General features: G+C 58.2%; 40 protein-coding genes. 16 read left to right on the forward strand and 24 right to left on the reverse strand.

Annotation, left to right across the window (positions count from 1 at the left end):
• Window positions 1-120 precede the first annotated feature (120 nt).
• The 5 genes from ABIZ35_RS08870 to ABIZ35_RS08890 form a co-directional block, all read right to left on the reverse strand.
• A complete protein-coding gene (locus ABIZ35_RS08870; protein WP_348219530.1) occupies window positions 121-2,004 on the reverse strand; it encodes a hypothetical protein in 1,884 nt (627 codons plus the stop codon).
• Window positions 2,001-2,741: a hypothetical protein gene (locus ABIZ35_RS08875; protein ID WP_348219531.1), complete on the reverse strand. Its 741-nt coding sequence runs from the start codon at window positions 2,739-2,741 to the stop codon at window positions 2,001-2,003. Before ABIZ35_RS08875 ends, ABIZ35_RS08870 begins: the two co-directional genes overlap by 4 nt.
• The gene (locus ABIZ35_RS08880) at window positions 2,741-4,285 is read right to left on the reverse strand and encodes an NERD domain-containing protein (protein ID WP_348219532.1); all 1,545 of its coding nucleotides are present in this window, start codon (window positions 4,283-4,285) and stop codon (window positions 2,741-2,743) included. Before ABIZ35_RS08880 ends, ABIZ35_RS08875 begins: the two co-directional genes overlap by 1 nt.
• A gap of 190 nt (window positions 4,286-4,475) precedes the next feature.
• Window positions 4,476-5,627, reverse strand: a complete 1,152-nt coding sequence (locus tag ABIZ35_RS08885) for a TIGR03118 family protein (RefSeq protein WP_348219533.1) — start codon at window positions 5,625-5,627, stop codon at window positions 4,476-4,478.
• Window positions 5,628-5,642: 15 nt separating this feature from the next.
• Entirely contained in the window at window positions 5,643-6,470 is an 828-nt protein-coding gene (locus ABIZ35_RS08890) for a hypothetical protein (RefSeq protein ID WP_348219534.1), read from the reverse strand.
• Window positions 6,471-6,672: 202 nt separating this feature from the next.
• On the opposite strand from ABIZ35_RS08890, the gene ABIZ35_RS08895 reads away from it, so the two are divergent.
• The 5 genes from ABIZ35_RS08895 (at window position 6,673) to ABIZ35_RS08915 (ending at window position 14,637) form a co-directional block, all read left to right on the forward strand.
• The gene (locus tag ABIZ35_RS08895; protein WP_348219535.1) at window positions 6,673-7,644 is read left to right on the forward strand and encodes an AraC family transcriptional regulator; all 972 of its coding nucleotides are present in this window, start codon (window positions 6,673-6,675) and stop codon (window positions 7,642-7,644) included.
• 85 nt (window positions 7,645-7,729) lie between these two features.
• Entirely contained in the window at window positions 7,730-11,182 is a 3,453-nt protein-coding gene (locus tag ABIZ35_RS08900) for a glycosyl hydrolase (protein ID WP_348219536.1), read from the forward strand.
• Window positions 11,183-11,249: 67 nt separating this feature from the next.
• Entirely contained in the window at window positions 11,250-12,164 is a 915-nt protein-coding gene (locus ABIZ35_RS08905; protein WP_348219537.1) for an AraC family transcriptional regulator, read from the forward strand.
• A 79-nt stretch (window positions 12,165-12,243) separates the two neighbouring features.
• A complete protein-coding gene (locus ABIZ35_RS08910; RefSeq protein WP_348219538.1) occupies window positions 12,244-13,032 on the forward strand; it encodes a phytanoyl-CoA dioxygenase family protein in 789 nt (262 codons plus the stop codon).
• 24 nt (window positions 13,033-13,056) lie between these two features.
• The gene (locus tag ABIZ35_RS08915; RefSeq protein ID WP_348219539.1) at window positions 13,057-14,637 is read left to right on the forward strand and encodes a family 43 glycosylhydrolase; all 1,581 of its coding nucleotides are present in this window, start codon (window positions 13,057-13,059) and stop codon (window positions 14,635-14,637) included.
• A 27-nt stretch (window positions 14,638-14,664) separates the two neighbouring features.
• Here the strand turns inward: ABIZ35_RS08915 and ABIZ35_RS08920 are convergent, their stop codons facing one another.
• Both ABIZ35_RS08920 and ABIZ35_RS08925 read right to left on the reverse strand, forming a co-directional pair.
• A complete protein-coding gene (locus ABIZ35_RS08920; RefSeq protein ID WP_348219540.1) occupies window positions 14,665-15,057 on the reverse strand; it encodes a hypothetical protein in 393 nt (130 codons plus the stop codon).
• 123 nt (window positions 15,058-15,180) lie between these two features.
• Window positions 15,181-15,537: a hypothetical protein gene (locus ABIZ35_RS08925; RefSeq protein WP_348219541.1), complete on the reverse strand. Its 357-nt coding sequence runs from the start codon at window positions 15,535-15,537 to the stop codon at window positions 15,181-15,183.
• A gap of 295 nt (window positions 15,538-15,832) precedes the next feature.
• Here ABIZ35_RS08925 and ABIZ35_RS08930 point away from each other — a divergent pair, with 295 nt between their 5' ends.
• Together ABIZ35_RS08930 and ABIZ35_RS08935 are read left to right on the forward strand one after the other, a co-directional pair.
• Window positions 15,833-16,096 carry a hypothetical protein gene (locus ABIZ35_RS08930; protein ID WP_348219542.1) on the forward strand — a complete coding sequence of 88 codons (264 nt, stop codon included), beginning with the start codon at window positions 15,833-15,835 and terminating at the stop codon, window positions 16,094-16,096.
• Window positions 16,093-16,497: a type II toxin-antitoxin system VapC family toxin gene (locus ABIZ35_RS08935; protein ID WP_348219543.1), complete on the forward strand. Its 405-nt coding sequence runs from the start codon at window positions 16,093-16,095 to the stop codon at window positions 16,495-16,497. Before ABIZ35_RS08930 ends, ABIZ35_RS08935 begins: the two co-directional genes overlap by 4 nt.
• A 59-nt stretch (window positions 16,498-16,556) precedes the next feature.
• Here ABIZ35_RS08935 and ABIZ35_RS08940 read toward each other — a convergent pair whose 3' ends face one another.
• From ABIZ35_RS08940 to ABIZ35_RS08970, 7 genes are all read right to left on the reverse strand, one after another.
• Window positions 16,557-18,425 carry an ABC transporter ATP-binding protein gene (locus ABIZ35_RS08940; RefSeq protein WP_348219544.1) on the reverse strand — a complete coding sequence of 623 codons (1,869 nt, stop codon included), beginning with the start codon at window positions 18,423-18,425 and terminating at the stop codon, window positions 16,557-16,559.
• Complete coding sequence (locus ABIZ35_RS08945) at window positions 18,412-20,163, reverse strand: ABC transporter ATP-binding protein (protein WP_348219545.1); 1,752 nt, start codon at window positions 20,161-20,163, stop codon at window positions 18,412-18,414. Before ABIZ35_RS08945 ends, ABIZ35_RS08940 begins: the two co-directional genes overlap by 14 nt.
• A 2-nt stretch (window positions 20,164-20,165) precedes the next feature.
• The gene (locus ABIZ35_RS08950; protein ID WP_348219546.1) at window positions 20,166-20,804 is read right to left on the reverse strand and encodes a PadR family transcriptional regulator; all 639 of its coding nucleotides are present in this window, start codon (window positions 20,802-20,804) and stop codon (window positions 20,166-20,168) included.
• A gap of 97 nt (window positions 20,805-20,901) precedes the next feature.
• On the reverse strand, window positions 20,902-22,203 hold the full coding sequence (locus tag ABIZ35_RS08955) for a GAF domain-containing SpoIIE family protein phosphatase (protein ID WP_348219547.1): 1,302 nt from the start codon (window positions 22,201-22,203) through the stop codon (window positions 20,902-20,904).
• 96 nt (window positions 22,204-22,299) lie between these two features.
• Window positions 22,300-22,842, reverse strand: a complete 543-nt coding sequence (locus ABIZ35_RS08960) for a GNAT family N-acetyltransferase (protein WP_348219548.1) — start codon at window positions 22,840-22,842, stop codon at window positions 22,300-22,302.
• Window positions 22,843-22,866: 24 nt separating this feature from the next.
• On the reverse strand, window positions 22,867-23,193 hold the full coding sequence (locus ABIZ35_RS08965; RefSeq protein WP_348219549.1) for a hypothetical protein: 327 nt from the start codon (window positions 23,191-23,193) through the stop codon (window positions 22,867-22,869).
• A gap of 110 nt (window positions 23,194-23,303) precedes the next feature.
• Window positions 23,304-23,702 (reverse strand): SLOG family protein, encoded by a 399-nt coding sequence (locus tag ABIZ35_RS08970; RefSeq protein ID WP_348219550.1) that lies wholly within the window; start codon window positions 23,700-23,702, stop codon window positions 23,304-23,306.
• Between the two features lie 219 nt (window positions 23,703-23,921).
• Here ABIZ35_RS08970 and ABIZ35_RS08975 point away from each other — a divergent pair, with 219 nt between their 5' ends.
• Complete coding sequence (locus ABIZ35_RS08975; protein ID WP_348219551.1) at window positions 23,922-24,146, forward strand: helix-turn-helix transcriptional regulator; 225 nt, start codon at window positions 23,922-23,924, stop codon at window positions 24,144-24,146.
• Window positions 24,147-24,170: 24 nt separating this feature from the next.
• Here the strand turns inward: ABIZ35_RS08975 and ABIZ35_RS08980 are convergent, their stop codons facing one another.
• Genes ABIZ35_RS08980 through ABIZ35_RS09000 form a run of 5 tightly spaced genes read right to left on the reverse strand, consistent with a single transcriptional unit; the run spans window position 24,171 to window position 28,854 of the window.
• Window positions 24,171-25,040: a metallophosphoesterase gene (locus tag ABIZ35_RS08980; RefSeq protein ID WP_348219552.1), complete on the reverse strand. Its 870-nt coding sequence runs from the start codon at window positions 25,038-25,040 to the stop codon at window positions 24,171-24,173.
• A 12-nt stretch (window positions 25,041-25,052) separates the two neighbouring features.
• A complete protein-coding gene (locus ABIZ35_RS08985; RefSeq protein ID WP_348219553.1) occupies window positions 25,053-25,808 on the reverse strand; it encodes a DUF1559 domain-containing protein in 756 nt (251 codons plus the stop codon).
• Window positions 25,809-25,819: 11 nt separating this feature from the next.
• Window positions 25,820-26,950: a metallophosphoesterase gene (locus ABIZ35_RS08990; RefSeq protein ID WP_348219554.1), complete on the reverse strand. Its 1,131-nt coding sequence runs from the start codon at window positions 26,948-26,950 to the stop codon at window positions 25,820-25,822.
• A 9-nt stretch (window positions 26,951-26,959) separates the two neighbouring features.
• Window positions 26,960-27,715 carry a DUF1559 domain-containing protein gene (locus tag ABIZ35_RS08995; RefSeq protein WP_348219555.1) on the reverse strand — a complete coding sequence of 252 codons (756 nt, stop codon included), beginning with the start codon at window positions 27,713-27,715 and terminating at the stop codon, window positions 26,960-26,962.
• 14 nt (window positions 27,716-27,729) lie between these two features.
• The gene (locus ABIZ35_RS09000; protein WP_348219556.1) at window positions 27,730-28,854 is read right to left on the reverse strand and encodes a GntR family transcriptional regulator; all 1,125 of its coding nucleotides are present in this window, start codon (window positions 28,852-28,854) and stop codon (window positions 27,730-27,732) included.
• A 231-nt stretch (window positions 28,855-29,085) separates the two neighbouring features.
• Here ABIZ35_RS09000 and ABIZ35_RS09005 point away from each other — a divergent pair, with 231 nt between their 5' ends.
• The 3 genes from ABIZ35_RS09005 to ABIZ35_RS09015 all read left to right on the forward strand — a co-directional run bounded on the left by ABIZ35_RS09005 (window position 29,086) and on the right by ABIZ35_RS09015 (window position 33,782).
• Window positions 29,086-29,439 carry a hypothetical protein gene (locus tag ABIZ35_RS09005; protein WP_348219557.1) on the forward strand — a complete coding sequence of 118 codons (354 nt, stop codon included), beginning with the start codon at window positions 29,086-29,088 and terminating at the stop codon, window positions 29,437-29,439.
• Between the two features lie 180 nt (window positions 29,440-29,619).
• Window positions 29,620-31,758, forward strand: coding sequence for a glycosyl hydrolase (locus ABIZ35_RS09010; protein WP_348219558.1), 2,139 nt, complete (start codon window positions 29,620-29,622; stop codon window positions 31,756-31,758).
• A gap of 257 nt (window positions 31,759-32,015) precedes the next feature.
• Window positions 32,016-33,782 carry a phosphatidylinositol-specific phospholipase C domain-containing protein gene (locus ABIZ35_RS09015; protein WP_348219559.1) on the forward strand — a complete coding sequence of 589 codons (1,767 nt, stop codon included), beginning with the start codon at window positions 32,016-32,018 and terminating at the stop codon, window positions 33,780-33,782.
• A gap of 89 nt (window positions 33,783-33,871) precedes the next feature.
• On the opposite strand, the gene ABIZ35_RS09020 is transcribed toward ABIZ35_RS09015, so the two are convergent.
• The 3 genes from ABIZ35_RS09020 to ABIZ35_RS09030 all read right to left on the reverse strand — a co-directional run bounded on the left by ABIZ35_RS09020 (window position 33,872) and on the right by ABIZ35_RS09030 (window position 36,803).
• Complete coding sequence (locus tag ABIZ35_RS09020; RefSeq protein ID WP_348219560.1) at window positions 33,872-34,117, reverse strand: hypothetical protein; 246 nt, start codon at window positions 34,115-34,117, stop codon at window positions 33,872-33,874.
• Between the two features lie 46 nt (window positions 34,118-34,163).
• Window positions 34,164-34,586, reverse strand: a complete 423-nt coding sequence (locus tag ABIZ35_RS09025; RefSeq protein ID WP_348219561.1) for a hypothetical protein — start codon at window positions 34,584-34,586, stop codon at window positions 34,164-34,166.
• 504 nt (window positions 34,587-35,090) lie between these two features.
• Window positions 35,091-36,803: a family 16 glycosylhydrolase gene (locus ABIZ35_RS09030; protein WP_348219562.1), complete on the reverse strand. Its 1,713-nt coding sequence runs from the start codon at window positions 36,801-36,803 to the stop codon at window positions 35,091-35,093.
• Window positions 36,804-36,900: 97 nt separating this feature from the next.
• Between ABIZ35_RS09030 and ABIZ35_RS09035 the strand changes: the two genes are divergently transcribed.
• Window positions 36,901-37,929 carry a low specificity L-threonine aldolase gene (locus ABIZ35_RS09035; RefSeq protein WP_348219563.1) on the forward strand — a complete coding sequence of 343 codons (1,029 nt, stop codon included), beginning with the start codon at window positions 36,901-36,903 and terminating at the stop codon, window positions 37,927-37,929.
• Between the two features lie 12 nt (window positions 37,930-37,941).
• On the opposite strand, the gene ABIZ35_RS09040 is transcribed toward ABIZ35_RS09035, so the two are convergent.
• Window positions 37,942-38,742, reverse strand: a complete 801-nt coding sequence (locus tag ABIZ35_RS09040) for a hypothetical protein (protein WP_348219564.1) — start codon at window positions 38,740-38,742, stop codon at window positions 37,942-37,944.
• Window positions 38,743-39,108: 366 nt separating this feature from the next.
• Between ABIZ35_RS09040 and ABIZ35_RS09045 the strand changes: the two genes are divergently transcribed.
• Genes ABIZ35_RS09045 through ABIZ35_RS09055 form a run of 3 tightly spaced genes read left to right on the forward strand, consistent with a single transcriptional unit; the run spans window position 39,109 to window position 42,135 of the window.
• Window positions 39,109-39,972, forward strand: coding sequence for a prepilin-type N-terminal cleavage/methylation domain-containing protein (locus ABIZ35_RS09045; RefSeq protein ID WP_348219565.1), 864 nt, complete (start codon window positions 39,109-39,111; stop codon window positions 39,970-39,972).
• Between the two features lie 33 nt (window positions 39,973-40,005).
• Window positions 40,006-40,878 (forward strand): sugar phosphate isomerase/epimerase family protein, encoded by an 873-nt coding sequence (locus ABIZ35_RS09050; RefSeq protein WP_348219566.1) that lies wholly within the window; start codon window positions 40,006-40,008, stop codon window positions 40,876-40,878.
• A gap of 30 nt (window positions 40,879-40,908) precedes the next feature.
• The gene (locus ABIZ35_RS09055; RefSeq protein WP_348219567.1) at window positions 40,909-42,135 is read left to right on the forward strand and encodes a Gfo/Idh/MocA family oxidoreductase; all 1,227 of its coding nucleotides are present in this window, start codon (window positions 40,909-40,911) and stop codon (window positions 42,133-42,135) included.
• Window positions 42,136-42,308: 173 nt separating this feature from the next.
• Here the strand turns inward: ABIZ35_RS09055 and ABIZ35_RS09060 are convergent, their stop codons facing one another.
• On the reverse strand, window positions 42,309-43,301 hold the full coding sequence (locus tag ABIZ35_RS09060) for a LacI family DNA-binding transcriptional regulator (RefSeq protein ID WP_348219568.1): 993 nt from the start codon (window positions 43,299-43,301) through the stop codon (window positions 42,309-42,311).
• A 98-nt stretch (window positions 43,302-43,399) separates the two neighbouring features.
• On the opposite strand from ABIZ35_RS09060, the gene ABIZ35_RS09065 reads away from it, so the two are divergent.
• A partial coding sequence (locus ABIZ35_RS09065) for a hypothetical protein (protein WP_348219569.1) occupies window positions 43,400-44,103 on the forward strand: 704 nt, incomplete at its 3' end.

Here is a 44,103-nt window from a genome sequence, read left to right on the forward strand (position 1 = left end):
GGAACTGGGGGCCTTGCTCAAGAAGGCCGATGACAGACTGAGCAACGAGCCGCAAATCTTGAAAGGCTGTATGTCAGAGTTAATGTCTCAGTGAAAGCACGTTATCGGATCGAGAGAAAGTCAATAACTGGGGTTATGGTCAAATTTGTTTATGCGCTCGGCAAGAGCCATATGTTTTGGATTATCATTCCTTAGCCGTTTCGACAGCTTGAAAGCAAGCTCGGAGCTTTCTTTCAATTCTCGATGTTTTTCTTCCCTATGTTTCGAAATTTCTTGCTGAATTTCAGTAATTCGTTCATGAACATTCGATTTAATAAGAGCTTTAGCTTCTTGCTCAAAAACGCTAAATTGCTCTTCAGACAGTAGCAAAGAACGATTAATTAATTGTTCGAGCTTCTTGCACTCTACTTCCGCCTCAGTTAGGCTGTTCCTGTCATAAAGGAATGTAGGCGAATTAGCGAGAGAAGTTATAAACTCACGTCGTAGTGTCAGTTGCTTTTTTAATTTGTTATTCAAATACCTCTTACGGGACTCGAAAACTCTTGTTTTTTGGATTTCCTGTTCTCGATGTTTCAGAATCTCTTGATTAGTCGTGTCAATCCACGCATTTATGCTTGAGGAAAGAAGAATTTTAGCTTCTTGTTCGAAAGCAGGGAATTGCTCCTCGGATAACGAAACTGTACGGGTCACTAATAGTTCAAGCTGTTTATGTTCTATCTCTAAATCGGCAGCCTTGTTCTTATCGTAAGTAAATCTAGGCGAATTGGCAAGAGCCGTTATAAGTTCGGTATGTAGCGCCAACTGCTTTTCTAATTTACTATTCAAATATCTCTTACGGGATTCAAAGACTCTTGTTTTTTGGCGTTTTCGTTCCGCCATTTCTTGTGTTCGTTGCTCAGCAGTCGGAGAGGGTTTCGGGGGGAACTTGGGAAGATGCGCTTCAATAGTCTCCACCGGACCCTTCATTGACAATTTGCCTCGTCGCAGTTCCTCGATCAATTTCTGGTTCTGTATCGCTCTATCGTCCTGCGAGATGACGGACGAAGACACACGTTTGGATGGCGCAGGACGTAGTTTCCAGAATTCCTCCAATGTTGCGGGCGTATCTGCCATGGTTTCCAGCCGTGTGAGGAATTCAGAAAATGAAGGAAGTTCATCTACGCGCATCTCACAGCACGTCATCCATTCAGCGGTCATCCTACGCAACGCTGGAACGCCATACATCGCTCGGAATACTTCGGACTGCCTCGGCGAACAATAATCAGATTTGTTCGCGATAAGATAGTCGCAATCTTTATGAAATTCCCATAATTCCGGAGCCTCAGCGAGAGCGCTGAGTGAAGTATAAATAACAATTGCCGAAAATCGATCCATTGTCTTGTCGAACAACTGCTCGCTTCGCTGCGGGTGCTGGTAGTCGGGAAGACCAAGCTCGTCAGCTTCTCCCTGAGCCATTCCAGGTACATACAGGCTATCATAATCCACCAGCATCATCCGTTCCGGCGCGACGATGATATTGCCATGCTGTAAATCTCCGTGAGCGCAGTCACATGACTCAAGTGTCAGGATGCAGTCATTGAACCAATCTGCGGCGTGTTGGATCTTTTTCGGGTTTGCGATGTTACGCTCAACGAAGACATCAAGGGTTTCGCCCTGCACCCATGGCATTTTGACTACAGGGAAAACACCCTTATCCGTGCGAATTCCTTCCGCGAAATATTCCACGGGAACGAGACAATCCACAGCGAGTTCTCTTCGAAAATTAGCAATCTTGCGGTAATGATCGGAGCGACGCGCAACATCGCTAATGAAGAACTTCACCGCCCAATATTCGTCCGCCTCCGGCGAGCACATCTGGTAAACAGCGCCAAAGCGGCCACAGATCGGTTTAGGCCCGTTAATGCCTTTCCGGGAAACAATCATCCGCTTCATGCCCCCATCCAGCAGGCAATCCGCCGGATGGTTCATCGCAAATGTATATTCATTAATTGCGGGAAAGTTCATGTCTCTTTCTCAACGGATACTCGCAGGGAAATCAGGGTAGTATCGTCATTCTTCAAAATATTCTCACGCCGAAGATGCACGATGAAATCCACAAAATCATCTTGGCTGGTGATTTCGCAGAGAGCTTGCCAGGGCTCACGCCCACGCTCACATTCCGACACATACCAGTGACAAAGTGCGTCGGTCATCAGATAGAACGATGTGTCGCCGCTAGGAAGTTTGATACTTTTACGTCGTCTAACACGTCGAAAGAGACCGATATTACGTTCTGGAAGATGGCAAATGAGATGGGGGAAACGCTCGAAATCCTGAGAGCGCATACTGGGCAACATCCCCGCGCGTCCGGACTGTAAATGCCTCCAAACGATGACGCTATCGCCTATCGAAACGGTGGAAAACCGTTGGCTTTGACAGTCGAAGAACAATCCCGACAGTGTGGCGAACACGCCGCGTGTGAACTTGGCCACGCCATGCCAAGGCAGACTTTCGAAATCGACATGGCTGTAAAGCGCGGCGGTTGCAGGACGCAACCACGAGGCATTGATAGATGTTGTTGGCGATGCAATGAATTGATCGACAAGCGACTGCGCCCACTCCCCGGCAAATATAGAGTTGCTTGCGCCATCCGAAATCGCGAAGGTGCTCCCAGCGCCGCATATGGCATATCGATCCTCGCATTCTGAGGCGGCGCAGTCCACTTTAGGCGTCTGATAGGAGCCAAGAAAATGGACTTGCATTAACGCACCCTTCTGGCCGCCTCGGTGCCGATACTGAGAAAGTGAACCAGCGATGTGAAATCAGCATTGTACATGTAGCCGCGCGAGCCAGCGCCTGCGCGATACCCTAAATCTGCGGCTCGTGATAAAAAGGTAGAAGGAAGCATACTCGACATCCGGAACAGGCGACGCCCAAGATCCGTCGCTGGCGCCTGAGCCTCGCTTACGGGTAATTCGACTTTCCCTTCCGCATTCGAAGCTAGGTGAATGTTGAAGAGTAAGCATTCACCATCCGCAGTTGAGATGCGGCGGATCACATTCGCGATTTGCTCTGGGTCTCCGTCAGAGGCGGCTCCGTCCGTAATGTGAATAATCGACGGAGGGAAGCACTGAGAATGGAGGCCGGCCCACGCCGCAGCCTCGGCGGCGATGTATTCGAGTGCAGCACACATCGGCGTTTTCCCACTCGCTCGTGCATCGATCCACACTGGAAACGGTACTGTGCGCTCGATGATGCCACCCACACCATTGGGGATCTTCATCTGCCGCTCTTCGATTTTAATGAACTCATCTTCAAAATCAGAGATGGGTTTCAATAGCGAAGAACGTGATGACATGTAGCTGAGCAAATCCGAGCATGTTGTTCCACCATAGCCAACCACGCCAACATCAAAGTAATGCCGAACTCCGTCCGCTTTGGAGCACTTCTGCACAAGCTCTGAAATAGTTCGGTTGACTGCATCGGCGACGGCTTCGGCCTTCGTCATCTGCTGCTGCCACGTATTACCCATAGATTTGGACTGATCAATGAGAAACAGCAGGGCGGTGGGAGAACTGCGTGTGATTGTCGCCTGATATTTCGGCGTTTCTGGCTGGGGCGCCGGTTTGGGAGCAGCCCGACTGCGTGCTTTGTTCAGCTTCGCTGAAGCCGTCGGCTTTTCGGGTGTCTCCTCAAACTCCATTTTCGGAGCAATCCGATGCTCTAATTCCGCAATGAGCGAAGTCATGCGACGATCCGGCGGATGGTTGCCGATCCAATATTTCATCAGGCGCCGAATGCGATCCTCCAGATGCTCAAGGTCTGTCCGGTCAACAATAATTTCGCGAGGAGCATCTGGAGGAAGTAAGGAGTGCTCATCAATAACAATGTCGGGAAAGCAGACAGCGTGACCAATATCAATCCATTGATTACCGACACGGTCCGACGACTTGAGCATGCCGAGCAACGCATATTTCGCGCTCCGTAACTGACCGAATGGGTCAATATCATGCACATTACCTTGCCGATCAGTAGAAGTCCACTGCCCGGCGGAGCCGTCAAATCCGATACTGCCACCTTTGACTTCCACGACAAGAATTCCGAATTTGTGGTGCGCGATAATGAAATCGCACTCTCCATCATGGGGGATTGAGTTCTGGCTGTTGTCGATCCACGGAACACTGTAGAATACTGCCCAGTTGTCGTCAAGCTGAGTGATTAATGCGTCGTAAAGCTTAATCTCTGCGGCGCGTTCTCGCGCCTGTCGCACTCGATCAGGGAGTCGATTGGGATATGCTCTTGCCATACCATATATTATACAGCAAACAAACATAAACAAACGATTGAAGTCAGTCGGAGTAAGTTATTTGCACCTTACAGCGTCACTCAAATTGGCTCCCGCATCAATCGATGCGAGAGCCAATTTTGTGCTCCGTCAAATAATTATCGATCCTAAGACCAACTGTTCCAGAGACAGTCGTTTCGCCAACTGAACTCTACTCCGCCTTGATCTTCCCAAACATCCCGTCGGCTTCGCCGTTGGGGCCGGCGGCGAAGTAGAGTGAGGTGGATTCGCCCTGGGCAACGCCGTTGCCGAACTTGAGGTCCCAGATGCCGTCGACGACGAGGGGGTTCTTGTCGTCGCCGCGCAGGTAGTCGATGGCTTTGCGGCTTGCGGGGTCGAAGACGGTCACGACGCCGTTGCCGAAGTTGGAAACGAGCAGTTTGCCGCTGTAAAGGCCGAACCCGGAGTCGGGCGCCTTGACGATACCCCAGGGGGCGTTCAGCAGGTTCTGGTCGTCCCAAGTCGCGATCAGCGCGCCGTCGAGGGTGAACTCGGCCAGCTTGCCCTTGCCAATTCCGTGCAGTTCAACGGCGGGTTCGGACTGCTGAGCGTAGGCGACGAAGATGGAATCGCCGACCGCCTGAACGTTGAACGGCGCGTAGCCGGGGAACGGGTTCGGGAACTTACCGGCGGAAATATCCTGGAACTGGTCGTTCAGGACCGTGACCTGTGGATGCTCGCCGAAGTCCGCGAGGTAAAGGCGGTCGAAGTGAGGCGAGATCGCCATACCGAAGTATCCCGAGCCTTGCGCCGACTTGTCCCAAACGATGACTGAACTGGTCGGGCGGTCGATGCCGCTGTTGGCGGTGTGGGCGCGCTCCGTCCAGGCGGTCACGACGCCGGAGTCCGTCGCAAAGAAGAACTTCGCCGGGCCGTGCAGCGCCGCGCCGCCGGGGAATGGCTGGTCGATCACGAATCCTGTCCCGGAGACGTTGAAGACGGTTCCGGTGGGTGTGCCCATCTCGCCGCCGGGGCCGGGGATCGTCACTTCCTTGAGCGAGTCTTGGTGCAGTGGGTTGCCGGGGGTGTCGCCGATATACTCCAGCGACTTGCCGGTCTTGTTCGCCGTGATCCACCAGTGGCCGCCCGCGCCGGCGGGACGAAGGGAGATCCCCCAGCCGTCCTGAAGATCGGGGTTGACGATCTGCGGTTTGTACTCCGCCTTGTTCGCGATTAGGATCGTTTTGGCGTAGTGGTTCGAGCCGTTCACATGGTCGAGTGCGCTTCCGCCGCCCCCGCAGCCGGCGAGCAGCGCGGCCAGCGGCGTGGCGACAAGAGCGATTTTCTTCAGTTGCTTGTTCATGGGTATTCGTCTCTCTTAATTCAGTTCCTGGCTTACCATCACGCGGAACTGGTCGCCGCCGACGCCCTGTGTCTGGAAGCCGTATGTTCCGACCAAACGTGTGCTTTTCCCAATGTAGCCGCCGACCGAAGGGCCGATAAAGTGCTGCTTCTCCGACCAATTGCCCCAGGCTTCGCCGCCAACCCAGTAGCGATTGCTCTTCTTGTCGGCCAGATATGTCGCTCCGAAGGAGTAGCCCCACTCTGCCGGAGCGCCTTTACGCAGCGGCTGCTCGGTGATCAAATTGAAGACCAGATCAGAGGACTCGTTGGGATCGTACTGGAAAATCAGCTTGCCTTCCACTTCATTGCCTTCGCGCCGCAGCTGCTCGTATTCGAGATAGGCCGAGGTCTGGAGCTTTTTATAGCCATAATCGCCAAAACGATAACGTGTTTCCACTTGAAAGCCACCGTAGCGATAGCCGGAGCCGATACGGATCGGGTCGAAGATCGCGGCGCCGTCGCCGCCACCCGTACCGCCATCATCGGCGTCCACGCTGCCGGTGCTGTCCGGGACGTCCTTGAAGCCGCCGGAGTGGTTGTAGACGATATAGGGCTCAATCATCCAGCGGTCGGTGATCCCGTACTCCACGGACGCCGAATCCTGTAAAAAGTGGCCGCTCTTCGGCTGCGTGTGCTTGATCTCCAGCTCGGCTTCGCCCTTGGTGGGCGTCTGCCAGCCGTAGGTGTAGGCGAAGCGCTCGACATCCGCGTGCGCGGGCGCCGCCGCGCCCAGGGCTGCGGCAGCGAGCAGGGCGCAGGCCCACTGTGACGGCGTTCGCTGACGCCGATTTTCGATTTGCATGTCCTGGTGATCCTTCTTGAACTGCCTGCGTAGGAATTCGATTGACGAATCTTCAGTCTCCGACTAATTCAGTCTCCGACTAATTGTGTCGCCGTTTATTATCCGAAGTTTTTGCCCGCTTGTCAAGCACCTACAACATATTCTCCATATCGGATTTGGAAGCCATGAAGGGAATCGAACACATCGCGCGGAATCAGCGGGAATGACCGCTGCACGCACTTCTGATTACTCCCTCATTCAGCGCGCTTCTCCGTTTGGCCCCACGGAGCCGAAGCAAAAGATACTCCTGCGCTTCGAGCAGATCCATCCGATCGTCCGCATCGCTCATCTCCACGATACGACGCTGACAATCCCGGAGCGAATTATTTACGATCATGAGCTTGTGCTCGTGGCGCGCGGCGCCATGTCGCTCACGATGAATGGGCAGGCGCGTCTCGCCGAGCCGGGAACGCTGCTGCTCATCCCTCCCTTTACGCCGCATTCGTTCCACACGCCAACCGGAATAACAAACGCACACTTCGCCGTTCATTTCGATTTCAGCCCAGACGCACGTCCGTCCGTCGATCGGCCGGATGGACGCGAGCCGTATGAGATCGTCTGGCCGGGCGGCGCCCAGCCGCCCACATTCACGGCGCTGGCGCCGGGGCATTGGGTCGAGCAGACATTACGGGAGATTGTGGACAGACACGCCGATGAGGACGATCCCCTCAGCGCCATTGAAACGAGCTGCCGCCTGGCGCGGGTACTGACCCAATTGCTGCGCTGGGGAGCGAGGGCGGAAGCGGGAGACGCCCTGGGCGTCGCGGGGCGTGTCAACCACGAGCGAGTGGCGCGGGTGCTCGCGCATATCGCCGCGAACCTTGGGGATCCGCTCACACTGGAGGAGCTGGCGCGGGTCGCCGATGTCAGCCGCAGCCGGCTCGTGACCCTGTTCCGGGAGGCGACCGGCGAATCGCCGCAGCAATACATCCAGGGGAAGCGCATCGCCGAGGCGCGTCGGCTGCTGGCCGATCCCAGTTTGCAGATCAAGCAGATCGCAGCGATGACGGGGTTCGAAGACCGGTTCTACTTCAGCAAAGTCTTTCGGCGCGTCGACGGGCTGACTCCTACCCAGTTTCGCGCCGCCGTCTTATTTGGCCGGTCTCACTCCCCCGAAGACGAATTTTCGTCATAACAACAAATTGGACTTTTTTCCATTGAAGCTCCCAGCCCCATAAGGTTAGAATAAACGCATCCTCTCAAGGAGCAGGAGAGTTGAAATGCAAAACAAACCCCACCATCTTCGGATCAATTCTACGCCGGTCTATTTTCGCGCGATAAAACTGCTCACTCTGGCCGCCCTTTTCCAGTCTCTTTTTGCTCCCACTCTTGTGTTGGCGGCGGAGAAGACTCACGCCAAGGCGGCTTCAGAAAACCTGAATACGGGATTCGCCGCGCCGCCCGATAGCGCCAAGCCGCGTGTGTATTGGTGGTGGCTTTTCAACCGCGTGGACAAGGCGGGCATCACCCGTGACCTCGAACAGTTCAAAGCCAAAGGGATCAGCGGCGTCAACATGATCTGCACCGGCGGGTATGCCGGCGCCGCGCCTCTGCCCGGCGTGAAGTATCAGAGCCCCGAGTGGTGGGATCTCTTCCGTTACGCGGTCAAAGAGGCCAAGCGACTCAATATTGAGTTCGGCTTCAACCTCTCCGCCGGCGGCTGGACGATGGAGGCGCCCTGGGTCACCCCCGACAACGCCATGAAAAAAGTCGTGCAGGCAAGCCTGAACATTGAAGGCCCGGAAAAGTTCTCGGATAAACTCCCGCAACCCGAAATCGTGGACGGTTATTATCACGACTACTGCGTGCAGGCGATCCCGCGCAAAAGCGGCCCGATCAACCCTGGAGATATCATCGACCTGACCGGAAAATTTCAGCCGGACGGCCGGCTGGACTGGGACGCGCCCGCAGGACAGTGGACGATTCTCAGAACCGGCTACACGCTGACCGGCGGCGGGGAGTGGCATGCCTATCCCGGCGGCGACACATTCGATGGCGGCGGGGGCTATCAGATCGACTACCTCAACCCCGCCGCGTTCGACAGCCATTTCGAACACCTTGGCGATCCGATCCTCAAAGCAGTTCACCAGGCCGGCGGCCGGCTTGACTATTTCTGGTCCGATAGCTGGGAATGCGGCAAGCTGACCTGGACCCAGGATTTCCCAAACCAATTCCGTAAGTATCGCGGCTACGATCTCAAGCCCTACTTAGCGGCGCTGCCAGGCGCGATCAGTTACTATGACTACACGGCCACGTTCACCGCGACGGCCTCAACGCAAGCCCTGTCCTTCGCGGGGACTAATCTGCCCGGCGGCGATAATACCGTCTTCATTGATAATGTGCAAATCCAATCGAACGGTACGCCGATGGTTGGATCGGATTTTGGCTTTGAGACACCCAGCATCGGCTCCGGCAATTATCAATATGCTCCCACCGGGGGGGCGTGGACCTTTGGCGGCTCGTCTGGAAACGGCTCGGGCATCGTCGCTAACGGCAGCGGTTTTGGCAATCCCAGTGCGCCACAGGGCGGTCAGGCGGCGTTTGTCCAGGGTCTTGGAAAGATGTCTCAGTCCATCTCAGGGTTAACGCCAGGGAAGACATACACCATCACGTTCTCTGCGGGGCAGCGGCCTGGGAACGCGCAGACGTGGGACGTCGCGATCGACGGCGCCGTGATTGCGAACTGCAAGCCAATGACGGGCATGACCATCGTCAGCGACGATGTGACCAGCCGCTTCCGCGCCGACTTCGACCGGACCATTCAAGACTGCATTGCGGATAACTGCTATGGCCATTTCGCCGATGTCTGCCATCAGAACGGCCTGACGATGGGCAGTGAAGCGGGGGGGCCTAATAACATTCCGCCTCAGGACGCGCTGAAGAACCTGGGACGCTGCGACTTCCCCGCCGGCGAGTTCTGGGTGAACGGTCACTACAATGCCCCCAATGGTTACAACTGGGATCGATGGCTGCGGCTCAATCTCAAACAAACCGCCTCGGCCGCGCACGTGTATGGCCGGCGTCAAGCCGAAGCCGAATCGTTCACGCAGCAGGAGCCCGACCGCACCCACTGGTCGCTCGGCCCGGCCGAACTGAAGCCCTACGCCAACGACGCGTTCTGCGAGGGTATCAATCGCATCATGCTGCATCAGGCGACATGCCAGCCGCCGTCGGACGGCAAACCTGGCTATGAATTCTGCGCCGGCCAGCATTGGAATCCCAACAGCACGTGGTGGGAGCAATCACCGGCCTTCTTCAATTACCTGTCGCGCTGCTCCTATATGCTCCAGCGGGGGAACTTCGTGGGCGACGTTTGCTTCTACCTGGGCGAAGAGCCGCCGAGCCTGGCGCCCCCCAAATATGTCGTTCCCGACCTTGGCTCCGGCTACGATTGCGATTATAGCAACGCGGAAGTGCTGCTTAAGAGGATGTCAGTCAAGAATGGCCGGATCGTGCTGCCGGACGGCATGAGTTATCGACTTTTGGTTCTGCAAAACTGCATTTCACCCTTGCCGGATATCGCCAGACAAGTGGGCGCATACCAGAGCCTGGCGGTTCCTACGACGCCGTCCAAGGCGATGTCCGTCGAAGTCATCCAAAAACTGCGGCAGCTGGTTCTGGGCGGAGCAACCATCGTCGGCGCGCCTCCCGAAAAAGCCGCCGGCCTTAAGAACTACCCCAACTGCGATGAAGAAGTGCGAAAGATCGCCGCCGAACTCTGGGGCGATCTAGACGGCAAGACCCGGACCGAGCGCCGATTCGGCAAAGGACGCGTCATCTGGGGCAAGTCAGCGAGAGAGATTCTTCTCGCCGATGGCGTCCAGCCCGACTGTACCTTCACCGGCCAGACCGAGCGCCCGGACGATCTCGACTACATTCATCGTACAGCTGGCAATTCTGAGATCTACTTCGTCATCAACCGCACAAACCAGCCAACCACACGAGACTTCACCTTCCGTGTCGCCGGCAAACAGCCCGAGATCTTTGATCCCGTCAGCGGCGTCACCCGTCCCGCAGGCGCCTTTCGGCAGGCGAACGGCTGCACGACGCTTCCATTAGAATTCGACCGATTCGGCTCTTATTTCGTGGTGTTTCGCAAGCCGATCGCCAAGAACTCTTTGGGGAAATCCGAACGAAATTTCCCAAAGCTCGTAAAACTGCAAAATCTTGCCGCCCCTTGGAATGTCGGGTTCGATCCCGCCTGGGCTGGCCCCGCCCATGCCGCGTTTCCCGAGCTGGTCAGCTGGACCCATCGCCCCGAAGAGGGGATCAAATTCTATTCGGGCAAGGCCACGTATCATCAAACATTCGATCTGAGTGAAGCGCTAAACAACAAAAAACGAATGTTTCTCGATCTGGGCGATGTTCGAAATGTCGCCGTCGTGCGACTCAACGGCAAGAAACTCGGTATCCTATGGTGCTTCCCCTGGCGCGTGGAGATCACCGGCGCCGTGCGGGCCAAAGGCAACGTGCTGGAAGTCGACGTGATCGATCTCTGGGCGAACCGCGTCATCGGCGATCTGAACAAGCCCAAAGAGCAGCGCGTCACCAAAACACATGACGCGTTCCGCTTCGATATGATCACCAAAAACACGCCGCCGCTCGACGCGGGCTTGCTGGGTCCGGTTTCGGTGCTCAAAGAGCAGAGCCTCGATTTGGGAGGGACCCAATAGCCGAAGGGATGAAATGTCTAGCCATAGCAATTCAAATTCCGCGAGCGAAGGCTCGGCAGCTTACGGGATGACCGAACCGAAGCGCAGGATACTCCTGCGCTTCGATCAGGTCCATCCCGTCATTCGCATCGCCCATTTCCAAAATGTCACGTGGACGATCTCCAACCGGATCATTTACGATTTCGAGATTATACTGGTCACGCGCGGCGCAGTGCTGTTCAACATTGAAGGCCAAACGCGCCGCGCTGAAGCGGGAGCGCTGATTTTCATTCCTCCATTTACGCCGCACGCGCTCCAAACGCCGGACGCCGCTCCGTACGCCCATTTCGCCGTCCACTTCGACTTCTGCCCGGACATCCCGCCCGCCTCTGAGCAAGCAGAGGGACGTGAGCCTTACGAGATCGTCTGGCCGGGAGGGACGCAGGCGCCCTCTCTCACCACACTCGCGCCGGGACACTGGATCGAACAGGCCCTGCGGGAAATCGCGGAGTGGCGCGCCAATGAGGGAGATCCCCTGAGCGACCTTGAGGCAAGCTGTCGGCTGGCGCGAGTGCTGGCCCAATTGCTGCGCTGGGGAGCGGGCGTGGAAACTCGCAAGACGTCAGGAGCCGGCGCGCGCATCAGCCACGAACGCATGGCGCGGGTGCTCGCGCACATCGCCGAGAACCTTGGAGATCCGCTGACGCTGAAGGAGCTGGCGCAGGTCGCCAATGTCGGCCGCAGCCGCTTCATGACGCTGTTCCAGGAAGCCACGGGGGGATCGCCGCATCAGTATATCCAGGGGAAACGCATCGCCGAGGCGCGCCGGCTGCTGGCCGATCCCAGTTTGCAGATTAAGCAGATCGCGGCGATGACGGGGTTCGAAGACCGGTTCTACTTCAGCAAAGTCTTTCGGCGCGTCGACGGGTTGACTCCTACCCAGTTTCGCGCCGCCGTCTTATTTGGTCGGTCTCACTCCCCAGAAGACGAATCCGTTCGGTAACAACCGATTGGCCGATTTTCCATTGATGGCTCCAGTTCCATGCGTTAGAATGAATGTATCCTCTCAAAGGAACAGGAGTATGGATATGCTGACCCGGGATCAAGAAGAACAGTTTCATCGGGATGGGTTTGTGCTGGGCGGACAGGTGCTGGATGACGACGGCGTTGAGGAGCTGCGCGCGGAGATGCACCGCGTCATCGATGCGCGCGACGACGAGACCATTCCCCAGCCCGTGATGCTCTCAAATATGGGCAAGGCCGAAGCGCCTGTTTGGCAGATCGTAAACATCTCCGACGCCAGCGCGCCGTTCGCGAATCTCGTGCGGCATCCGGAAATCGCCAAAACCATCGCGGCGCTTACCGGCGCCGCCGAAGTGCGCCTCTGGCACGACCAGATCCAGTTCAAGCCCGCCAGCACCGGCGGCGTCAACATGTGGCACCAGGACGCGCCCTACTGGCCGTCCATCACTCCCATGACCCAGGTGACGGCGTGGATCGCCCTGGACGATGTGGACCTCGACAACGGCTGCATGAGCATGATCCCCGGCTCACACCTCTGGGGCAACCAAATCGCTTTCCTGCACACCATCAAAGCATTCGACGAGATGCCCGCCACGTTCAACGGCCACGATCTGGAAGTCCGCGTCTGCCCGGTCAAGAAGGGCCATGTCCACTTCCACCATGCTCTTACCTGGCACGGCTCGTCCGCGAACACCAGCGGCCGCCCCCGACGCGCGATCGCCCTGCACTACATGGGGGATGACACGCGCTTCGTCGCCGCCGGCAATCATCTCATGAAGAAATTCATCAGCGTGCCCGACGGCGAGATCATCACCGGGGATCGATTCGCCCGCGTCTGGCCACTCTAAAGAACCCCAAGAGAGATGTTAATTATGCGACGTCACACAACCGTTGGAATAAGTATCGCGCTTTGCGCTCTGGCTCCGCTCGGAGTCCTTGCAAAACCCGCCAGCACAAAAAAGACAGCAGGCGCGCGAAACGTTTCTTCCACGCTGATCAATTTTAACGCCAGCGGACTTCAAACGACCCGCTTCGACTCTGTTGCCGCGGCAATTGACGCACATGATGGGAAAATCGCCTACTTTGATGGGATTTTCTATCTGTATGGGACTTCTTACGATTGTGGATATGAGTGGGGAAATAAATCGGCGCCCTTTTGCGGGTTTAAAGTCTATACGTCTGTCGATCTCGTCAACTGGACAGACAAGGGTTTTTTGTTCGACGCCAGAACCCCTCTTTGGCAGACACGCTGTAACGGCGCCACCTATGGCTGCTATCGCCCTCATGTGATTTTTAACAAAAAAACTAAGCAATACGTCTTGTGGATCAATGTCTACGACAACAGTGTCGGATACCGTGTCTTCACCAGCAAAACCCCGGTCGGCCCGTTTTTAGAAACGGCGGAGCCAACACTTGCGGTCAATCATGGCGCACCCGTCGCGGGCTTGAACAATGGAGATCACGATACTTTCGTGGATGATGATGGGACAGCTTATCTTGCCTACACCGATTGGAGGACAGGCGGTTCTATCGCGATTGAAAAGCTGAATGCGGATTATACGTCCGGGACCGGGCAGCATGTGAAAAATGTCACTCCGGGCCAGACCGAAGCGCCGGCGCTTTTGAAGCATAACGGCAAATATTACGTTCTCTATTCCGACCCAAACTGTGGATACTGCTCCGGCACGGGAACGTCGTATCGTACCGCTCCAAACCCTTTGGGACCCTGGTCAGACGGCGTGAGAATCAGCGACGATTCCGGCGGCGGCCAGCCTTCCTTTGTTTCCACGATTAAACTGAACACAAAGGTAATCTTCCTCTACGGAAGCGATCTCTGGAATAACGCCGCCAAGAACGAAGCGCTCGCCAATTTTTACTGGGCGCCGCTGACTTTTTCCGCCAACGGGTCCATCAATCGTATTGAACGTCAGAATAAGGTCAGTGTCGCCATCCGGCCGGAGACAGCTCCAAAAGCCTCCCCACCCGATCTGGACAACACTTCCGGAGTGAATGGCTTTACAAATTATTGCGACATCGGCGGCAATATCCAGCGTGCGCAGTCATTCGTGGCCACCCGCACCGGTATTTTAAATGCAGTTTCGTTCTCCACATTTAAAAAAGGTTATCCGGACGCCGGACTGACCATGGAAATTTACAAGGCCGACAGCGATTTCAAGCCTGTCGGCGGCGCGCTCAGCTCAATATTGATATTGCCGGAAGCCATCGGATGGTCTCCCAAATATACGACCATCCATCCTAATCTCTCAGTAAAATCAGGCGTTCGCTATGCAATCGTCGTAAAGTCTGCTTCTACCGGCGGTCGTTATGGCTGTGAATACAATGACTCCGCTCCCTATCCTGGAGGCGGCGCAACTTATAGCAGTAATGGCGGCGGCTCGTTCTCCGTCGAACAAAACCGGTCTCTTATGTTTCGAACCTTGATTCATAAGTGACGTGAACAGAGGCCGACCGCGCTTCCGCTAGGGCAGCAAGCCAAACTGCAACTGCCCCTCCACCGTCACCAGCTCCAGCCCCCTCATCACGCCCTTGTGCGATTTCTCCACAAGCTCGCTGGCGGGAGCGCTGGCCACGGGAGGAGTGACGGCGTGCGCCGCCGCGATCGCCGCCTGCCGCCGCTCCGCCGCCTTACGCTCGCGGATTTCCAGCGCCGCCTGATCCTCCGGTCCCCAGACGATCTTTGCATTCAGGTAACGCCTGCGCGCATTCCCACCCTTGCCGGCGCTCCGCGCCCAGGGGTGTACGCTCCGCTTCTCCGCCATTTGGCGGGAAGTGGAATAATTGTGAACGATCGCGCCGCCCGCAGCAATCAGGCAGCAAAGAACCGCGAAAACAAGAGCAACCCTGGGTTTCAATTTGTCATCTCCATGTTCAGCACTGATCGTTAAGACACGGATCCGCGAATTAAGTTGCATCCGCGAGAATCCTTGATTTCGATCCTCACCGCCCACCGAAACTTCATCGATACGAAACCAGCTTTAATAGTTTTTTCGTATCCAAATGACGTTTCGCACATAATCGCCGGAATCCGCCATGACAAACACATCGCCATCGTCGAATTTGTACATGAACCCTTGATTTCCATCCTCGCCTTTGGTCATCATCGAACCGGCGGAGCCAAATCGAGAATTGACCGACCGCATGCTGTCGCCCACATGAATGGCTCCCACCATCTGAGCGCCGCTCAGTCGCACTGGGAACACATTCTCAGGAGCGCTCACCGGGACGGGACGTATGACGGCAGCGGGCGGAGCGGGACGCGGCCAAAGATCGTGGATCGCCATACCGACAAACGTGAGAAGAAATGCCGCGCCCCCAAGTCCCCAGAGGAGCATAGGCGAAATATTCCGCCGTCTCGGAGGTCCACCCACCGGCGGCCGCCCCGTTCTGGGATCGTTTCCGCAATTGGCGCACGCGCGCATGGAAACGTGGATCATCCTCCCACAGGTCGGACAGGGAGCAGTTTGAGATTCGTATATCATAAGCTTACATCTCATATGACACACCGCCGCGTAATAAGTTGCAGGGTCTGTTCAGTCGTTCATCGCAAATCGTTTCATCATTACTCTCTGCTCCCGGTGTATAATCTCATTAATCAGTCACCCGAAAACCCCGCGTGGAGGTAAAACCATGATCAATATTCAGGCACATGGGCATATTGACGAACACGGCATGCTTCGAATTCAAACGCCGACGGCTTTGCGTGATGTGGAGGTTGAGATCCTCATCGTGCTCCAGCCCATTTCCGATAGTTCCCAGAATACAGGTTCAGGCTGGCCGGAAGGGTTCCTGGACTCAACCTACGGGTCGCTCGCGGATGAGCCAATTGAACGACTACCCCAAGGCAAAGCAGAAACACGTGAGGCAATGCAGTTTGGTGAGAAACTCCAGTGAAATACTTACTGGATACGAACACTTGCATTTATTATTTGAACGGTCGCTCTACCGCCATTCGAGATCATTTCCACAGACAGCAGCCTGCCGATATTGCTGTGTGCTCGGTGGTTATCGCGGAGATGTTTGCCGGAGCCATGAAGAGCAATTTTCCTGAGAGATCTTTAGCCAAACAACGCGCGTTTCTCTCTCATTTCGCTTCTTATCCGTTCGATGACGAGGCGGCGCTTCACTATGGCCAAATTCGTGCCGGCCTTGAATTGGCTGGGAGCCTTATTGGCCCTTACGATCTGCAAATAGCAGCGATCGCCGTCTCTCATAATCTTATCCTGGTTACAAGCAACATTCGCGAATTCTCTCGTGTACCCACTCTGCAAATTGAGGACTGGACACGCCCCTAGTACGATAAGGAGCGATGTTTCCGTAAATCCTTGCGCCTAAGAGAGTAGTAAGTTCGCTTTTAGCGAGCGCCCGCCGTTTCCTCCACAACTTCGTCCACTGTGGCCGCAAATTGGCTCTGGTTGAGGCGGGCGTAGAAGCCATTTTGGGCGATGAGCTGGGCGTGGTTTCCGCGTTCGATGATCTCGCCTTGGTTGAGGACTAAAATTTGGTCGGCTTCACGGATGGTGCTGAGGCGATGGGCGATGACGAAGCTGGTGCGGCCTTGCATGAGGTTGAGCATGGCGTCCTGGATGTGCTTTTCGGTGCGGGTGTCGACGCTGCTGGTGGCTTCGTCAAGGATGAGAATGCGCGGGTCGGCGAGGATGGCGCGGGCGATGGCGAGCAGCTGGCGCTGGCCCTGGCTGAGGTTGCCGCCGCGCTCGGACAGCACGGTGTTGTAGCCGTCGGGGAGTCGGTGGATAAATGGATCGGCGTTGGCGAGCTTGGCGGCGGCGATCACTTCTTCGTCCGTGGCTTCGAGGCGGCCGTATTTGATGTTGTCGCACACGGTGCCGGTGAAGAGAAACGTGTCCTGGAGGACGATGCCGAGCTGGCGGCGCAGGTCTTCTTTTTTGATCTTGCGGATGTCCTGGCCGTCGATGGTGATTCGGCCCGAATCGATCTCATAGAAGCGGGTGAGGAGATTGACGATCGTTGTCTTGCCAGCGCCCGTCGGACCGATCAGAGCGACGACTTGCCCTGGGCGCGCGTGCAGGCTGACGTGCTTCAGGACAGGCGTGCCCGGAACGTAGGAGAAATTCACGTCCTCGAAGATCACGTCGCCCTGGATCTGAGCGAGCGGCTGGGCGTCGGGCGCATCAACTTCCATCGGCTCATCGATGATCTCAAAGACGCGCTCGGCGCCCGCCATCGCCGACTGGATCGAATTGTAAAGGCTGGCGATCTCATTCAAAGGCCGCCCGAATTGACGGGTGTAATTGATGAACGTCGCGATGGTTCCGACCGAGATCGCGCCGCTCACGGCGAGAACGCCGCCGACGCCCGCAACAATCGCCAGCCCCAGGTTGCCGATGAAGTTCATGACCGGCCCGATGAACCCTGAGAAGATCTGGGCGCGTGTCGCCGCCTGCCGCAGCTCCAAATTGGATGCGGCGAACTCGGCGATCGCCGCCGGCTCCTGGTGATACGCCTTCACGACCCGCTGGCCGGTGATGGTCTCTTCGATAAACCCGTTCAGCTTGCCGAGCGCCGCCTGCTGGAGGCGGAACTGCGCGCGTGTTCGGGTGGCGACCCATCGGTTCAGCACGATCGTGATCGTCGTGATGGTGACGAGCGTGACGGCGGTGAGCGGGACGTTGAGCAGCAGCATTGCAATGGTGACGCCGATTGTGTTCAGAACGCCGGAGACGATCTGCGTCACACTGTCCGAAAGCACCTGGCTCACGTTCTCCACGTCGTTCGTCAGCCGGCTCATCAGCTCCCCGTGCGGCCTCTTGTCGAAAAAGCTGAGCGGCAGATGCTGAAGACGCGCGAAGAGGTCCTTACGGATTTCACGGACGGTACGCTGCGAGGCGCCGGCCATGATGTAGCTTTGAAACCAGGTCAGCAGCGAGTTCGTTACGTAGACGGCGAGCATCAGCGCGCAGATGCGCGCGAGGCCCGGCAGGTCGTGGCCCAGGATATATCGGTCAATGGCGCGACCAAGGAGGTATGGCCCGGCTAAGTTGAGGGCGACGCCCGCCGCCACCATGAACGCCGTACCGATCAGGGCGGCGCGCTGATGGCGCAGGTAGCCCCATAGCCGCAGCAGCACGCCGCGCCGATCCTTGGGTTTCTCCACCTTGCCCATCATTCGCGCGCCTGGGCCGAAACCTCGTCCCATCGGAGACGAAGGCGCTTCTTCTTTTTGCGTCTTATTCTCCGCCATCGACGATCACCCCATTTTCCATCTGCGACTCGTAAATTTCCCGGTAGATCGGGCTTGATAGAAGCAGCTCGCGATGCGTTCCCTCGGCGGCGATCCGGCCGTCGTCGAGCACTAAGATTTTGTCCGCGCCGAGCACCGTGCTGATCCGCTGCGCCACGACCAAACTCGTCCGTCCGCGCCGGTGGTCCGCCAGCGCTTCCTGTATCCGCGCCTCCGTCTGGACATCCACCGCGCTGGTGCTGTCGTCGAGAATTAAGATATCGGCTCCCGTGAGCAGCACGCGGGCGATGGCGAGGCGCTGTTTCTGGCCGCCCGAAAGGTTCACGCCGCGCTGGCCGACAACCGTGTCATACCCCTCGGGAAAGCCCATGATGAAGTCGTGCGCCTGCGCCATCTTCGCCGCCGCGACTGCTTCTTCATCACTCGCTTCGGGCCGCCCATATTTGATGTTTTCCCGGATCGAGCCGCTGAACAGCACGGATTCTTGCAGGGCGATGCCGACATGACCGCGCAGCGACGTTTCGCTAAGCGTGCGAACATCCTGGCCGTCGATCGTGACGCGGCCGCCCGCGACATCGTAGAACCGGGGGACGAGATTGACCAGGCTCGTCTTCCCGGAGCCAGTCGCGCCCAGGATCGCCACCGTCTGCCCCGGCTCCGCCGTGAACGAGACATCGGTGAGCACAGGGTCGTGATCCTGGCCGTCATACGCAAAACGCACGTTTTCGAATGCAATGCGCCCGCGCGTCTGCGCCAGCGTGAGGGCGTCCGCCGCCGTATGGATCGTGGGGACACTGATCAGCACTTCGTCGATCCGCTGGGCCGACGCTTCCCCGCGCGAGAACCGCATGATCAGCATGCTCGCCATCGTCAGCGCGATCAGGGTCTGCATGAGATAGTTGATAAAGGCGATCACCTGGCCGATGCTCAGCTGTCCCGCGTTGACCTGCGCGCCGCCAAACCACAGGGCCGCCACGACGCCGAAGTTGAGCGTGAGCATGACCGCCGGCATGGTCAGCGCCCCCAGACGCGCCGCCAGGATGTTCTGGGTCATCAGCTGATCGTTGGCGTCCCCGAAGCGCTGTTCTTCTCTTTGGGAGCGCGCGAAGGCTTTTACGACGCGAACGCCCGAAAGGTTCTCCTGCATCACGGTGTTCAGGGCGTCCAGCCGCTTCTGCACCTCGCTGAACAGCGGCGAAGTCCTGCGGATGATCGCCGCCAGTGACACGGTGATGACGGGGATCAAGACCAGGAAGAGGAGCGATAATCTGGGGCTCGTCAGAACTCCCATGATCAGGCTGCCGACCAGCAGCAGCGGCACGCGCACCATGATCCGCAGGACCATCATGACCACTTCCTGCACCTGGGTGACATCATTCGTCAGCCGAGTAATTAACGATCCGGTGTCCAGATGGTCTAAGTTTCCAAACGACAGCGACTGGATCTTCTCAAAGAGCCGCTCGCGTAGGTCCGCTCCGAACCCCTGCCCGGCCAGCACCGCGAAGTATGTACAGCCCATGCCCGCGAACATGCCGATGAAGGCGCAGGCAATCTGCAAGCCCCCCGTGTGCAGCACGACCGACATATCATGGCGTGCGATCCCGTCGTCGACCATGCGCTGCACCAGACGCGGCTGCATCAGGTCCATCGCGACTTCCAGCGCCATCATCAGCGGCGCCAGCAGCGCCCATCGCTGGTAGGGCTTCAAAAACGCCGCCAGTTTTCGCAGTGAACGCATCCTTACTCCATTCCCGTCTGGGAGGTCGCGGCGCCGACGGCGATTAAGTCCCGCACTTCATTGCGTGAGCGTTCTACCACCGCGCGCACCTGGCGAATCGCGTCCCGGTCTCCGGCGCCGATCGCCGAGCGCAGGCCGCGCCAGATCGTCTTGGAAAGATCTTCCAATTCTTCCTGAAGAAACTCCACCTCATGCTGGCTCGACGGCGACGGCGGCTCGGCGGCGAACCGCGACCAGAACGCCTCCACCCGCTCCGCCTGCGCCGCAAGCTCCGTCCGGCCTTCGGCGGTCAGCTCGTAAACGCGCCGGTCGCCTTCGGGAAAGTCCCGCACCAGATCGAGATCGTTGAGATACTGCAGCGCCGGATAGACCGCGCCCGCGCTGGGAACCCACTGCCCATGCGTGCGCTCCTCCAGGGCTTTAATAATCTCATAGCCATGCTTCGGCCCATCGCTGAGCGCATCGAGCAGCACAAATCGCAGCGCCCCCCGCTCCATCCGCTCCCCACGCCGCCCCGGCCCGCCGGCCCCACACCGCCCGCCATGCAATGACTGCTTATCGGCAAACGCCCCGCGCGGCCCGTCATGATGGAAGAAGCGCCCATGCCGCCCACGGTGATCGCAGCTATTGAAGATATTCATCGGATCTATTTCATTTCTATCGAGTACTATAAAGATATATCTTTATAGTACTCTCGCAAAGCCACAAGAGTCAAGCCGACAGGCAATTTCCATCAGGTTATGCGTCTGACCGGCGCGCTAGCAGCAGGCACATGTCGTCACGCATGGAGCCGCCAGCGAACTCTTTGACTTGATCGACGATCTTTTGTCCGAGGCCTTTGAGCGTATCGGCGTCCCGCGCCTGGGTCGCCAGGTTCGCCAGACCGTCTTGGCCGAGGAACTTGTCGCCTTGGCGCGATTCCGTCAAGCCGTCCGTCGCCATCATCAGGGTATCGCCGGGGCCGAGATGGATGGTGGTCATTTCATATTCGCCGCCCGCGATGATCCCCAGAGGATAGCCGATCCCATAAACGAGCTCGATCGCTCCGTCGCAGCGCAGCAGGGTCGGCGGCTCCGCGCCCGCGAAGGCGAGCGTCGTCTCACCTGTGCGGACATTGATCACGCCCAGGAGAAGCGCGACGAAGCGCGGATCGTCCTCGACCGCGTAATCGTGGAACTGGCAGATGAAGTTGTTGAGCCGGGTCAGCGTGCGCGCCGGGTCGGGGTATTCCTGAAGGAATGCGCGCAGGGCGTACTTTACCTCCGCCGTCCGCGCCGCCGCGCCGAGGCCCTTGCCCGCGACATCGCCCATGACCAGTGCGACTTCATCCGGGCTCAGCTGGAAGACGTCATAAAAATCGCCGCCGACATCTGCTTCGCTCCAGGCGGCTTCATACAAAGCAGCGACATCCAGCCCCGGGAAGACGCGGTCGTCGATGTCGATCAGCAGAGAGCGCTGGAGGGTTTCGGTGATCTGCTTCTCGTGCGCGTAGGCGGTATCCAGCATCGCCCGCGCTTCTTCCTTCTGGGCAATCACCTGCTCCTGCTGTCGCACCATACGGCGCAGCTCGAGCTGCTTCATGACTTGATTGGAAAGCATGCGCAGGATATCTTTTTGCTCCTCGGTCAGCTCGCGCGTCTTGTAATCCAAAATGCACAGTGTGCCGAGCGCATGGCCGTCGTCGGTCTCCAGCAGCGCGCCGGCGTAAAAACGCACGTGCGGGTCGCCGGTCACGAGGGGGTTGTCCGAGAATCGTGAGTCCGCGCGCGTATCGGGTATGACCAAAACATCCGGCTCCAAGATCGCGTGCGCGCACATGGACATGCTGAGCGGCGTTTCCGTCACGCCCAGGCCAACCTCGGAGAGAAACCATTGGCGGGCGTGATCGACCAGACTGATCAGAGCGATCGGCGCATTGCACATGCGCGCCGCCAGCCGGGTAATCTCTTCAAATTCTTCTTCGGGAGATGCATCGAGAATTTCGTATCGGGCGAGAGCGGCGAGCCGCTCGGCTTCATTGGGGGGTTTTGGCGCCTGCAAGTTCACACCTCACGCGGCGTACTTCGATGGCAATCTTTACGCGGCGCGCCATCAGTATACCATGCAATGGGGGCCGCAACAAAGCCAATAGGGGATTCACTCGTCGCCGCGCCAGGGGACGGCGCGGGAAAAGAACAGCGCGGTCTCTTCCGGGCCCAGCAGCGGTGGATCGTAGAGACTGTCGTCAAAGCCGCACAGCGTAAATCCGGCGCGGCGATAAAATTGAATGGCGGGATAATTGACGTTCTGCGTCTCCAGCCAAAGACAGCGGGCGCCCCGAGAGTGAGCAAACGAATCGAGCGCGCTGAGAAGCACCCTTCCGACACCGGCGCCTCGGGCGTACGGAGCGACATAAAGATGGTCGATGATGACGCGACGGTTCCATTCAGCGTATCGAGCCGCCGCGAAACCGATAGGCCCGCCGCCCTGCTCGGCCACCAGCGCGCAATCCCACGATTGGCGCTCGCTCAGATCCAAATCATAGCGCTTATGGAGGGGTGGATCCACAGTCTCCAGGGCGAGATGAAATGACAGATCGCCCCGCACAACACAGTAGCGTCGGTCCGTGACAAATGAGCGATCCATGGCCGCGACGGCAGCCAAATCCCCAGGCCATCGTGCGGATCGGACTGCGATCATCGTCGCTGCTCCAGAGGCGCGGACTTAGCCTTTTTCGTGCATGCGCGTCACTTCCATCTGAAATGCGGTCGCCAGCAGGTGGTCGTAGTCAATTTCCGGCGCCCGGGCCGCCGCTCGCTCCGCAACATCCTGGACCTGCGAGAACGCCGCTTTCGCGCCGTCCCGCTTCAGTCGGTCCTCGGCGACCTGCGCATCCTCAGCCGTCAGCCGCAGAAACGAAATTGCCCAAAGGGTCAGATTGTTTGCGGTGAGGCTTTGATCTCCATCCCAAAACTCACCGTGCAGTGTCAGCCATTTTTCCACGGCTTCCCGTGTCGCGCAAAGCTCCGCATCTGGATTTGGTTCATTCATGGTAAAGCTCTGACGATCCCAGGACAGAATTAGTTCCTGGAAAAATCAAATAATTTCACGGCAACCAAGCGGAGTTATTGCCACCATCATCAGAGAGAGATACGATGAGGTCATTGGGGGGCCTTTTGGGGAAACAGCGACGGGGCAATCGCATACTCGTAGGCGCTCCCGTCCCGCGGAATCACCCATGCGGTTTTGCCCTGCTGGACGGCGAAGGTCAAAGTAGAACGCGTTCCCGGAGAGGCGCCATCCCAGAACGCCAGGACAAAATCGGAAGCAGCGACGATTTCACGGTTGCGCATCGGCCCCGCCTTTCGCCCAAGGCTCCAGTCGGCGCGGATCTCCGTCAGCGGAATCTCATGCGCCCGGGCGTACCGCGCCGCCGCCGTGTCCACGCCGCGCGCGCCGCCGGAAATAATGCGCGTGATCGGGCCGGACCAGTCCCGCAAAAACTCCCACACCAGCTCAATCGGCTCGAAATCACGTGAGCCGACGACCGCGACGTTCATCTCTGTTTCTCCACCCATTCACCCTCAATAACGCTTTTCTCCTATTATGACACAGGCAGGCGAGCATATCATTCTTGAGAATAAACTAATGAATTTGGCGCTAAATACCATAATAATTACTGTGCCACGCTCATGAAAAGGGGGAAACGGCGGGGATGTTCCGCCGAAACAACAGTCGAAAACGGCTGTAGCAATGATAGGCGAAGCAAGATGCAAATTATGAAATTAACCAAACGCGAATTAGAGATCCTGACCCATGTGATGCAGGGGAAACAGAGCCGTGAAGTCGCGGACATCCTGTTCCTTAGTAAGCGTACAGTCGACTTTCATCTCTCCAACATTTACACAAAGCTGGACGTGACTAACCGTGTTCAAGCGTTCCACAAGGCCAGCAAACTTGGACTGCTCGTTGAGGAAACAATACAGCCATTGTATTATCGGTAACCACGCGTTCGCCGTCGATCCCGCTTAATGCGGGATCGCGCGAAACTCAGTCTGGACTTTTCCGGTCTCGGGCGTAACTGTCACCAGCGTCCATCCTTCCGCCTGCTTTCCCTTCGGCAATCCGAACGAGACGGGAGGCGTCGTGTAAAGCAGCACACCGCCAGGCGTCGTGTTCTCCAGTGGATGGTGCAGGTGGCCCGACAGCACGGCGAGGACGCCGCCGCTGCCCGCGATCAGCGCCAGCAGCCGGGCGCGCGGCGCGGGCTCCACATTCCAGTACGTCCCGCCGGCTTCGTCAGCCTTGGCTTGGTAGAGGGGATAGTGGGTCAGCATCAAGATCGGCGTCTTGGACGGCGCCAGCTCCTTCTCCAAAAATTCCCATTGGGCCGCTTCGACGGGCAGACCGCTGCCCAGGATCGGCGTATTGAACGCGACGATCTTCACCCCCGCCACCGTTCGCGCATAGTACGACGGGCCAAATGCCGTCTCGAACTGCATCACGCGCGCGGCGGTCACGCCGGAACCGGGCTTCGCGTCCTTGACGCCGAGCTTCGGCCCGACATCATGATTCCCCTCGACAACGCACACCGGCGCCTCAAACCCCTTCACTAACGTGGCGAAATCGGTGATCTGTTCCGACTTGCCGCTTTGCGTCAAATCACCAGCGACCAGAACGGCGGAAACGTGAGCAGCATTCACGTCCGCGATCACACGTTGAAACCGCGCTGTGTAATTCGCTTCGTCCCCCGACTTCGCTTCGTTGACATGCGTGTCGGACAGCAAGGCGAACGTCACGACATTCGGCTGAGCGGGAGCGGCCTGGGTTGCGGCCGCGATGGATGACGCCGCGAACGCGCAGAACACGCCCGCAATCCACAAGTTTCTTCGTTTCATCACAAAGCCTTTCTATAAGCTCCAGTGTCCCCACAGATCGATGGGATGATTGGCGTCGGTTTCTTTGGCTCGAATGGCGTCGCCAGTTTTCCACTTCGCATGACCGTCCACGAAAAGAATATTAGCGCCGCCGTTGTGGCGTGTGTCCACGGCGCGGGACACCTCCACTTCGACGCATTGCGCGCCATGGGTAATCGGAGGAACGGCGGACTTGTCAGGACAATACACGGCGGTATAACCCTGCTGGAAGCTTTTGCACGCGGAATCCTGCGCAATCAGCATCGGGGAGTTGACACTGTCGACCATCCAAAGTAGATCGCTGGGACGTGTGAATTGCGCTATTGAGTAAGGAGCAGGACTTCCCGTGACGCTCGTGACGACATGGTTCAAATTCACGCCATAGCTTGTGCTGTTGCTGGAGACCTTCGTTCCCGCAGTATTAAACGAGGGACAAGTCCAAAATGTCCTCATCTTGACATACGGCCCAAGTTCATCTGTCCAATAGCTTGTAGTGTTATCGTAGGTAGGAGCTTTGACGGTATAGCAGAACATGGTCTCGTCGTAGTCCTGAATGTACATCTGCCCGGCGATCCCCAGCTGTTTGAGGTTCGAGATGCACGAAATCTGCCGCGCTTTTTCGCGGGCTTTGGCGAAGACGGGGAACAAGATCGCGGCGAGAATCGCGATGATGGATATCACGACGAGGAGCTCGATCAGGGTGAAACCGGCGGCGCGTCGTTTGATTGTGTGGTTTTGAATTGCTGGCATAGTTCTTTTACTCAAGCGGCGGAAAGAAGACCGGTCAGATCGACCGTCTTCCAGAGACGGCGTCCGAGGCCGTTGTAGAGAGAGACGGAGACATTGCCGTCGCGCACCGAGACGACGGAATATCCCGTGGCGTCGGCGTAGTCGAAGTGGCGAATAAAGGGTTTCTCGGACTCGAGCAGTGCGCGGCGCTCGTCGAGCGTCTTGTCCGAGAATTTCGGCTCCAGGTTCACTAAGTCAGCGGTGTATTGGTCTATGCCGGTGAGAACGCCCTTCGGCTGGACGCTGGCGCTGGGAATGACGCTGCAAATGGCGAGCTGCACGAACGGGCCGGAGTCGGTCTGCCGAACTACGGTGCTGTATTTGTGCAGGTGGCCGGTAAGCACGACGGCCTTGTGGCGCCCAAGCAGGTTCAGCAGGCGCTTGCGCTTGTCGGCTTCATTGGCGTGGGAGAACGCGATCCAGTTGGCGCGGGCGTTATAGGGGACGACCGGCATGTGGATCAGAAAGATCAGCGGCTTGTCCGTGCGGCCCGCAAGTGTCTTTTCCGTCCAATCGAGACTGCTTGGCCGGAAGGCGTCGAAATAGAGAAACTGCATTCCGTGGTGCTCGGTGAAGTAGGACGCCGACTTGGGATCGGAGACTTTTCCCGTCAGCGACGGGCATAGAATGGAATCGTAAGCATCGGCGGCGCCCGGGCCGGTGATGTCGTGGTTGCCCGTGATCATCTGGAACGGAATGCCGAACTTTGCATCGTTCACCAGCGCCAGAGCCTCGCGGCACTGCATTTGCGCCAGTTCCGGCGTTCCGCACAAGCCCTCGACCAGATCGCCGATGTGCGCCACAAACGGCATCGGGACCTTGGAGGACGTCACAACGTCTTTCACTTCCTGAAAGAGGCCGGGAACGATATCCCGCGTGATCTGACTGTAATTCTGAACTTGATGAACGTCACCCGGATGCTCGCGCGCCAGCCACTCCATATCGTGATGCGCGAGCTTGTCATAGTGCAGATCGCCCAGCAGGACGAAGTCGAAATCGTTCGACGGCTTCGGCGCGGCGGCGATGGCCGCGCGCATTCCGGCCAGTCCAAGGGCCGCGCCCGCGGACGCAGCTAAGAAGTTTCGACGTGAGATCTTTTGCATTTCTTTCTCCTAAGGCTTGCAGCCGCTGAGAGGCTGCGCCCAAACAATATCGTCCGCGCCCCGCGCGTCGCAGTAGTGGACGGAGGCAATCGTCGGGCTGGGATTGAGATAATTGGACGGCGCTTTCAAGTATTTGACGTGTCCGTCGGCCATCACGTAGTTGCCGCCGCCGTTGTGGCGGGCGCGTCCCTGGCAGTAACCGCTGTTGTTGGCGTTCGCGTTGCCGCCGACGCAGCTGCTGTCCGAGACGTTGCTGATCGGCGTGGCGTAACGGTTTTCGACGATCGTGATCAGATTGGCGGGAGATTCGACGGCGGCAAGCGTCGGTGAAAACGGAGTGGCGGTCGCCATCACATTGATATTACAGGCGTACGAGGTCATCGGCCGGTCCAGCTGATCGTTGGGAGTGCCGGTGGCGGTCGAGACCCCTTTGCCGTCGGGATAGGAGCCGTAGTAGTCGGGGCACAGCCAGATCGATTTGCCCTTGCTGCGGTCGTTGGTCGTCGCGCCGGCCTTGATGTAAGGCTCCACCATCTGGAACCAATAATTGGCGCTGGACGTGTCGCGCCCCAGGGGATAGGTCTCATCGTAATCCTGGGTATAAGCCAGCACGGCGATGCCGATCTGCCGCTCGTTAGAGGCGCAGGAGATTTGGCGAGCCTTTTCACGGGCCTGGGCGAAGACGGGAAATAGTATCGCTGCGAGAATCGCTATTATTGCTATGACAACGAGCAATTCAATGAGAGTGAAACCTTTTTTAAACATTGGTCTTTCCTTAATCAATACGCCGCGATTTCTGCGCTGCGTGACAGTACAACGTGGGGCGCCGCCGGGCGGCTTTTTTCCACGGCCGGATAAAAGAGCGCCGGAACGCTCAGCACTTCGTTGGGAAACGTCTCGCCCGCCATGCGCCTTTGCAGGCGCTCGGCCGCGATCCGTCCCATTACCTGGGTTTGCTGCGCCAGCCGGTTCACCCCATCAGTCAGTCGTGGGATAAACGCCGGGCAGTCATTGAAACTGAGAATGGAAAGGTCGTGCGGCGGGTGAAGCCCAAGGCGATGACACGCCTCCAGCACCGCCGCCAGGATATAGTCGTCCTCACAGAACACGGCCGTCGCCGGCTGCGGCTGCCGGAGCAGCGTGAACAGGGCGTCGTGGACGATCCCTGTCATCTTTGCCAGGTCGTAGCCCGCGCCGCGCGGGAGCTTGCGGACCCAGGGTGACGCATCTTCATATCCCGAATCCGCCATCGTCCGGCAGTAGGCTTCGTAGCGTTCCCGCGCCGAGGAGACTTCCATCTCATCGTAACAGAACAACGCAATATGCCGATGTCCCTGCTGTTGAAGTGTGCGCAGAGCGCGATGGGAGGAGCCGTAGTTGTCCGTCACCACGGCGTCGCCGCACACGCCTTCGGGAACACGGTCGACACAGACCAGCGGGAAGCCGGACCGGATGATCCGGTTCATCTGGGCGGTGTTGCTCGGCGCGCAGGTGGGATAGCAGATGATGGCGTCCGCAAGGCTTCTCATCTGGTCGAGATAATCGGCTTCCCGCGCCGCATCGTTCCCGGTATCGCAAAAGAGCAGATGAACGGCGTCAGGCAGAGCGGAGCGTATTCCATGGATGTAATCGGCTTGCGGAAAGTCGTTCGTGTGAAAGAACAGCATTCCGACCACGGATCGTTTTGCGGGCGCCGGCTCGGCAACCACGGTTCCCAGGCGGCGCTTTCGGACCACCAGGCCGCGCCGCTGAAGATCGTCCATGGCGCGATGGACGGTCATCCGGGCCACGCTCCACAGAGCCGCCAGCTCCTTTTCCGTGGGGAGACGATCTCCGGCGTTCAGTCCGCCGCATTCGATTTCATATTGGATCGATTGGGCAATTTCTTCCCATTTGGAACGCATACTGTGATAACCCTAGACGAAGTGAGAGATAAAGAACGAGGAACGTTCGGAGTGAAAAGAGGTTACCCTAGACATATTAAGGCAAAGTTAAGCACAGATTAAGCTTTGATTAAGAGCGGACAAGTTCACCGCCGAGCAGGTAAAATAGAAGGGTGACACAAGTCGATTTTGAAAAGTGTACGCGGAGAACGCTGTCGAACGCGGTCACCGCATCGGACGAGGAGCGCAGCTATGGACGAACAGTTGGAATTCCTGACGAGCCAGCCGCCTGATCAGCCGCGCGAGCTGGACAGCGCGGCAAACCCTGCGGAGGATCTCGCCCAGCAATTTATGGCGTCGATGCGGCGCCAGCGCGAGATGTTTCTGAACGACAATTACCACCTGCGCGAAACGCATGTGCTTGTGCTGTATCCACAGCGCGAGGAGGCGATGGAAGACGGACGCGTCTACATCCAGGATATGGTGATGATCCCGAAGCTGGAAGCGTCGGACGACCTTCCGCCCTTCGAGAGCCTGCCCGGTGACTGGCCGACGGGAGCAACCCGCGTCGTCCTGCGGACCGTTCTGGACAAGCAGCGCCTTTAAAAGGCCATAAAGAGCCGCCACCCCATACGTGGAGGCTCTTGTGTCGGCGTGGACTTTCCTTCAAAGGAAAGTCCTTTTTTTGCGCCACGCACAAGCAGGGAATCGCTTCCAAACTATCCAACTCTTACTAGAATTGGATTTGGGATTTGCGAGAATGGAGCCATTCTTGTGGGAGCAGAGATGAAATTTGCCAAGCCGTGCGTTCTTCTGTCCATTCTCCTGACCGCATTGGCCGCTGGCCCAGGACATGCGTCGGAGAACCGATTTCAGATTGTGGACCAGTTGGATTTTGGCGGCAAACGCGGCTTCGCCTTGAGCCTGGAAAATTCGTCGCCCGGAGACACTCCCTGCCCCTTGAAAACCCTCAAGCTGATCTGGGGCGTTGGCGATGGGAAAGCCTTACACTTCCTGGCGCCGCCGGCGGGAGGATGGCAAGTCGACCACGATTATACGGTCCAGGCGGCAGTCGATGCGCAGGGCGCGCGTCTGATGCTGGACGGCAAGACCGTCGCCGAAGACGACGCGGGACGCCTGGCGCCCATCACCGGACCTGTGCTTGCCGGCGCGATCCCAGGCTGGGCGCATGGCCCCGCCGACTATTGGATCGTACTTACGGATCTGCATGTCACGCCGCAATCTGGAAAGCCACTGGCGCTCACTTTTCCCGCCCTCTCCCCCACGTTGATGCTGTTCGAGCCGCAAACTCCCCAGCGCGTAGAGAACTGGACTCTTGCGTCTGGACGTTCTCTCACCGTTCAAGCTGTATTTCATCTTTCCCAGCCACCGCCCGATCTTGCGCTTCTCGCGCCGCTGATCGATCCATATGGACAGGTCGCCGGCGCTTCCTGGCCTGGGAAGACTATGCGGGACGCCGATCTGCGCCATGACGTCGCCGAAGAAGACCGGCGTCTTCAAGCCTGGTCCGCTTCCCAGCGCGATTATGATGCTTACGGCGGCTGGCGCAAGGCCGGCTGGCATGGCGCGAAATCCAGCGTGTTTCGCACGGTCCGGCACGCGGGGGTGTGGTGGCTCTTAACTCCCGAGGGAAACCCATGTTTCTATACCGGCGTCTCCACAGCGCCTGCATTGGAATGGGAGCGGACACCCATTACGGGCAGAGAAGGAATATTCGCCAAGCTGCCGCCCCGCGATGGAGCAACGGCCGCCGCCTGGGGAGGCGACTCCTGGGGCAAAGATCCGGGGACCGAATCCGTCAGCTTCGCCACTGTCAATTTGGTCCGCAAATATGGTTCGGACTGGCGCAGCGTATTTCCACAGCGCACAACGCGCCGCGTGAAAGCATGGGGATTCTCCGGCCTCGGCAAGTGGAGCGACTTTCTTCCAGGAGTCCCGTCGCTCCCAGTGCTTAGCCGAAGCGGTGTTCCCTCCCTCGCCGGCCACCCGGACCCATTCGACGCCGCAATTCAGGAGAAGCTGCGCGCTTCGCTGGCGACGCAAATCACGCCGCATCTTCATGACCCCACAGTCATCGCATGGTCGCTTGGGAATGAATACGATGAAATCATTACCGGCGAGGAAATTCGGCGGATCCTGGCGATGGGTTCAGACGTTCCAGCGAAGCGGGCGCTGACCGATGAAGCCATTGCCAGTCAATATGGCGGGGACGCCACGAAGCTCTCCGCGGCATGGGGCGTAAAGGGATCTGGGGACGACGCCAAGTATGGCTCCGCGACCATCAAAGTTCCCAATGCGGATGTCGAGACGCTGCGCCGATTCTATGCGGACCGTTATTACGGCCTGGTGCAGCGAACCATGAAATCCCTGGACCCGCAGCGTCTCTATGCAGGCTTCTGGATCGTGCCCGGCTGGTGGGAAAACGAGGAAGATTGGCGGCTGATCGCACGTCACTGCGACCTAATCGGCTATGACAACTATGGCTTTGAGTTCGCCGACGCGCGTCTCAGCCGGCTAATTCGGGAAAGCGGAAAGCCCGTACTGTGCGGGGAATTTTCCTTTCCCCCGCAGTACGAGGGCAAACGCGGTTTCGGACATTACGATGCGGCATGGGCGCAAAACGAGACGGACTCGGGACGCCTCTACACGCGCTATACCGAAGCCGCCGCCCGCAATCCCTTCTGCGTGGGCGCGGCGTGGTTCCAGTACCGCGACGAGCCGGCGTCGGGGCGCGGCCCCGGCCATGGCCCGGGCGCGGTGTACGGTGAGCACTATGCATTCGGCTTAGTGGATATTACCGACAATCCCAAGTGGGCACTGCTGGAGCCCATGCGCCGAGCCAATCTGGCGGCTTCCCACACACATCAGGGGTTTCGCAAACCAATCTCACCTCTCCATCCCTAGACATGCAATTGGTACAATACGCATTCAAAACAACTCCATTCTGAGACAATTCCTTAACAACTTCTTAACAATAAGCGCCCTTGTGTTAAATCTTGCACAGATGCTTGACAGTTTGGCGCGTTAGCATTATAGTAGTGTTGTTCGCGCGGACGGGACTTGCAGAAGCGCGAGCATTCGACCTAATCCGGAAGCGTCTCCCACGAGGAGCGCTAAGACCAGCCCACATAGCCGTGTGGTTACACAGAAAACGGAGAGACATGAAACTCATTACGCGTGGAATTCTCAGCATGCTGCTCGCGGCCATGCCCCTCAGCGCCGGCGCTGCAGGCAACAACTGGATGAACGGACTCGACGGCAATCTACCGCTGTCCCAGTTCTCCATTCCAGGAACGCACGACTCGGGCGCTCTGAGCGAACCCGTTTCGGGCACCGCCAAGTGTCAAACCCTCAGTTTCGGAGACCAGCTAAATGCGGGCGTCCGGTTCATGGACATCCGATGCCGCCACCTCAATGACGCCTTCGCGATCCATCATGGTCAGGTCTACGAAAACGCTAATTTTGACGACGTTTTGAATGCAACTTTTGCTTTCTTAGCCGCCAACCCCAGTGAAACCGTGATCATGAGCGTCAAGGAAGAGTATACGGCTTCCGGCAATACACGCTCGTTCGAGCAGACGTTTGATTCCTATGTCGCCAAAAACCCAACCAAGTGGTATCTCGGCTCGGGGATTCCGACACTGACCCAGGCGCGCGGTAAGATCGTTCTGTTCCGCCGTTTCGGCGCCGGCTCCTTGCCGAAGGGCATCGACGCTTCGAATTGGCCGGACAATACTTCGTTCCAAACCGGGAATTATCTGCGCGTTCAGGACAACTACAATGTCTCGGATAACAACACGAAGTGGGCGCAGATCACACAGCTTCTCACCGAGGCGCATTACGGCGGCCCGAGCACGCTGTACGTCAATTTCGCGAGCGGCGTGCAGAGCGGCGTATTCGGGATTCCCAACATTCCGAACGTCTCCAACAACATCAACCCGCGCCTGGTGACCTACTTCAACACGAACAAGAGCGGCAAGTACGGCGCCATTTTGATGGACTTCGCCGACGCCGCCAAGTGCGCGCAAATCTACAACACCAGCTTCCCCACCGACGGCCCCGCGTCCAGCACGCCTTTGTTTATGATCGTCAACAAAAATAGCGGCATGGCGCTGGATATGATCGGCGGCGACAGCGGAAACGGCGCGCGGATCAATCAGTGGAGCTACGACGTCAACGGACCGAACCAGCGCTGGTCGCTGGAGCCCACGGAAGCCGGGAACCACTTCCAGATCCATTCCTACGCGACCGGAAAGGTCGCCTGTATTCAGCAGGATCTGACAACCGCCGGCGCCCAGCTCTACGCCTGGGATTACACCGGCAACAACACGGCTCAGCAGTTCGACCTGATCGACGCCGGCAATGGTTACTTCAAGATCAAGAACGTCAAGAGCGGCCTGATCCTGGAAGTGCTGAACTCGGCGACCACCAATGACGCCAAGGTGCAGCAAAACTCCGACACCGGCGCGGCGAACCAGTTGTGGCGTCTCCAGCCGTGGGGCGACTACTATGCGCGGACCGCAGCCGGCAAGTATGTCTGCGTCCAGGGCGCCACGGGCGCGAACGGCGCTCCCGTCATCCAGTATAGCTGGGAAGCCAACCCCTGGTTCAAATGGCGCTTCGAAAGCGTGGGCGGCGCGGACCTGAAGGTCACCAGCTTTATGGCTCTCACCCGAGTGCTCTCCGTCGTCGGAGGCTCCACCGCCGCCGCCGCGAACACCCAGATCCTCGATTACGATTCGGCGAACACGGGCTATCAGAAAGTGCGTATCGTCCCGAAGACCAACGGGCTGAATAAGTTCTACTTCGTACACGACGGCATGAGCTGGGATATCCCCGGCGGCGCAACCGGCGACAATATCCCGCTCCAGCAGTATCCCGATAACGGAAATGCTCAGCAGCAGTTCCGGCTGGATCGCGTCCCGTAGGGCCGCGCCCCTCCCAGATCGCAAATAAAAACGGCCCCCAATGCACAGAATGCATTGGGGGCCGTCGTTTGTCCAAATATATGCCCGGACTATGCGTCAAGCTCTTCCAGCGCATCCAGCGCCTTCGCGACATATTCGGAATGCGGCGGGCGCGCGTCATCGGGGATAACGTGAGAGTGGGCGGCGGTCTCGGTCAGCGCCTCAGCCGCCAGAGCGTGGCATTCCTCCAGGGATTGAGTGTCTCCAATCGCCTCCAGCGCTCCGGCGTAACGCTCCAGCGTCACCGCCATCCGCGCATTTTCCGCCTGAAGATCGGTCTGTTGTTCGTCTGTCATCGGACCTCCCCAGATCTGGCCGAAGCACGCTCCGCCAGCGCCACGATTACGGTTGAGATGGAATGTACCCAGATTCCTGCTTATCGGCGCCAGAGGATTGACTGCGGGCATGCAGCCTGGAAATATCGTGACGGCGATGCGCGGCTTCCAACTCGTGCATCTCGTTCCCATCATTGACAAGCGACGCATGTTTCGTCAGCGTGTAATAATCGAACGATTCGAAGCGTGTCACAACATAAGAGTGTGACTTAAAGTTTTGACTTAATTTCTTGCTGTAGATGCCGTGCTGCTTCACAATCGGATAGTCATTTTCAATTTTGGCGGCGCGGACATTGGACGACGTGTAGTTATGCACAATTGCTCCCGCCGCGAGAAGCATTGGACAAAGGCAGACAACAGGCAGGATGGATGTCAGTTTCAATGGAGTGGTATCCGTAATCATCGCTGATTTCGCAATGGCGGGCTGCATTGGCGTCTTCATGAAGACGAATGCTTGCGCCGATCCTCCCGCTGCAGCCGCGCGGCCGCAAAACAGCGCGGCGGCGGTTTGTGAGGGTCATGTTATGGGGTGGAGAAAAAACTTGGCGACGCTCCGCCAATTCACAGGCGACCGCCTTCGGGGGATTTGAGAGTGGCGTAACGCGCCTGTAAGCTTGCGTTGTCACTGTCCGCAAAGTCACGGGCGAAAGCCGTTATTAAGCAGTGATACGAAAAAGTCTTCATAGCGGGCGCTTTCTTGGTCGAAATACGATACGCTCGAAAACAGCTCCTCATGAAGGATGAACATCGAGCGCCGGTAAGGACTGCTCGAATGCTATCCAAGGAATTGTGTCTTCATTTGCTTCGATGCTGGCGCCCAATATTCCCTTCAAAACTTTTCACATGATTATTATTTATTTTATGAAACCCTCTTCGTAGTATGGATGCAGTCGATGTCGATCTCTTACCTGCATGAATTGTGGATCGGCTTGCGCTATGGCGGCGGAGCGCTCGCGGCCGAGCCAAAGAACAAGCCGCTCAGGGTGGCCTGGGAATTTGCTGCGGCGGGCGCGGCGTTCGTCACGACGATTTGGACGTGGCCCTTCAGTGTCCAAACACCGTACTTGCCATCGGCGAATGAGGCGAACGAGCGAGAATCCAGCACATTCCCAAATACGGCGTCTTTGATCTGGATATCGTTGACCTCCCCTTTGCGGTCCCAATCGAGGAAGTAAAGCGCGACTTTGTGCGGTTTACCGTCGGTCAAATCGATATCCAGCATGACTGTTTTGTCGGCGTGCAGCTCCGAAACGATCCGCTCTTTTGCCGAGTCTGACTTCTCCAGCGCCCGTTTATCGCCCGACGGCGCCCAGGTAAAGATATTGCTCGTGGAGGCGCTGACGGACGCATAGGACGGATAATGCGCGGTGTCCCCAATGATATTGTAACCGTCGGCGCCGTAGACGCTCCGCCAGTCGCCCTGAGTTTTCAAATCGTCGCCGGCATATACCGCCGATGCCGACTTGGAGACGCCCGGCTGGGCGCTGACCTCCGGAGAGCGCGGGCTTTCTCCGTAGGAATTGACGGCGGCGACCTGGTAATAATACGTGGCCCCATTCTTGACCTTGGTGTCCAGGTACGACGCCTCGGTCACCCCGGCGGCGATCGGCTTGGCGCTTGGGCGCATAGGAGATGTCCCTCGGTAGATGTTGTAACGCAGGCCGCCGCCGGTCCAGGTCAGCGCGACCTTCGCATCGCCCGCGACGGCGGCGGCCTGGGTCGGGGCGGCGGGCTTGCCTTTATAATTGGGACTGTTGGGGCTGGACCAGACGGCGATGTACTTGACCTTCAGGTCCGACGGGATCGGCGTCAGCGCCCAATCGTAAGCGCTCCCATCCGCATTGTTATGCGTCCCGCCGCCGAGCGCAAGATTGACCAGGACGAACATCGGCCGCCGCGCCGACGCAAACGTGGGAATTCGCCAGATTTGCTTGCGATCGAAGTACCAGGTAATAAAATCCGGCTCCACATCCACGCCATAGGTATGAAAGCCCGTCGTTATCCCCGGCCCCTTCACAAAGATTCCATCACCGGACCCAGGCGCGCCGTTATGCCCCCAGCGATGCCACGCAAGACCGTTCTGCTCGGGATCGCCCGCCGGCTTCTGCCCTGCCCCCGTCCCGAAATTTCCATACGATTCGGTGATGTCGATCTCCGCCCCCTCGGTCAAGGTCTTATCCGTGAGAGTCGGCGCGTCGAGCAGCCAGAAACCCGGCCACGTATTCGGGCCGCCAGGCGTCTGCATGGACGCCTCAAAATAACCGTACTTCTGCGCGAACCCCGCGCCCTTTTCGTCCATCGACGACAGCAGACCGCCGCTGTATCCCGCAAACCAGTTGTTAGGATCATGCCCGTCTTTTTGCACGCGAATGGTGAGATAGCCGCCTTTGAGGCTAAACGGATGACCATCATCGCCGGGATCGGCAAATGCAAACCAGTCCGAGTACGAAGGCGTATGCGCGATCCAGGTTCCCTTCCCGATCAAATGCGGCGCCACGGCCAGCGTCTTCATCTGGGTGAAGTCCTGAACGAATACCGATTGGTGCTTGGGATTGAGCGGCCCGGGAACAGCGGCGCGCGCCGCGCCTCCGACGCTGAGACACGCCGCGCCGAGCAGCAGCGAGAACGCGAACTTGAACTTGGACATGACGAGGTCTCCTGTCGCACGATCGGCGCGATTCACCCATGGTTCCTTGTAACATTATATTCCTGTTTATGCTGTATAACACCTACGGAGGACACGAATGAAGCGAGGATTTGCGAGCGATAATAACGCGGGGGTGCATCCCGCCATTTTGGCGGCGATGGCCCGGGCGAACAGCGGGCATACGCGGGGCTACGGCGATGATGACTATACGCGTGAAGCCGAAGCGGCGGTCAAGGCGCACTTCGGCGAGGCGTGCCATCCCTTCTTCGTTTTTAACGGCACGGGCGGTAATGTCATCGGCCTTCAAACGCTGCTGCGTTCTTATGAGGCGGTGATCTGCTCGGAAAACTCCCATATCCATGTGGACGAATGCGGGGCGCCGGAGCGATTCACTGGCTGCAAATTGCTGACAGTTCCGACGCCCGACGGCAAGCTGACGCCCGAGCTTGTCGAACGCCACATGCATGGGTTCGGCGACGTTCACCACGTGCAGCCCAAAGTGATCTCGATTACGCAGGCGACCGAGGTAGGAACCGTTTATACCGTTCCTGAAATCCGGGCGCTCGCCGATTACGCGCACGCGCACGGCTGCTATCTCTATATGGACGGCGCAAGATTCGCCAATGCGGCGGCGAGCCTGGGCGCCAGTCTACGGGAGATTTCGGTGGATGCCGGCGTCGATGTTCTCACGTTCGGCGGCACGAAAAATGGGCTGATGTTTGGAGAAGCGCTGCTGGTGTTCCATGAGGAACTCGCCAAATCCACGCCCTATCTGCGCAAGCAAGCGATGCAGCTCGCCTCCAAAATGCGCTTTCTCTCCACGCAGTTTACGGCGATCCTGGAAGACGATCTGTGGTTGCGCAGCGCTCAGCACGCCAACGCCATGGCGAAGATACTGGGCGATCAGGCCCGCCAAATCCCGGGCGTCACGGTCACACAGGAAGTTCAGGCAAACGCCGTATTCGCCGTGCTGCCGGCCAAGGCGATCCAGACGCTCCAATCGGAGTTCTCATTCTACACCTGGGAAGAGTCCCGAAACGAAGTACGCTGGGTCTGCTCGTTCGACACGACTGAGGACGACATTTCTGAGTTTGTAGCGGCAATTCGCCGCGCATTAGCCTCCTGACTGCTCTGGCAATCAATTGGGGCTGTTCAGTCTATTCACAGCCTTTTTCACGCTGCTATTCCCAGAAGAAGCCGCTTTTTGAAGCGCAGCCTTAGCCTTTGCGGCTTGCTGATGCTTCCTCGTGTCCTTTGGGTCAAGTTGCTTCCAGCCATATCCGTAATAGTAGTTTGCCAGGGCGGATGCTGGCTGCAAGCGCAGGGCTTGATCGAACTCCAACATCGCCCGATCCTTCCGAGAGTGACCGCCCCAGCTGTCGGAAGATACATAGGTAAGTCCGAGGCCGATGTGTATCGCTGTCTCCAAGCCTAGCGAATCGAGCTTATTCAATGAGAAATGGAGGTTCGCCTGAACCAGGTCACCATCGCTCAAAAATGGCAGCACCGTATTGTAAGCGGAAACAGCCTGGGGCCACTGTCCTGCTTTCAGCAGAAGCAAAGCGTAAGGCAGCATATTGCGTGGAAATTGACCGCCTTGCGCGGCAATTTGTCGATAAACTTGCAGGGCTTCCTTGGACTTGCCCTCCGCGTTCAGCGCCTCGGCTAACAGTTCCTGCCCTTTGCCGGACCCGATCCCGAGAGCAAGCGACTGCCGCGCACTCGCCTCAGCGGCGGCGTATTTCCCTTTGTCCAGATTGGCCGCAGCGGCGCTATCCGATGAAGCCATTCGATTCAAAACCGATTTTTGCCTGGGCGTCAAAGGATTGATGTTCTTCGAGCGATTCGACGCTGCCGCCGCCTGTCGCTGCCCATGAGCGACTGTCGCCGCCCAGAAAGAAAGGCATAAACAAGCAGTGCTCATCAGTTGTTTACTCATGTTTGTTTCCTCTGAATCCGATATCGAGCCATCGCTGCGGAAGTATTCTGCTGCGTAAACGATTACGATCGTCTCAGTGTTTTATTCATTGAGAGCCAAGCCTCCCAGGAGAACTTCAATGGGATTTTCGGTCCTGCCAGTAGGTGGAAATACGGGGTTTTGAAAATAATATTCGACGGTTGGAAGAAAATCCTTGACAAAAATCCAGACCCATAATATAATATCGAACAGACACCGTAAACCTTTACGAAAGAGTGGCAGCGTCGCTCATTCTTTGTTCGACGGCGCCTTCCTGCTGGCCAGTGGGAAGATACGGCCGTTTCGAAATGTCTGATTCCATCTATTCGATCCTACAGGAGAACGAAAATGAAACGCTGCAATCAAAGCAAAGGCTTTACCCTTATTGAACTGCTCGTCGTCATCGCAATCATCGCGATCCTCGCCGCCATCTTGTTCCCCGTCTTCGCCAAGGCCCGCGAGAAGGCCCGCCAGACCGCCTGCTTATCCAACGAGAAACAGATGGGGCTTGCCTTCATGCAGTACAGCCAGGACAATGACGAAAAGTACCCTGGCGGAATCAACTGGTTCTACCCCGGCGGCAACGGCTGGGCCGGACAGGTCTACCCTTACGTTAAGAGCAAGGCTGTTTACCTCTGTCCTAGCGACAGCACCGGAACCAAGGAATACAGCTCCTACGCTTATAACAGTAACAACTCAAACCCTGACGGCTCCACCGTGGATAGCTATAGCATCGCCCAGTATATTTCCCCGTCCAAGACTGTCCTGGTATTCGAAGTGCAGGGCACCTATTATGACGCCGGCAGCACCCTGGACGTCAGCACCGAAACGCAGGACACCAGCGGTTTTGGCGGATCTTCGCCCGCAGGCTTCGGAATCAGCGGTGGCGGTAATGCTATGGTCGTTTCGGGGGCCGGAGCCTTCGACACCCCTGCGCATCTCAAGATGGCGACCGGGTACATGCATGGCGTCACTTCCGTCGACTATTCGCGCTACGCCGCTACGCTAGGACGTCACACAGACGGCTCGAACTACCTGCTCGCCGACGGCCACGCCAAGTGGATGCGCGGCAGCGCCGTGTCTGCTGGTTACACCAACCCCACGGAAACAGACTGCAACACGACGGCGGCGGTGAGCGGCGGTCCTGGCGTTCTGTATGCCGCCGGCACGGGATGCGGCGACGGCAGCATCGCGGCGACGTTTAGCCTGTAATACCGCCCATTAGGGCCTGAAGAGGGATCGTTCATGCTGCTCAAGTCACTCAACTACTGGTCGCTGCCCGGAGGCCTCGACGGCGTTCTCGCCGTCGAGGAATGCCTGGAGATCGCACACCGTCATGGTTTCGACGCCGTCGAGCTGTGTATCGGCGAGACGGGCGCGCTGGGACTGGAGACCGACGAAGCGCGATGCCGGGCGATCCTGGCGCACGCCGAAAAAGTGGGAATTCAAGTCGCGAGCGTCGCATCCGGGCTTTACTGGAGCTACGCTCTCGGCAGCGATTCGCTGGAAGACCGCGAGCGCGCCGTCAGCGCGCTGGAGAAGATGATCCAGATCACGTCGTGGCTGGGAGCGCGAACGCTGCTCACAATCCCTGGCGCGGTGGACATTTTCTTTCTGCCTTCTGATTCCGTAATCGATTACGGAATCTTGTGGGACCGCGCGACCGAGGGACTGAAGCGAGTTCTGCCGCTTGCCGAAAAGTGCGGCGTACGGCTGGGGATCGAAAACGTCTGGAACAAATTCCTGCTCAGCCCCTTGGAGATGGCGCGGTTTATCGATCAGTTCGAAAGCCCGGCGATCGGCGCTTATGTCGATGTCGCGAACGTTCTGCTCTTCGGCTATCCTGAGCAGTGGCTGCGTATCCTCGGCCCGCGCGTCGCCGGGATCCATTTCAAGGATTTCCGGCGCGCGGTGGGAACAGTGGAAGGCTTTGTGGATCTGCTGGAGGGCGATGTGAACTGGCCCGCCGTCATGCAGGCGATTGGCGACATCGGTTACTCAGGGCCGCTCGCCGCCGAAATGATCCCAGCGTACCGCCACTATCCTGAGGTGCGCATCGCCAACACGTCCAACGCGATGGACGCCATTCTCGGGCGCGCGGCCGCGCCCCGCAAATAAACTCAAGAAATTATAGATCGGAACGTAATTATGTCTTCCCAAATACGGCTGGGAGTGATCGGATTCGGCGAGCGCGCCCGCCATATGGTGCGGATGATTCAGGCCCAGGACCCGGAAGCGCGCCTCACGGCGATCGCCGATCCGCAGTGCGACGCCCTTCGCAAAGAATTGCTTGCCGCCGACCCGGCGATGGATCTGCCGCGCTTCTATCAAGACGCCGATGAGATGCTGGACACGGAGGCGCTCGACGGGGTGATCATCGGAACCCGGTGCAGCCTGCATGCGCAGATGGCGGTCAAGGTGATGGCGCGTGATATCGCGCTGCTGCTGGAGAAGCCGGTCGGAACATCGCTGTCCGATCTGATGATCCTGCGCGCAGCCCGGTCCTCCCGCGTGGTCGTCTCCTTCCCGCTGCGCCTGTCGCGTCTCGTCCGCCTCGCCCGCCAGATCATCGATTCGGGCAAGATCGGCGCCGTCGAGCACGTGCAGTCCTGGAATAACGTCCCTTACGGCAATGTCTACTTCCAGACATGGTACCGGGACGAAGCCGAGACGCAGGGCCTGTTCCTGCAAAAGGCGACTCACGATTTCGATTACATCAATTACCTGCTGGGCGATATGCGCCCCCGCGTCATCAGCGCGATGACCTCGAAGCGCATCTTCCGGGGCGAGCATCCGGCGGGACTGCGCTGTATGGACTGCGCCGAGAAAAAAGTCTGCTTTGAAAGCCCGTATCACCCGTCGCGACTGGCGCCGATCCCATTGAACCAGCCTGCCAAGGAGATGTGCGCCTTCGCCGTGGACACCGGCAACGAGGACTCGGGCAGCGCCCTGATCGAGTACGAGTCTGGAATGCATGTGGCCTACAGCCAGAACTTCTACGCCCGCAACAAAGCCGCGCGACGCGGCGCGACCCTGATCGGTTACCACGGCACCATCGAGTTCGATTGGTATCCGGAGCGCCTCAAGGTCTACCTGCACCATAGCGATCAGGTGGAGACGCACGAGTTTGGAACGGAAGAAGCGCACGGCGGCGGAGACGCGATGCTGGCGGCTAACTTTGTCGGAGTGATCCGGGGAACCGAAGAATCCGTATCGCCGCTTGAGAAAGGTCTCACCAGCGCGCTGATGTGTCTGAAGGCCAAGGAATCGGCGGCGACGCATCGGTTCCAAGACGTTCAGTGGCCGGCGGCCTACCCGGAACGGGCTTTGGAAGTGGAGACGGAGCGGGAACTGGAATTTGCGCGGGTGGTGTAGAGGGGTTCTGCCCCCACAGGATATAGGAAGGCCCCTCCGCCCAATTCTGGGGGACCGGAAAATGCCATGGTCCGAAATCGGGTCCCCCAGAATTGGGGCGGAGGGGCCTTCCTATATCCTGTGGGGCGGAGGGGCATCTTCTCAGGCTCCCCAGAATGGGAAGCACTATTTGATCATGAACGAACCGGTCCGCAGGACTTACGAACGATCAAGTGGGCGCCGAGTGTCTGAACCGTCGGTTCGGCTTTGTCGATAACCATCGCCAGAAGAGCGCGGACGGCGAGGGCGGCGACATCGGGGATGTTGATATCGACGGTGGTGAGCGGCGGATTGACCAGCGCCGCGGCCTCGATGTTATCGTGGCCGATGACGGAGACATCACTGGGAACGCTTTTTTCGATCTGAGAGACAGCCTGGACAGCCCCGGTGGCGAGAATGTCGGTGCGGGCGAATAGCGCCGTGGGAGGCTCGGGGGAGCTGAGCAGCGCGAGGGCGGCTTTGCGGCCTTCATCGGCGGAAACGCCAGCTTCAATCGACAGCGCAGGATCGTAAGTCAGACCGACCTCGGCCATCAAGCGTGGGAAACCGTCGCGAACCCGATCGTCGGAAAGGCCGCTGCCGATGTAGCCGACACGAGTATGTCCCAGTTCCGCCAAGCGCGCAAGCGCTTCGCGGACGCCGGGCAGCGTATCCAGACAAACAAAGGATGCTTTGGGAAATTCCAGCGGAGCGGCGCCGGAGATCACGACCGCTGGAATTTGGCCGGCGTGGGTGAGGGTGCGAAGATCGTCGGCGTTGGTTTCCGGGCCGGCCACGATGACCAGTCCGTCGACATCCTGAACTTCCACCGCATTCGAGCGGCGCGTTCCCAGGTGCAGCAGAAGATCGTAGCCATGGGCGCCGGCGACTTCCTCGACCCCGCGCGCCAGCTCCACAAGATACCGGTCCGAAAGAATGTGCGTGCTGTAAGGGCACTCCAAACGGATCATGTAGTTGCGGCCGGTCACCAAACGGCGGGCGTTGGCGTTGCGGACGAACCCAAGCTCCTCGGCCTTCTCAAGAACAAGTTGACGGGTCTTGGGACTGACTTCGGCGCGGTCGTTCAAAGCGCGTGAGACGGTCCCGATGCTCAGATTCAAAGTTTTCGCGAATTCAACGATATTCATCAGTGTTATGGGATCGGAAACAGCGTGGCGGCTTGAGGATTGTACCCAATCCCCAAAGGCATGTCAAACGCTGCAAAATAACAGACGGGAACTTAAGAATGACAAATCGACCATGTAATTTCCCGATGCTTCTCACCGTGTCTCTGCTGCTCGGATCGACCGCCGCCTGGAGCGCGCCGGCGCCGTTTCCCAACGGCGGCTTCGAGCAGCCGGACGTACAGGTCCCCGCGAAAATCAGCGGCTGGACCTCCTACGGCGAAGGATACGAAATCGACACGCAGGCCCATCACAGCGGCGCGCACAGTCTGCGCCGCCAGAACCTCGGCGGCGGGCAGACGGGCGGCGCATTCGTGGCTTGGAATGTCAATCAAACCCGCACGCTTCCGATCCTGATCTCCGGCTGGAGCAAGGCTCTCGATGTGGACGGCGTCACGGACAACGATTACTCGGTCTATGTCGATGTGAATTACAAGGACGGCAGCTCCCTCTGGGGCCAGACTGCGCCCTTCGAAACGGGAACGCACGACTGGAAACGCCAGCAGCTAATGCTCTTCCCGAGCAAGCCCGTCAAATCTCTCAACATCTACGCCCTCTTTCGCAACCATACGGGCACGGCCTGGTTCGACGATTTCAGCGCCCATGAAGTGACCTCGAACAATCTGTTCGACGGGCAGGATCTCGCTCCGCCGACGCTGCCACCGGGCGCCAAAAGTGGCTGGTTCGTGCGGGATGTGGCCGCCGGCAGCTCGCTTCGGCCTCTTACGGCCGGCAAAACGACATTAGGAATGCGCCTGGACGGATT

The organism is Capsulimonas sp. (genome assembly GCF_039929585.1).
GTDB lineage: Bacteria > Armatimonadota > Armatimonadia > Armatimonadales > Capsulimonadaceae > Capsulimonas.

Excerpts from the sequence above, each read along its gene's own strand:
- ABIZ35_RS08870 (WP_348219530.1), bottom strand. The coding sequence starts at position 2,004 with ATGAACTTTCCCGCAATTAATGAATATACATTTGCGATGAACCATCCG.
- ABIZ35_RS08875 (WP_348219531.1), bottom strand. The coding sequence starts at position 2,741 with ATGCAAGTCCATTTTCTTGGCTCCTATCAGACGCCTAAAGTGGACTGC.
- ABIZ35_RS08880 (WP_348219532.1), bottom strand. The coding sequence starts at position 4,285 with ATGGCAAGAGCATATCCCAATCGACTCCCTGATCGAGTGCGACAGGCG.
- ABIZ35_RS08885 (WP_348219533.1), bottom strand. The coding sequence starts at position 5,627 with ATGAACAAGCAACTGAAGAAAATCGCTCTTGTCGCCACGCCGCTGGCC.
- ABIZ35_RS08890 (WP_348219534.1), bottom strand. The coding sequence starts at position 6,470 with ATGCAAATCGAAAATCGGCGTCAGCGAACGCCGTCACAGTGGGCCTGC.
- ABIZ35_RS08895 (WP_348219535.1), top strand. The coding sequence starts at position 6,673 with ATGACCGCTGCACGCACTTCTGATTACTCCCTCATTCAGCGCGCTTCT.
- ABIZ35_RS08900 (WP_348219536.1), top strand. The coding sequence starts at position 7,730 with ATGCAAAACAAACCCCACCATCTTCGGATCAATTCTACGCCGGTCTAT.
- ABIZ35_RS08905 (WP_348219537.1), top strand. The coding sequence starts at position 11,250 with ATGACCGAACCGAAGCGCAGGATACTCCTGCGCTTCGATCAGGTCCAT.
- ABIZ35_RS08910 (WP_348219538.1), top strand. The coding sequence starts at position 12,244 with ATGGATATGCTGACCCGGGATCAAGAAGAACAGTTTCATCGGGATGGG.
- ABIZ35_RS08915 (WP_348219539.1), top strand. The coding sequence starts at position 13,057 with ATGCGACGTCACACAACCGTTGGAATAAGTATCGCGCTTTGCGCTCTG.
- ABIZ35_RS08925 (WP_348219541.1), bottom strand. The coding sequence starts at position 15,537 with ATGCTCCTCTGGGGACTTGGGGGCGCGGCATTTCTTCTCACGTTTGTC.
- ABIZ35_RS08930 (WP_348219542.1), top strand. The coding sequence starts at position 15,833 with ATGATCAATATTCAGGCACATGGGCATATTGACGAACACGGCATGCTT.
- ABIZ35_RS08940 (WP_348219544.1), bottom strand. The coding sequence starts at position 18,425 with ATGGCGGAGAATAAGACGCAAAAAGAAGAAGCGCCTTCGTCTCCGATG.
- ABIZ35_RS08945 (WP_348219545.1), bottom strand. The coding sequence starts at position 20,163 with ATGCGTTCACTGCGAAAACTGGCGGCGTTTTTGAAGCCCTACCAGCGA.
- ABIZ35_RS08950 (WP_348219546.1), bottom strand. The coding sequence starts at position 20,804 with ATGAATATCTTCAATAGCTGCGATCACCGTGGGCGGCATGGGCGCTTC.
- ABIZ35_RS08960 (WP_348219548.1), bottom strand. The coding sequence starts at position 22,842 with ATGATCGCAGTCCGATCCGCACGATGGCCTGGGGATTTGGCTGCCGTC.
- ABIZ35_RS08965 (WP_348219549.1), bottom strand. The coding sequence starts at position 23,193 with ATGAATGAACCAAATCCAGATGCGGAGCTTTGCGCGACACGGGAAGCC.
- ABIZ35_RS08970 (WP_348219550.1), bottom strand. The coding sequence starts at position 23,702 with ATGAACGTCGCGGTCGTCGGCTCACGTGATTTCGAGCCGATTGAGCTG.
- ABIZ35_RS08975 (WP_348219551.1), top strand. The coding sequence starts at position 23,922 with ATGAAATTAACCAAACGCGAATTAGAGATCCTGACCCATGTGATGCAG.
- ABIZ35_RS08980 (WP_348219552.1), bottom strand. The coding sequence starts at position 25,040 with ATGAAACGAAGAAACTTGTGGATTGCGGGCGTGTTCTGCGCGTTCGCG.
- ABIZ35_RS08985 (WP_348219553.1), bottom strand. The coding sequence starts at position 25,808 with ATGCCAGCAATTCAAAACCACACAATCAAACGACGCGCCGCCGGTTTC.
- ABIZ35_RS08990 (WP_348219554.1), bottom strand. The coding sequence starts at position 26,950 with ATGCAAAAGATCTCACGTCGAAACTTCTTAGCTGCGTCCGCGGGCGCG.
- ABIZ35_RS08995 (WP_348219555.1), bottom strand. The coding sequence starts at position 27,715 with ATGTTTAAAAAAGGTTTCACTCTCATTGAATTGCTCGTTGTCATAGCA.
- ABIZ35_RS09000 (WP_348219556.1), bottom strand. The coding sequence starts at position 28,854 with ATGCGTTCCAAATGGGAAGAAATTGCCCAATCGATCCAATATGAAATC.
- ABIZ35_RS09005 (WP_348219557.1), top strand. The coding sequence starts at position 29,086 with ATGGACGAACAGTTGGAATTCCTGACGAGCCAGCCGCCTGATCAGCCG.
- ABIZ35_RS09010 (WP_348219558.1), top strand. The coding sequence starts at position 29,620 with ATGAAATTTGCCAAGCCGTGCGTTCTTCTGTCCATTCTCCTGACCGCA.
- ABIZ35_RS09015 (WP_348219559.1), top strand. The coding sequence starts at position 32,016 with ATGAAACTCATTACGCGTGGAATTCTCAGCATGCTGCTCGCGGCCATG.
- ABIZ35_RS09020 (WP_348219560.1), bottom strand. The coding sequence starts at position 34,117 with ATGACAGACGAACAACAGACCGATCTTCAGGCGGAAAATGCGCGGATG.
- ABIZ35_RS09025 (WP_348219561.1), bottom strand. The coding sequence starts at position 34,586 with ATGCAGCCCGCCATTGCGAAATCAGCGATGATTACGGATACCACTCCA.
- ABIZ35_RS09030 (WP_348219562.1), bottom strand. The coding sequence starts at position 36,803 with ATGTCCAAGTTCAAGTTCGCGTTCTCGCTGCTGCTCGGCGCGGCGTGT.
- ABIZ35_RS09035 (WP_348219563.1), top strand. The coding sequence starts at position 36,901 with ATGAAGCGAGGATTTGCGAGCGATAATAACGCGGGGGTGCATCCCGCC.
- ABIZ35_RS09040 (WP_348219564.1), bottom strand. The coding sequence starts at position 38,742 with ATGAGTAAACAACTGATGAGCACTGCTTGTTTATGCCTTTCTTTCTGG.
- ABIZ35_RS09045 (WP_348219565.1), top strand. The coding sequence starts at position 39,109 with ATGAAACGCTGCAATCAAAGCAAAGGCTTTACCCTTATTGAACTGCTC.
- ABIZ35_RS09050 (WP_348219566.1), top strand. The coding sequence starts at position 40,006 with ATGCTGCTCAAGTCACTCAACTACTGGTCGCTGCCCGGAGGCCTCGAC.
- ABIZ35_RS09055 (WP_348219567.1), top strand. The coding sequence starts at position 40,909 with ATGTCTTCCCAAATACGGCTGGGAGTGATCGGATTCGGCGAGCGCGCC.
- ABIZ35_RS09060 (WP_348219568.1), bottom strand. The coding sequence starts at position 43,301 with ATGAATATCGTTGAATTCGCGAAAACTTTGAATCTGAGCATCGGGACC.